Genomic DNA, 56046 nt, shown 5'->3' on the forward strand with positions numbered 1-56046 from the left:
CCCATGACGACGCCCGGAACGTTCCGGTGGATTCCTATATCCGGCAGAGCCTGGAAACGGATGAAGGGAACGAGAACGAGGGCGTGAGACTGGCCCTGTACTTCCGGCGCATGGCCGGAACCGTCAAATCCGCCTACTCGATCCTCGCCGACAAAGCGCTGGCCGAAGTCGTCCGGACCGCGCTCGGGCTGCCGCCGGAGGCGGCGAGGGCCAACATTGAGGCACAGGCTGCCCTGATCAACCGAAAGCTCGACATTTCAAGCCTGAAAGATCCGGCCCAGGTCGAAAAGCTTCTTCAACGCTTCACCACCATGTGGGACGCCAAGAATGGCGGTGGGGCCGCCAGTTCGGCCCTGTCGTTCCTGGGTGGGGCCGATTCCAGCCTCGATACGGACCTCCTGGTCAGGCTCCAATCCATCCGGCTCGGAGGCCGGTAACATGCAATCCTCGCTCTACGTCACGCTATCCGCCCAGGTCGCCCTCGAACAACGCCTGAACACGGTGGCGAACAACGTCGCCAACCTCGGAACCGCCGGCTACCGCGCCGAGGAGGTGAAGTTCGAGACGATCCTGTCCCAGGCGGGCGGGCGCGACGTGGCTTTCGCCACGCCGGGCGAGACCTTCCTGTCGCGCAAGGCCGGCCCGCTCAACAAGACCGACAGCCCCCTCGACGTCGGTATCCAGGGCGACGGCTGGCTGGCCGTCCGGGGCCGGTCGGGCCTGGTCTATACGCGGGACGGCCGGATGCAGATCTCGGCCGCGGGCGACCTTCAGGACCTGAACGGGCGGCCGGTCCTGGATCCGGGCGGGTCCCCGATCACGGTCGATCCCGAGGGACCGCCGATCACCATCGGCCAGGACGGGATCATCTCGCAGGGGACCAACCAGATCGGGGCGCTCGGCGTCTTCCGCCTCGACAGCGCGGCCACGCTCACCCGCGTCGACGGCAACGCCGTCTCCTCGGACAGGCCGGGTACCCCGATCCTCGACTTCAACCAGCGGGGCGAGACGGCTGTCCGCGTGCAGCAGGGCTTCCAGGAAGGGGCCAACGTCAACCCGGTCATGGAGATGTCGCGGCTGATCATGATCACCCGCACCTTCGAGGGCGCGGCCGCCGCGGTGGCGGAAACGGAATCGTCGCTGCAGAGCGCGATCCGCGGCCTCGGTCCGGCCTCCTAAAAAAACGGCGGACGGAGCCCCGACGATCGTCGGCCTTCAGGGACGGATGGCGTGCCCAGAGGGTTCAGCCTGTTGAGAGGTTCAGGGGCGCACCTGGGGCACCAGGGCTCTGCCCTGGACCCGCAAAAGGTCCCGGACCTTTTGAAACCTCACGGTTCCGAGGCCTGTCCTGCGCGAGGCAGGACGGCACGCCCGCCGGGGGCGACGTCGGCCCGGATGGCCGTTCGAAACATGACCGCAGAGCTGCGCCGCCCGCTGCCAATGCATGGCCCGGGGCAGGGGCTCCGGAGAATTCCATGAACGCGCTCGATCAGCTCGCCCTCGCCCTCGAGGACCGGGGCGAACACCCGGTCATCCGGGTCGGCGGCTCGGTGAGCGAGATCGGATTCGGCCATTGCCGCATCAAGATCAACCTGCCCCTGCTGAAGCTCGGCGACCGCATGCAGATCGAGGCAAACGACCAGCGGATCGATGGCGAGGTCGTCCGGATCGACGGCGACGGCGTGATCCTCAAGCCGTTCGACACCCGGATCGAGGCCGGCCTCGGATCCCTGGCCTATCGGGTGACGGCGTTCGATCCCCGGCCCTGCGAGGCCTGGAAGGGCCGGGTCATCGACGCGCTCGGTCGGCCGATCGACGGGGCGGGCGACCTCCCCAAGGGTCCCCAGCCCATGCCGCTCGACGCCAGCCCGCCGCCGGCGATGCGCCGCTCTCGGGTGGACCAGCCGCTGAAGACCGGCGTGAAGGCCCTGGATCTGTTCACGCCCCTCTGCGCGGCGCAGCGCATCGGCATCTTCGCGGGATCGGGGGTCGGCAAGTCGACGCTGCTGTCGATGCTGGCCCGCTGCTCCGGCTTCGACACCGTGGTCGTCGCCCTGGTCGGCGAGCGCGGGCGCGAGGTGCGGGAGTTCCTCGAGGGGCCGATCCAGGAGAGCCGCGCCCGCGCGGTCGTGGTCGTCGCCACCGGGGACGAGAGCCCGATGATGCGCCGGCAGGCCCCGAAGCTCGCCTTCGCGGTGGCCGAGTATTTCCGCGATCAGGGCCAGTCGGTGCTGCTCATCCTCGACTCGGTGACGCGCTTCGCCCACGCCGCCCGGGATGTCGCCCTGGCGGCCGGCGAGCCGCCGGTGGCGCGGGGCTATCCCCCGAGCGTGTTCGGTGACCTCCCGCGCCTGCTCGAGCGGGCCGGGCCGGGCCTTGAGGGCGGCGGCACGATCACGGGCATCTTCTCGGTGCTGATCGACGGCGACGACCACAACGATCCGGTGGCCGACAGCATCCGCGGCACCCTCGACGGCCACGTCGTGCTGGATCGCGCCATCGCCGACCAGGGCCGCTACCCGGCGATCAACCTGCTCGGCTCGATCTCCCGCCTGGCCGACCTGGTCTGGACGCCGCAGCAGCGCGAGCTCGTGCGCACGCTCAAGAGCCTGATCGCCCGCTTCGAGGATTCCCGCGACCTGCGCCTGATGGGCGGCTACCAAGCGGGGACCGATCCGGAGCTCGACCAGGCCGTGGCCCTGGTCCCGAAGATTTACGCCGCGCTGCGGCAGGATCCGAGCGACCCGCAGAGCCTCGACGCCTTCCTGGATCTCGCCAACGCGCTGCGGGCGGGATGAGGCGCTGTCCGGTGCCGCCAACCCAACGCGATCGCCCGCGCAGGGCTCAAGGCAGCGCTCACGGAATGTGGGGCCGAAAGCTTCGCGCAAGCGACTCCTGATCTGAAGTCCTGCAACGTCGTCCAACAACGGAGATTCGCGTCATGGGTCTGTATGGTGTCCTCAACAGCGGTGTTTCCGGAATGAACGCCCAGTCCAACCGGCTCGGCGTCGTTGCAGACAACATCCAGAACCAGAACACCGTCGGCTATAAGCGCGGATCGACGCAATTTTCTTCGCTTTTGACCGATTCCGGCAACGGATCCTACAATTCCGGCGGCGTCACGACTGTCGTGCGTCACGAAGTTTCCGGAAAATCCAACACGACCGCGACGACGAGTTCTTCCGATATTGCGATCAATGGGAATGGCTTTTTCATCGTCAAAGACGAAGGTGGCAAGACATCCCTCACGCGGGCCGGCAATTTCGTCGTCGATGCCAGGACAGGGGACTTGGTGAACGCCGCGGGTATGCACCTGATGGGCTACAACCTGGCCTCGGGCACACCGGTCCCGTCGATGAACAGCTACAATGGGCTGGTTCCCGTCAACCTCGCTTCGATGGCGATGAAGAGCAACCCGTCCACGAAGGGTTTCATCAACGGCGGCGCCGTCCTCAATAGCAACGCGGATAATCTTGGCGGCGACCCGACTCCTCCTACGGCCGCCAATCCTGCTGGTAATTTTACTTCTGCGACAAACTTCAATGCCTACGATAATCTTGGCAATCCCGTTCAAGTGGATCTTTATTTTATCAAGAACTCGTCCGGGAACTGGAAGGTTTCCGCCTACGATCATAAAGCTGGAACCATCCTGGCAGGCCCGACAGCGTTGACATTCGACGGCGCCGGAAAAATGGCCAATCCCCCTAAGATGAGCTTCAATATTCCCAATGGTCAGCCTTTTACGTTTGATTTCGCCAATGTAAGCCAGCTGGCGAGTCAATTCGTGTTCGACGGCAAAGTTGACGGGAATAGTCCTCAGGCCGTCGATCACGCAGCGATCGACACGGATGGCACGGTCTACGCGGTCTTCGGCGACGGGCAAACGGCCGCCGCCTTCCGCATTCCGCTCGCGACCGTGGCGAGCCCGGACAACCTGACCCCGCGTTCGGGCAACGTGTTCGACATCACGCCGCAATCGGGCGACCCGCGGGTCAACTTCGCCAACGTCGGAGGCCGCGGGTCCATCCAGTCCAACTCGCTCGAGGATTCCAATGTCGACCTCGGCAACGAGCTGGCCACGATGATCGCATCGCAGACCGGCTACGGCGCCAATTCGAAGGTGTTCCAGACCGGCACCGAGATGCTCGAGACTCTCGTGAATCTGAAGCGCTGACGCTCGGCTGAAGGAGACCGGGGATGAGCCTTTCCGTTGCCATGAAGGCGGCGCGCGGCGCCTTGCAGGCGAACGCGACCAGCACCGGCGTGGTGTCGCGCAACATCGCGGGCGTCAACGATCCGGCCTATTCGCGCAAGATCGCGTCGCTGGTGACCACGGACGGGCCGGTCCGCGTCGTCATCAGCCGCGCGAGCGACACGCTGCTGTTCGACAAAACGATCCACAGCACGTCGGAGCTCGCCGGCCGGACGGAGATCCTCAAGGGCCTGCAAAGCCTGGAGGACACGGTCGGCGACACGGAAGAGGGCCGTTCGGTCTCCGCCAAGATCAGTGCCGTCAAGACGGCGCTGGCGAATGCCGCGGGCCAGCCCAACGACATCAACCTGGCCAAGGCCGCCGTCGCGGCCGCCAAGGATCTGGCGCGGACCCTGAACCAGGCGAGCGCGACGGTCCAGAAAGTCCGCTTCGATGCGGACCAGGATATCGCCAAATCGGTCGGGACGATTAACGACCTGCTCGGGCAGTTCGATAAAGCCAACAAGGCCGTTGTGCTCGGAACGACGACCGGGGCCGATATCAGCGACGCACTCGACAACCGGGACAAGATCCTGGCGCAATTGTCCCAGGAGATCGGCATCCACACGTCCGTTCGGGCGGGCAACGATATGGCGATCTACGCCGACAACGGCGCGCCGCTGTTCGACCGTGGCGCCCGAACCGTAACCTTCGCCCCGACCACGGCCTTTGGAGCCGGCACGACAGGCAACGCCGTCCTGATCGACGGCATCCGGGTGACCGGCAACGGCTCGATGATGCCGCTTCAGGCCGGCCGCATCGTCGGGCTGATGACGGTGCGCGATGAAGCCGCCGTCACCTATCAGAAGCAGCTCGACGCGATCGCGGGCGGCTTGATCAAAGCCTTCGCCGAGACGGACAAGAATTCGGCGACTGGAACGGCATTCGCCGGCCTGTTCACCAATGCTGGCAACACGGCGCTTCCGGCGGTGAACACCGGCCTTGCGAGCTCCATCCAGGTCAATGCCAAAGCGGATCCGGAACTGGGAGGCAACCCGTTCACCTTGCGCGACGGCGGCATGAACGCGGGCTCTCAGTACACGTACAACGACACCAACGCAGCCTCGTACGTCGACCACCTTCGCGCGCTGCAATCCGCGCTCGGGGCGGAGCGGCCCTTCCCATCGGATTCCGAGCTTCCGGCCTCGGCCTCGCTACTGACCGCAGCCGGAGCTTCAGTGAGCTGGCTGGAAGCGACCCGCAAGGGGGCCTCGAAGCGGGTCGAGGACGAATCGGCCTTCCTCGACCGCGCCTCGACCGCGCTCTCCAACGCGACAGGGGTGAATCGCGACGACGAGGTGGCGACGATGCTGGAACTGGAGAAGTCCTATGCGGCCTCCGCCAAGCTCCTCGCCACGGTCAACGCGATGCTGCAGACCCTTCTCGATGCCGTGAGGTAGCGCCATGAAAGCCAGCTTCATCTCAACGGCGACGCTGTTGAACAGCGCCCGCTCCACAACCGCCCGCACACAGGCCGATCTGGCCAAGGCGAATATCGAGGTCAATAAGGGGCGCTACGCCGATGTCGGCCTCGAACTCGGCTACAAGACCGCGACGACCCTCGATCTTCGCCAGCAGGTCGATGCCATCACGGAGCAGCAGAAGCGCAATGATCTGACCAAGGTCCGGCTTGGCAACAGCCAGACGGCGCTCAATCAGATCCGCTCTGATGGCGAGGCGTTTCTCGCCCTCATCGCGCCCGGGAAACTGACCGATGCGAGTGGGGGTATCATTGCGCAGGCGGCCGCTTCGAAGCTCTCGGCCTTCATCGGTCAGATGAACAGCTCGACAGCCGGGCAATTCATCTTCTCCGGGATCAACTCGGCGCAGCGTCCGCTCGCGGATTATGAGGCATCCCCGCAATCGAAAGCCAAGACGGCGTTCACGCAGGCCTTCCAGACGGCGTTCGGCTTCCCGCCAGGTACCCAGCCGGGGGCGTCCCAGATCACTGCGGCGCAGATGAAGAGCTTCCTCGACGGCCCGGTCGCCACCCTGTTCGCCGACCCGCAATGGGGCGATAACTGGTCTTCCGCGTCGAACACCAACATCCGCAACGAGATCGGCCCCGGCGAGAATCCGGAAACCTCCACCAACGCCAACGCGCAGGCCTTCCGGCAACTCGCGATGATATACACGATCGGTTCGGATGTCGGCTTGGCGAGCCTGGCCCCGGCGACACAGTCGGTCGTGTACGAGAAGATGCGCAGCGTGGCCGGTTTGGCAACGGTTGGCGTCACCCAGCTCCAGGCCGATCTCGGCGCCGTCGAAGCCAGGGTCACGACCCTGGGGACTCAGCTGGACGCACAGAAAAACATCCTGACCGAGGGATTTGGATCCCTGGAAAATGTGGATCGCGCGGAAGCCAGTTCCCGCGTCGAGAACTTGAAGACCCTTCTGCAGATCTCCTATTCTCTGACCAGTCAGACCCGGAAGCTCAGTCTTATCGACTATGTCTGATCTCGGCTTCACGAGTTATCGGCAGACGATCTGAGCGGCACGGGCCGGGATACCGGGGCCGATCTCCGTCCCTATACTATACAAGAGGCAAATCTGCGATGTACGGCGCGTCTTACGCGGAAATCATGGAAGACTCGCCCTCCCTGGCCCGGGAGCGCGAACGCGCGGCCTTCGACCGGGCCATCGAACTGATGAAACGCGCGGACGCGCCCGATGCGCCGGCCGAGGCGCGCTCCGAAGCCGTCAGCTTCGTGCAGCGCCTGTGGAGTCTGCTCATCGACGACCTCGCGAAGCCTGAGAATGAGCTGGCCGTCCAGTTGCGCGCGGACCTGATCTCGATCGGTCTCTGGAACATGAGCCAGACCGATCAGATCATGCGCGGCGACGCGTCCAGCTTCGAGAGCCTGATCTACATCAACACCATGATCCGGGACGGCCTGCGATGAGCCGCTCCATCAATCTCAGCTTGCGCGGTCGCGAGCGGATCTTCATCAACGGTGCCGTCCTGCGGGTCGATCGCAAGGTGACGATCGAGCTGCTCAACGACGCCACCTTCCTGCTTGAGGCCCATGTGCTGCAGGCCGAGGAGGCGACCACGCCGATCCGGCAGCTCTATTTCATCGCGCAGGCGATGTTGATCGACCCCAGGAACGCCGAGCGGGTCCGGTCGGCCTACGACGCGGTGGAATGGACCTATCTCGACCGTGGGCCGGATCCGAGCATCGTGGCCGCCCTCGCGACGGCGCGCAGCTTTCTCGATTCCGGTCGGGCCTTCGACGGCCTGCGCGTCCTGCGCGGGCTGTTCGAGCCGGAGGATGCCCACCGGGCACGCTTGGTGACCGACCTTTCCAACCCGGGCGCCTTCGGACGCCCGGGGACCGCCAACCCCGTTTGAGGGAGGTAGAATCATGAGCGTGCCAGCCACCAACGCCAACAGCACAGCGGGCGCAGATGCGGCCGCAAAGGCTCAGGAAGCGAAGAAGAAGCAGGCTGAGAAATCCTCGACGCTGAACTACGACAACTTCCTCCGTCTTCTTCTCGCGCAGATGAAGAACCAGGACCCGACCGCTCCGATGAAATCGACGGAGTATATGGGCCAGCTCGCCTCGTTCTCGCAGGTCGAGCAGAGCGTCAATGCGAACAACAAGCTCGATTCGCTGCTCAAGTCCTCGTCGATGACGCAGGCTCAGGGGCTGGTCGGCCGCACCATCACCTCCGCAGACGATAAGGTCAGCGGAAAGGTCACCTCAGTCCAGGTGACCGATACCGGCGTGGTCGCGCATCTCGACACCGGCACCGACATCCCCTACGGCCCCGGCCTGAAAATCTCCTGACGCCGTCGTTGCGGCGTCCGGTCTGGCGTGGATTTCCCGACCTCGAAGTGGCGGAGCAGGGCCACGCGGATCGAGGCGCGGCCCTCCGGCACCGGTGCCCGCGCGGACATACAGCCCGCAGCTTTGCTGATTCCAAAGTCTTTTCCCGTGATGCCACGTCGAGCACCATGAACGAAGTCGATGCGCTCGAACTGGTCCGCACCGCGATCTGGACCATCATCGTCGCCTCCGGGCCTTCGGTGGCGGCCGCGATGGTGGTCGGGATCCTGATCGCCCTGTTCCAGGCGCTGACCCAGATCCAGGAAGCCACCCTCACCTTCGTCCCGAAGATCATCGTCACCCTGCTCGTGATGATCGCGACCGGCTCCTTTGTCGGCGGCCAGATCTACACCTTCACCGAGCTGGTCTACGGCAAGATCATCTCCGGGTTCTGAGAGGACGCAGCCGTCACCCGCCGGCGGCAGCCACGTCGACAGCAGCCGGTAGGGTCACGCCGGGCGATACCGCGGCCCGCGCAACCCAGGCGCAAGCTTGGTGCGCCAGAACCGGCACGGGCACGGAGGGGTTGAACGCGTGGCAGCGGCCGTTGAAGCTTTCACGCCGGAGCGCAGGGTCCGACGCGATATTTGGTTCGCGGTCGGGATCATCGCCATCCTGGCGGTCCTGTTCCTGCCGGTGCCGGCCATCCTGATCGATATCGGGCTGGCTTTCTCGATCGCGCTGTCCGTGCTGATCCTGATGGTGGCGCTCTGGATCCAGAAGCCCCTGGAATTCTCGTCCTTCCCGACGATCCTGCTGATCGCGACGCTCCTGCGCCTGGCCCTGGGCATCGCCACGACCCGCCTGATCCTCGCCAACGGCGATGCCGGCGTCGACGCCGCCGGCCACGTGATCCAGGGCTTCTCGCAATTCGTCATGAGCGGCGATTTCGTGATCGGCCTCGTGGTCTTCGCGATCCTGATCACGGTGAACTTCCTGGTGATCACCAAGGGCGCGACCCGCATCGCCGAGGTCGGCGCGCGCTTCACCCTGGACGCGATCCCGGGCAAGCAGATGGCCATCGACGCCGATCTCTCCGCCGGGCTGATCGACGACAAGCAGGCCCAGCAGCGCCGGCGCGAGCTCGAGGAGGAGAGCGCGTTCTTCGGCTCCATGGACGGCGCCTCGAAATTCGTGCGCGGCGAGGCGGTCGCCAGCCTGATCACCATCGCGGTCAACATCTTCGGCGGGATCATCATCGGCGTCACCCGCCATGGTCTGCCGCTGGCCACGGCGGCCGACGTCTTCACCAAGCTCTCGGTCGGAGACGGCCTGGTCTCGCAGATCCCGGCGCTCATCGTGTCGCTCGCCGCGGGCCTGCTGGTCTCGAAGGGCGGCACGCGGGGGACGGCGGAGCAGGCGGTTCTCGGCCAGCTCAGCGCCTATCCCCGGGCGCTGTTCGTCGCCTCCGGCCTGATGATGCTGTTCGCGATCATGCCCGGCATGCCGTTCGTGCCCTTCGCGGTCCTGGGCATCCTGATGAGCGTGGTCGCCTACCTGATCCCCCGCCGCATCGCGGAGGCGCAATCGAAGGTCGCGGCTCAGGCGCAGGCCGAGGAGAGCCAGAAGCTGCTGGCGCAGCGCGAGAGCGAGGCCGTGAAGGATTCGCTCAAGACCGCCGAGATCGAGTTGCGCCTCGGCAAGCACCTTGCGGTGCAGATGCTGGGCGCGCAAGGCGAGCTGGCCCAGCGGGTCGGGCGGATGCGCCGGAAGTTCGCGCAGCAATACGGGTTCGTGGTCCCGGACATCAAGCTGGTCGAATCCGCCACCGTTCCCAGCAAGACCTACGAGATCGCGATCCACGGCACGGTCATCGCTTCGCAGCAGGTGCGCCCGGGCGAGGTGCTGATCGTCGTCGGCGACGGGCCGATGCCTTCGCTGATCGGCGAGGAAGTGCACGAGCCGGCCTTCGGCATGAAGGCGGTCTGGGTGCCGGAGGCCTACGCCCAGGAGGCCCGCCGCGAGGGGTTCAGCCCGATCGACTGGCATTCGGTGATGCTGACCCATGTCAGCGAGGTCATCCGCAACAACCTGCCGCAGCTCCTGTCCTACAAGGACCTGCGGATGCTGATCGACCGGCTCGATCCGGAATACAAGCGCCTCGTCGAGGACATCTGCCCGTCGCAGATCTCGTATTCCGGCCTGCAGGCGGTGCTCAAGCTCCTGCTGGCGGAGCGGGTCTCGATCCGGAACCTGCACCTGATCATCGAGGCCATCGCCGAGATCGTGCCGCATGCCCGCCGGGCGGAGCAGATCGCCGAGCACGTTCGCCTGCGCATCGCGCAGCAGATCTGCGGCGACCTCGCCGAGAACGGCACCCTCAACGTGCTGCGGCTGGGCAGCCGCTGGGACCTCACCTTCCACCAGGGGCTCAAGCGCGACTCGAAGGGCGACGTGTACGAGGTCGACATCGATCCGCGCCTGATCGAGCAGTTCGGCGTCGAGGCGTCGGAAGCGATCCGGGCCCACATGAAGACCTCGCACCGATTCGCCCTGGTCACCGCACCGGAGGTCCGCAGCTACGTGCGGATGATCATCGAACGCATCTTCCCGACCGTCGCCGTGCTGTCGCATGTCGAGATCGCGCGCGGCGTCGAGATCCGGTCCCTCGGCACCATTTCGTGACGGTCAACGTTTCCGAGTCGATCCTCGGCGTCTTCATGATCTTCTGCCGCATCGGCGGCTGCCTGCTCGTTGCACCGGGCATCTCCAGCGCGCGGGTGGCGCCGCGCATCCGCCTCCTGATCGCCCTGACGGTATCCCTGGCCCTGGCGCCCATGCTCCTGCCGAAGCTCGGCGGCGGGCTGCGCAACCCGTCGCCGGCCGATACCCTGTGGTGGATCCTGTGCGAGACGCTGACCGGGTCGGTCATCGGCCTGTTCGGACGGTCGTTCTTCTTCGCCATCGAGACGATGGGCAGCGCCCTCGCGACGATGATCGGCCTCGGGGGCATCCCCGGGACGCCGGTCGCCGACAGCGAGGCGGAATCCGTCGTCGGCTCGCTCACCATGATGGTGGCGACGATACTGGTCTTCGTCACGGATCTGCACTGGGAATTGTTCCGGGGGCTGGTCGCATCCTACGACCGGATCCCGGCCGGTGACCCGTTCGGGTCGCGCCCGATGCTCGCCGGGCTGGTCGACCGGACCAGCGCGGCCTTCACGATGGCCCTGCGGCTGACCAGCCCGTTCATCGTCTACTCGATGGTGGTGAACTTCGCGCTCGGTCTCGCCAACAAGCTCACGCCGCAGATCCCGATCTTCTTCATCGCGACGCCGTTCCTCCTGGCGGGGGGAATGCTGTTGTTCATGTTCCTCTCGAAGGACTTCTTCGGACAATTCGCCCTCGATTACGGGCAATGGCTCAGGAGAGGCTGAGATGCAGGCGCGCCTCGGCCGGGCCACGCGGCTCCTCCACGTCCAGGAACAGATGCACCGGCTCGCCGAGCGGGAACTCGCCCAGGCGGAGAGGCGGGTGCAGGACGTCGACGCGGCGCAGGCCGACGTGATTCGCGCCCTCAACGAGGCGTCCGCGTTTCTCGAGCCGCTGCGCGATGCGGCGGTCCGGCGCCTGAAGAACCTGGCGATCGAGGCGCAGGGATTGCGGGCGGCGCGGGACAAGGCGGCCCAGCACCTGATCACGCAAGCGACGCAGCACAAGCGGGCCGAACGCTGGGTCGACGGTCTCGAGGCCGAGCGCCGGCAGCAGGTGGAGAAGCAGGACTGGGCCGAACGCCTGGACAGCCTCGTGGGGGCCGCGCAGGCAAGCCTCCGGTCAGCCAGGCCTGATAAGCCCCTTGACCAGTCAGCATCCCCGACGGGTTCAGTCGAGCCCGGTGACCAGACGTGTCGTGGTCACGAACATCCGGACACGAGATCGCCGTGAGCGTCCAACTTCCCTCCGATATTGTCCTCGATGTCGCGCGCGCCGCGGATCCGGCCCGCTACCAGGCCGCCGTCACCAAGCTCACGCAAGGCGCCCCCGGCGCCTTCGCGGATGCATTGGGCGCGGCCTTGGCCGGCGGTGCGGGCATCCCCGCGACGCCGCAGGGGAATGTCGACACGATCCTGACGCGGTTCCGGACCGCCGCGACGCTTCCGCCCCCGCGGGCCAAGGGCACGCCGCCGCAGGAATTCGAGGCCTTCGTCTTGCAGACCTTCATCGAATCGATGCTGCCCCAGAACGCGACCGCGGTGTTCGGCAAGGGCAATGCCGGCTCGATCTGGAAGTCGATGATGGCCGAACAGATCGGCGCCCAGATCGCGAAGGCCGGGGGCATCGGCATCGCCCGCATGCTGGAAGCCGCGCACCCGCCCGTCGCCTCCGACGCGGCGAAGCCCGACCCGACGCGGATCGGCTGACGCGGCCCGGCCGCTCACGCTTTCATCACACTCCCGGACGCTGCGCATGCTGCTCTCATCCCTGGCCCGCCTCGAAGCCACCATCGACGCCGAGACGGAGGCCCTGACGGTCCACGACATCCGGGAGCAGGACGACTTCAATCGCCGCAAGAGCCAGAGCCTGGTGGAATTGTCGCGTCTGGGGCGGACGATCGGCTCGACCGCGCTGAGCCCCCCGGAGATCGAGTGCCTGGAGCGCGTACGCGCCAAGCTCCGGCGCAACCACGAGCTCCTGGCCATCCACCTGCGCGCCATGCAGGAGGTGTCGGATATCGTCACGACCATGATTCAGAGCGCGGAATCCGACGGCACCTACTCGGCCGCCCTGCGCTACCAGGAGTAGCCGCGCGTGTTCCGGATCGTCATCACGGGCCTCTGGATCTGCGCCATCACGGTGCTGTCCAGCTACGCGGTCGTCACCTGGATGCCGGACCTGCCGAAGGCGAAGTCCGAGGAATATCTGGAAGGCCTGACCTATCAGAAGCTGAAGCCGCTCAACATCCCGGTCATCGCCGAAGGGACCGTCCAGGGCTACATCATGGCAACCGTCGTGTTCACGGCGGATTCGCACCTGATCAAGGGGCTCGGCCTCACCCCCGCGCCGTTCGTCATGGACGAGTCGTTCCGCCAGATCTACAGCGACGGCGATCTCGATTTCCGCCATCTGAAGAAATACGACATCAACAAGCGCCTTGCGGAGATCAAGCTCAAGGTCAACGAGCGGCTCGGGTCGGAAGTCGTCAAGGACGTGATGATCGAGAACTTCAACTTCGTCACCAAGAAGGACATCCGGACCTAGATCCGTCCGGGATCGCCGGACGGGATCCTCTGTACCGTCGCTGCGCCGAACTCACTCCGTGAGAGGGCGCCGGAAGGCCTCATCCTCGACGACCCGCACGAGTCGCCTCAAGCTCTCGGGCGACGCGGCGATCAGGAGACCGCCGGCCACGCTCCACCCTCCCGTGATGGCGTAGCTCAGAACCGGGCTCGATTGGGGCGGCGGATTCGGCGCGGACGCGCCGCCCGGTGCCGGCGCCTGCGGCCCGGCCGAGTATCGCCCCACCGCGACCCGGCCGAGCTGGCCGGCGAGCGCGTGCGGCACGATGTGCAGGCGCCTGTCGTTCCAGAGCCCGAACACGCGCCCGGAAGCGTCCAGGGCGACCGTCACCGCAGGGTCGAGGTGCAGGAACCCGTCCAGGGACAGGGGCCTGCCGGGGGTCGCGAATCGGTCGAAGACGGCCAGGCCCGACAGGTCGTCCAGGAGCGCGAAGGCCCGGACATGCCGGTAATCGGGGCCGTGCACATCCGTGTCGATCAGGTGGACGGACGCGGCGCCCACGGTGAAGGGCGCCCGGGACAGGCCCGCCCCGGCGGTCGGCTCGCGACCGTCCGGAATGACGACGTTGTGGGCCCGGGCCGCTGCGACGTGCTGGCCGGGCGAATCGGAATGGGATCCGCCCACCTCCGTGATCCACCGCAGGCCGCCGGTGGCGAAGGTGAAGGAGGTGCAGTCCCGATGGTCCTGCGGGCGCATCTGCTCGGAAAAATCGGCCGTGAAGGAGGCCCAGTCCGGACCATCGGCCCAGCGGCGATGGACGAGGGTCTCGGACCGCGCCGACGCACCGGGACCGGGGCCGCCTCGGCGCTCCGCCTGGTCCGCCGCCGACCGACCCATCCAGGGGCGGGGGTGAGCCGCCGCAACGCGCTCGATCCAGCCGGAGCGGTCGTCATGGGTGGGCGTATCGCCGAACGGGGGCAGGGTGCCGTCCGGCTCGAACAGCGCGACCAGTCCGGCCCAGGCCTTCGCCAGGCGCAGGTCGAGCGCACCGGCGAGCGATGCCAGATCCGACCGGGCGCTCAGGACGGGCAGGAGGACCAGGGCCAGGGTCAGGATTTCGAGGCCGCGATGATATGACGGCTCCACGATCACGCCGCCGGGGTCGATCAGGGCGTCGACGCCGCTCCGCAGCGCGATCGTCGCGAGGCCGGTCCAGTGCCGCGCCATCGGCAGGGCGGGCAGGACGAGGCCGACCGCCAGAACGGCCGCGGCCACCTTCACCTCCAGCAGCGAGCCCGCCACCGTGTGCTGGGCGAGGATCTCGGCCAGCGCGAAGGCGTGCCGCAGGACCTCGCCGCCGAGAATCTCGACGGCGCGCGCATCCGTTTCCGCCGCGACGGCCAACAGGCCCAGCAGGGCCTCCAGGCGCATCGCCATGCAGGCCGGATGCAGGCTCAGCGTGTCCGCCGGCTGCCCCCAGGGATTCGCGCGGGACCAGGAGACGGCGACGGCGATCGCGCGGTCCCGGACCTGGCGCTCGGCGCTCTCGGCCGCGGCGGCGACCCAGGACAGGGATTGGAAGGCCAGGCGCCACGCCTGCGACTGGAACGGGTCGGCCGTCCAATCCACCGATTCGGGGAGCGTCCAGGCCGGCCGGCGCGCCAGGCGGAGGGCGGCCCCCGTCCAGGCCGGTGCGTCGGGGCCGTCTCTGAGGGCGATGAAGCTGCGCAGCGGGGTGGGCACCTGGGCGAGCCGCGCGGGGTCGAGGTAGGTGCGGATCGACCCCGCCAGGGCGCCCCCCACCATCGCCGGGGCGCCGCCGATGCGCGCGAGCAGGTGCGGCAGGAAGGCCTCGGCCCCGGGATCGGCATCGTCCGCGAGATTCGCCAGGCGGAGGTCGTCGTCGAGCAGCACCTCCGGCGCGGCGGTCAGCGCGAGCGAGGCGCCCGTCTCCCAGGTCGCGAAACCGATCTCGAGCGCGGCGGCCCGCGGCGGCGGCGCGACCTTCAGGGTGAAGCGGTAGGCGGCGCGGTGCACCGGGATATCGATGAAGGCGGGGATCGCCGGGGTCGCCAGGGTGTCGGGGTAGGGCGGCGGAAGCTGATTCCCGCGCGCGTCGCGGAACACCACCTGGGCGCGGGCCCCCTCCGTCTGCCCCTGGGCGATGATCTGCCCCTTGAAGATCAGCCCGCGTCCCGGGACCAGCCCATGCCGGTACCAGAGCGGTTGGGCCCCGAGGGCGATTCGGCCGTCGCGCGTGAGCCGGCTCTCCGCCCGGTCGATCGCCGGACCGCCGGCGACGGTCGCGTCCGGCGCGGCGGGCCGGATCAGGGGGTCGCCGACCCGGAAGGCGTGGGTGTTGCGCCAGCTCCGGATGACGACCGCCACCTGGGAGGCCGGCGCCGGCAGATAGAAGCAGCGGCGGAGGATGACCGCCCGCGAATCCACGGCACTGTCCCAGCCCGGCCCGGCGATCCAGTCCCCGTGCACGTCGATCGCGGTTCGGGCCAGGCCCGGAACCTGGGCGAAGTCGATTCCCGATTGGTCCTGCGCCAGGAATTCCAGGCCCAGCGAAGCGAAGTCCTTGGCACCGGCCGCCGCCTCTGCTGCAGCGCAAACCATGCATGCACAAAACTCATACCAACGCCCGGCGGCCAAAGGACCGAACGTCAGCACGAGGCGCGACCACCGGTTCCTGTTGCCAACGACATGATCCGAGTCGGTGGCCAAGGCTGCATTCGCGCTCGGCCGAACAGAGATCGGCAAGAAGGCCGGTGATTCGCTCATAGGATGTGAGGAATTCGCGGCATTTCGAGCCCCATACGCGACGAAGGATCGCTCAAGACCAAGACCTGGCGCGCATCCGGAACACGACCAAGCCCTATACATCACCCGAAATAAATATGCACAAATTGAATAAGAATTCGCGAACGACCCAGAATCTCAACAATGGCAACAGAACCACACCCGGCAAAATTCAAAGTGAAACCATTGACGCCCACTTTCGTTGTCGTCATCTAGACTCATGGCGCGAATGAATGTTTGCACCAGACCATATCTCCATCATTCATTGGAATGATTAGCTGTGGAGTTCCGAAATAATGTACGTCATTGTCGACGAGAGACCGATGGTGACCGATGGATACGTCGCGAGCTTCGCCAGGGAAGGAATTTCGGCCGTCGGATTACTGGATTCCGATTTCAAGGGCTGGCTGCAGACGGCCCGGGAGCCGGATGTGGACGCCGTCCAAGGCTTCCTCCTGGGTGATTGCGAGCAGCGGCCCGATCTCCCGGAACTCATCCAGAAGCGATCCCCGGCGCCGATCATCGCGATGATCGAGACGCGCTGCCTGACCGAGACCCTGGACCTGTTCACGGCCGGCATCGACGACGTCGTCCGCAAGCCGGTTCACGTGCGCGAGATCATGGCCCGGACCGAAGCGGTCTGGCGCCGCTCCCATCGCGGGGCCGTCAAAGAGGCCGCCGTGGATCGTACCGAGCGGCTGAAAGTGTATTTCGACGGCCGCGATCCCGACATCGACGGCGAGAAGATCGTCCTGCCGCGCCGCGAGCGTCAGATCCTGGAATTCCTGGTCCGTAACCGGGGACGGCGGATGACCAAGGAGCAGGTCTTCAATGCTGTCTACGGCGCTTTCACGAGCGATGTGGATGAGAGCGTGGTCGAAGGTCATATCAGCAAGCTTCGCAAGAAGCTCCGGCAAAAGCTGAGCTTCGATCCGATCGAGGTGCGGCGCTATCTCGGGTACGCGTTCGTGAGCTGATCGCCACGCCGCCGGAGCCGGTCCTGTGCGACCGGACCCTCGACGGGACCCGACTGTCAGTCAGACGTGATCGCTCGGCCCGGCCGCGCGGCCTCGCTCGGAGGCTCACGGCCGGCCTTCCATCATGGAAGAAGCACGGAGCGGTGCGTCAGGCTGGATCACAATCGATCCGATCCAGCCCCGAAGCCCAGGATGCATGACACGCGGGAGGACGTTCTCCGGAACCCCCGCTTGCCCGTGGGACCGTCATATCGACGATCCTACGGTCCAGGCAAGATGACGAACGCCCCCGCCGGCAGCCCGCCGCAAGCTTCGGACAAGACTGGTCGGGCAAACCGCATTCCAGAACATCACGGCATCCAATAGCCGATCCAGTTTCGAACGCATCCGGATAGACATGGTTCCGGATTGCTCCGGAACGCCATCGATCCTCCCTGTCAGACCAGAAAGCCGCCAGGTTATGAACCCGATCTTTCTGCTCAATCTTGCTTCGCGACAGTTGCAACATCTGGCGACGCGCCAGGCCGTCATTTCCGGAAACATCGCGAATGTGAATACGCCAGGCTATCGTGCGCGGGATCTGACCCCGTTCAAGGATATGCTCAACAAGACGACGCTCGCGATGGCGTCGACGCATGCCGGCCATTTCGATCTCAACGGCCCCACGGCGCGGCCGGCACGGCCGACGCAATCCGACGGTTGGGACGTCGTCCATTCCGGCAATTCGGTGAACCTCGAAGAGCAGCTGATGAAATCGGGCGAGATCAGCCGTGATCAGGCCTTGAACACCAGCATCGTCAAAGCCTTCGACCGCATGCTGGCCGTGAGCGTGAAGGCCTGACCATGATCGATCCGCTGGTCGCCTCCTCCCGCATCGCAGCCTCCGGCATGGGGGCTCAATCCGAGCGCATGCGCGTCGTGTCGGAGAACATCGCCAACGCCCAGTCCACGGGCAGGACGGCGGGCTCCGATCCCTATGCCCGCAAGACGATCACGTTCCGCACCGCGATGGATCGGGCCACCGGCACCACGGCGGTCGCAGTCCGTCAGATCGGTGAGGACAAGGCGCCGTTCCGGGTCGAGTACGATCCGGGGAACCCGGCGGCGGACGCAAACGGGACGGTCAAGCTCCCGAACGTGAACATGCTGATCGAGATGGCCGACATGCGCGAGGCTAATCGCTCGTACGAGGCCAATCTCCAGATGATCAAGCAGGCCCGCTCGATGGTCTCCAGCCTCATCGATCTTCTGAGGAAGTGATGATCCAGTCTCTCGCCGCTCTCTCGAGCCTCTCCGACAAGACCGCCGTCTTCGGCGTCCCTCAGTTCGGCCTTGCGACGCCCGGCGCCGCCGCGGCCACGCCCGCGGGGGGGGCATCCGGCTTCGGCGATCTCCTGACACAGATCGCCGGTCAGACGCGGGACACCATGAAGGCCGGCGAGGCCGCCGCGATCTCCGGCATCCAGGGCAAGGCCTCGACGCAATCCGTGGTCGAGGCGGTGATGTCCGCCGAGCAGAGCCTCCAGACCGCGGTCGCCATCCGGGACAAGGTCGTCGCCGCCTATCAGGAAATCGTCCGCATGGCGATCTGACGGCGCGGCCGAGCCGGGGGAATCAGCTTTCTCCGGCGGCCGGGCGTGGACGTTGCGGAATACAGTCACACACATCCCGGGCGTAAGGACTTCATCATGAGAGCGCTTGCCATTGCTGCCACGGGAATGAATGCCCAGCAGCTGAACGTCGAAGTCATCGCGAACAACATCTCGAACCTGAATACGACGGCGTTCAAAGGCGCTCGGGCGGAATTCAAGGACTTGATCTACCAGGCCGAGCGCCCGGCGGGCGTCCCGATCCAGGCCGGCGAGGCGGCGATCCCCGAGGGCGCGATGCTCGGCCTCGGCGTCCGCAATTCGGCGATCCGGAATCTCCACCGGCAGGGCCCGCTCGCCAACACGACCAACCCGCTCGATCTCGCGATCAACGGGCGCGGCTGGTTCCAGGTCACCATGCCGAACGGCGAGATCAACTACACCCGCGCCGGCTCGTTCAACAAGAACGCCGACGGCCGCCTCGTCACCGCGGAAGGCTACAGCGTCGATCCGGCGATCATCATCCCCCAGAACGCCGTCGACGTGGTGATCAACGAGACCGGCCAGGTGATGGTGAAGCTCGACGCCCAGCCGCTGCCGCAGACGATCGGCCAGCTGGCGCTCGCCAACTTCGCCAACGATGCCGGCCTCGAGCCGCTGGGCAACGGCCTGTACCGGGAGACCCCGGCCTCCGGCCTTCCCGTGACCGGGGTCGCCGGCGATCCGGGCTTCGGCAAGATCCAGCAGGGCTATCTCGAGAATTCCAACGTCGACCCGGTCCGGGAGATCACCAACCTGATCTCGGCCCAGCGGGCGTTCGAGATGAACTCGAAGGTGATCCAGGCGGCCGACGAGATGGCCGGCACCGTGGCGAAGGGCCTGCGCTGACATCATGACCCGGGGACATCTTTTCGTGTGGCGGTGCGTGTCGCGCGCGGCTCGGGGGCTGCGCGCCGCCTGCGCGCTCGGCCTGGTCGCCGCCCCGGCCGCCGCCGCGGAACAGACGTTCCCGGTGCCGGTGGCGACGATCTATGCGGGCGACGTCATCAAGCCGACGATGCTCCGGGAGCAGACCTATCCGGAAAACTACAAGCCGCGGGTGCCGGCCGTCGAGACGACCGCGCGCGCGGTCGGCAAGATCGCGAAGCGGACCCTCCTGCCCGGGGAGGTGATCCCGTCAGGCGTCCTCGAAGACGTCAAGCTCGTGACGCGCGGGGCGCCGACCGTGATCGTGTTCGAGGAGCGCGGCATGGTCATCTCGACCCTGGGCACGGCCCTGGCGAACGCCACGGTGAACGAGCCGGTCACGGTGCGGAACACCGCGACCGGCCGCCTCATCCAGGGCATCGTCCAGCCCGACGGCCGGGTGCGGACGGGCGGACAGCCATGATGCGCCGCCTCCTCCCCCTGTTCCTGGTCGGCCTCGGCCTCTGGTCGGCCCCCGCGACCGCGGCCACGCGGATCAAGGACATCGCGTCGCTCCAGGGCGTCCGCGAGAACCAGGTGGTCGGCTACGGCCTCGTCACCGGCCTGCAGAGCACCGGCGACACCCTGCGCAATTCACAATTCACCGAACAATCCCTGCAGTCGATGCTGGACCGTCTCGGCATCAACGTGCGCGATCAGCGGATGCGGACTCGCAACGTCGCGGCCGTGATGGTGACCGCCAACCTGCCGGCCTATGTCGAGCCGGGCTCGCGCATCGATGTCAGCGTGAACTCGCTGGGCGACGCGACCTCCCTGCGCGGCGGCACCTTGCTGATGACGCCGCTGGCCGGCGGTGACGGGCAGGTCTACGCGGTGGCGCAGGGGGCGCTCGCCGTCTCGGGCTTCAGCGCGACCGGCCAGGCCGAATCGCTGGTTTCCGGCGTGGCGACCGCAGCCCGGATCCCCAACGGCGCGCTGGTCGAGCGGGCGGTGGCCGGCACGTTCCGGGAGCTGCCCGGCATGTCGCTCGAACTGAAGAACCCGGATTACCGCACCGCCATCCTGATCTGCGACGCGATCAACGCCTACACGCTCCAGCGCTACGGGCGCCGCGCCGCGAGCCCGCGCGACTACCGCACCGTCGTGCTGACCCGCCCCGGGAATGTTGGGCGGACGCGCTTCATGGCCGAGATCGGCGAATTGTCGGTCCAGCCGGATACCCCGGCGCGGGTGGTGATCGACCAGCGCACCGGGACCGTGGTGATCGGTCGGAACGTGCAGATCTCCACGGTGGCGGTCACCCATGGCGACCTCACAGTGCGCATCACCGAGACGCCGCAGGTCTCGCAGCCGGCGCCGTTCTCCGACGGGCAGACGGCGATCGTCCCGCGGACCGACATCAACGCCGCGGAGCAGACCGCCCGCCTGGCGGTGGTCTCGGGCCCCGACCTGCAGAGCCTGGTCCGCGGCCTGAACAATGTCGGCATGAAACCGACCGACGTGATCGCCATCCTGCAGGCGGTGAAGACGGCGGGCGCCCTGCAGGCGGAGTTGGTGATCCAATGACCGTCCCGATCCGCCGGCGCCGCACCGGCCTGCGCCGCTGGGGCGCCCTCGTCCTGGCGGCGGCGGCCCTCCTACCGGCCGGCGAGGCCGCCGCCCAGCAGAAGCCGGGCGAGCCGCCGAAGGCCGACGGGACCGGCGCCCCGCAATATTGCAACAGCATCGCCAACGCCGCCGCCGATGCCCGGTTCGCCTGGCAGAAGGAGACGCTCACCGCGCTCGCCAAGGATATCGAGGGGCGGATCGGCCAGCTCGAAGCGAAGCGCGCCGAGTACGAGGAGTGGCTGAAGCGCCGCCAGATGTTCCTCGCCAAGGCGGACGAGAGCGTGACGGCGATCTACGCCAAGATGAAGCCCGAGGCGGCCTCCCAGCAGCTGACCGCCATGGACAGCGAGGCGGCGGCGGCGATCCTGACGCGGCTCGATCCGCGCGCCGCCAGCGCGATCATGAACGAGATGGAGCCCGGCCGGGCGGCGCGGCTGGCCAACGTCATCACCAACACCCCGAAGAAAGCGGTGCCGCCCAGGCCCGAGCCGCCCCCGAGCACGCCGCCCGAGTCCCGCTCGGACGAGGGGGATCGCCGCCCGCAGAACAGTGAGAAATCAGGATGAAGCGGCTGGCTGCCATCGCGGCTCTGGTGACCCTCGGAGCCTGCTCGACCCCCGTTCAGGAGATCGGCCGCGCCCCGGCCATGAGCCCGGTCGGGCTCGGAATCAACGCGAGTCACGAGGCCGTGCCGCCGCTCTTCACCGCGACGCAGCGGTCCGGTTACCATTCGACCTGGGCGCAGCAGAGCGCCGACCTGTTCCAGGATCCGCGCGCCAAGAATGTCGGCGACGTGCTGACCGTGCTGATCGAGATGAACGACAAGGCGCAGTTCGACAACGCCACCGACCGGTCGCGCGATTCGCGCTCGAAGATGAGTCTCGACGTCGAGCTCGACCTGTTCGGCCTCAACCCGGAATCCAAGAACAAGTACGAGGTCAACGGCAACACCTCGACCAAGGGTCAGGGCTCGATCGACCGCAAGGAGCAGCTCCGGCTCTCCGTCGCCGCGATCGTGACCAACGTGTTCCCCAACGGCAACATGATGATCAGCGGTTCCCAGGAGGTGCGGGTCAATTACGAGATCCGCGTCCTGAACATCGCGGGCATCGTCCGGCCGCGCGACATCTCGCGCAAGAACACGATCGACTACGACAAGATCGCGGAGGCGCGGGTTTCCTATGGCGGCCGGGGACGCCTGATGGAGGTGCAGCAGCCCGGCGCCGTCCAGCAGGTCTACGACTTGGTCGCGCCGTTCTGAGACGATAGCGGGAACCCGAATCATGGCGTCCGATGCCGAAGCCCCCCGCTCCAAGCTCCGCTGGCTGCTGCTCCTCGCCGGGCTCACGGTCCTGGCGGTCGGGGTCGGGGGCGCGGGCGGCCTCTACATGGTCGCCACGATCGAGAAGGCCGTGACCGAGAAGAAGAAGCTCGAGGAGGAGCAGGTTCAGAAGATCGTCGCCTACGATGCGAGCTTCAGCCTGGCCAATATCGGCACGGTGGTGACCAATCTCGCCAGCCCGAGCGACGTCTGGATCCGGCTCGAAGCCTCGATCGTGGTCAAGACCGGGGCCTTCCCCAATCCCGGCCCGATCGCGGCCGAGATCCGCCAGGACCTGCTCGGCTACCTGCACACCCTGTCGGTGGCGCAGATCGAGGGGCCGAGCGGTCTCGCCCATCTGCGCGAGGATCTGACCGAGCGGGTCCAGCTGCGCTCCAAGGGCCAGGTCCGCGACTTCTTCATCGAGACGCTCGTCGTCCAGTAGCCCCCTTACGGCCGGGTCGCGGATGCGTGGCCGATGAACCTCAGGATCGGTCACACCATGCTGCGCCGCGTGTTTCTGGCGGGCTCGTTGATTCTCGTCGCCACGGCCGCGAGCGCCCAATCGTTCAGCCTGGATCAGGTCCTGCCGCCCGGGAACGGGTCGATGAGCGGGCGGATGATCCAGCTCATCGCCCTGCTGACCGTCCTCTCGGTCGCGCCGGGCCTCCTCGTCATGATGACGAGCTTCACGCGATTCGTCGTGGCGCTCTCGTTCCTGCGGTCGGGGCTCGGCCTCCAGGGCGCGCCGGCCAACATGGTGCTGATCAGCCTGTCGCTGTTCATGACCTTCTATGTGATGGGCCCGACCTTCGACCGCGCCTGGCAGGACGGCATCCGTCCGCTGACCGAGAACCGGATCTCGGAGGAGGAGGCCTTCGCCAAGGTGACCGACCCGTTCCGGGACTTCATGCTGACCCATGTCCGCCCGAAGGACCTCGACACCTTCGCGGATATCGCGGCGGCCGCCTATCCCAAGGCGCAGCCCGGCAGCAAGACCGACCTCCGGGTGCTGATTCCGGCCTTCATGATCTCCGAGCTGCGCCGGGGCTTCGAGATCGGCTTCCTGATCGTCCTGCCGTTCATGGTCATCGACATGGTGGTGGCGGTGATGGTCATGTCGATGGGCATGATGATGATGCCGCCGACGGTGATCTCATTGCCGTTCAAGGTTTTGTTTTTTGTATTGATCGATGGCTGGAATATGCTCATCAGCGGACTTGTTCGATCGTATTTCTGATTTTTTACGATATTTTGCTTTAGCCCCTCACCCAGAAAGCGCATTCTCCGCCGCAAGCACGCAGTTTCCTGTTGACTTGCCGGCGGAAACTCTCCATCTGATGCCTGTCGATGGATGGTTGACCGCGCCGATGACGGCCCGTTGATCAAGACTTCGATTGAGATCGATAGCGGGTTGACCGCGTGCTTGTCACGCCGGGTCAAAGGCATGATGCCGCCCTGCTATGCCGGTGAAAATCCGACATGTCCCCTGAACGTCTTCCTCTCTGAAGGGACATCATCATGTCGAGCCTGTTGACCAACACCGCCGCAATGACGGCGCTCACCACCCTCAAGACGACGAACCAGTCGCTGGAGACGACCAGCAACCGCGTCGCCACCGGCCAGAAGGTCGCGACCGCTGCCGACAACGCCGCCTACTGGTCGATCGCCACCACCATCCGCGCCGACACCGGCTCCCTCAACGCCGTCAAGGACTCGATCGGCCTCGGCCTGTCGAGCGTGAACGCCGCCATCAACGGCCTGGAGAACGCCAAGAACACGTTCCAGTCCCTCAAGGACCGTCTGACCGCGGCCAAGAACCCGACCGTCGACCGCCTGAAGATCCAGACCGAGATCAGCGCCAAGCAGACCGACCTGAAGACCTACGCCGAGAGCGCGACGGTGAACGGCGAGGCCTGGCTCTCGACCGATTCCAGCGCCGGTACCTACACGGCCGAGCGCAAGATCGTCGCGTCCTTCAGCCGCGTCCAGGGCCAGATCTCGGTCGGCACCGTTACGGTCAACGTCGACGAGACCAAGCTCTACGACGCGGCCACCCCGACCGGTGGTACTGCGGGCGTCGGTGCGACGGGTGGTGCGGACCTCGACAGTTACAACTCCGCCAAGGCTAACTGGGCCAAGGCAGAGAAAGACTGGATCGGCGCCAACAAGGGCTCCACCGCAGCGGTCGCAGCCTACGCCTCGGCGCAGGCAGATTGGGCCAGCGCCCAGTCCACCTGGACGGCGGCGAAGAAGGCTGCCAACGACGGTGTCACCCAAGGTACCGACAGCACCGGCGGCATCTTCAACAAGCAGTACGCCGTGTTCGGCGAGGACAATGATGGTCTGAAGAAGGCCTATCTGGTGTCCGTCGACACGATCGACGTCTCGGGCATCTCGAACAACGACCTGTCGAAGCTGAACGCCTACATCAACGCGGCCGACAAGGTCCTGGGTGACATCACCACCGTCGCCACCAAGCTGGGCGCCATCCAGAGCCAGATCCAGTCGCAGTCGAACTACGTCGACTCGCTGATCAAGGTCAACGACAAGTCGGTCGGCATCCTGGTGGACGCCGACATGGAAGAAGAGTCGACCAAGCTGAAGGCCCTCCAGGTCCAGCAGCAGCTCGGCGTCCAGGCTCTCACGATCGCCAACACCACCACGCAGCAGATCCTGAGCCTGTTCCGCAGCTAAGCTCCAGGTCTCTGACCTTCGCTAGCATTCATCCTTCGGGATGATGCGGGCCGCGCATCTTCGGGTGCGCGGCCCTTCTGTTTGACGCGCCTGTCGCTGCGCACCACCTCCACGCAAGATTGATCCGGCACGCTGGCGCCGAGCCACTGCGGTGGAAGCAGTGGAAGTTGAGTCTTGCCGATGCCCGGTCGTGAGCACCTCGAAAAGCTATGGACCAATATCCTGGAGCTCGGCCCGCGGCGCCTGATCGCCCTGGGCCTCGTGGGCCTCACCGTGTTCCTGACCGTGGGTCTCGGCGCCTATTATCTCAGCCGCCCACTGCGTGAGCCGCTCTATACCGGCCTGAGCCGCGACGACGTCAGCCGCATGGCCGCCGTGCTCAAGGATGCCGGCGTTCCCTTCGACGTCAGTTCCGACGGCACCGCCGTCCTGGTCAGCTACGGGCAGACCGCCCAGGCGCGGATGCTCCTGGCCGAGAAGGGCCTGCCCCAGAGCGGCAAGGCCGGCTACGAGCTGTTCAACGACCTGGGCTCCCTGGGCCTGACCTCGTTCATGCAGGACATCACCCGGGTCCGGGCCCTGGAGGGCGAGATCGCCCGCACGGTCCAGACGCTCAAGGGCGTCAAGGCCGCCCGGGTCCATATCGTGATGCCCGATCCCGGCTCGTTCCGCCGGGAGCAGCAGCCGGCCTCGGCCTCGGTGGTGGTGCGCACGGAGCCCGCCAACGATCCCACGGCCGCGCCCGCCATCCGCCAGCTCGTCGCCGCGGCCATTCCCGGCATGAAGCCCGACAAGGTGACTGTGCTCAACACCGACGGGACGATCCTGCTCTCCGGCGACGACGCCACCACGGCGCCGGCCGGCCGCATGGCGACCCTGGAACAGCTCACGAACCGCGAGATCCAGGACAACATCCGCCGGACGCTCACCCCCTATCTGGGGACGAACAACTTCGAGGTCAGCGTCGTCGCGCGACTGAACACCGACAAGACCCAGACCAACGAGACGCTCTTCAACCCGGACCAGAAGGTCGAGCGCGGGACCCGGGTCATCAAGGAGACGGAGAACTCGCAGAACCGCGCGGCCCAGAGGCCGACCACCGCCCAGCAGAACCTGCCCAACCAGAACGTCCAGTCCGGCGGGGGCGAGAATTCGAGTTCCGAGAGCCAGCGCCGCGAGGAGCAGACAAACTACGAGATCTCCACGAAGACGGTGCAGACCGTCAGCGACGGCTATTCGGTCAAGAACCTGTCGGTCGCCGTGCTGGTGAACCGCTCCCGGCTGGAAGCGCTGGCCAGCCCCAGCGGCCAGGAGGCCGGCAAGGACACCAGCAAGATCGACCTCGAGCCGCGGATCGCCGAGATCGAGCAGCTCGTCGCCTCCGCGTCGGGCTTCAACAAGGCGCGGGGCGATCAGATCAAGGTCGCGGCCGTCAGCTTCGTCAACGAGGGCCAGCCTCTCGCACCCGTCCAGCCGCTCGGGATCGGCGACGTCCTGATGCGCCAGTCCGGGACCCTGATCAACGCGGCCACGATCCTGATCGTCGGATGCCTGCTGATCTGGTTCGGCCTGCGCCCGGCCGTCAACGCAATCCTCGCCCGGTCGCCGGACACGGAGACCGAGCTGGCGCTCGCCGCGCCGGAATCCGACGCGTTCGACATGCTTCCGGCGGAGCAGACGGCTGCCGCCGAGGAACCCAACCTCATCGAGGATCTGACGGAGCGGATGGCGCACTCGCCCATCCGGAAGCTCGAGCAACTGGTCGAGCTCGACGAGGAGCAGGTCGCCAATATCCTGAAGCAATGGCTCAGCCGTGAAGAGGCCGCGTGATGGCCGCCGCACCTCCGGCCTGGACCGTCTTCTCGGGGGCGAACAAGCGCTCCTCCTCCGCCCTGGCCGCGCTGATTCCGACCAAGCGCGTGGATGCGGGCCCGCCGCCGACGCCCCCCGCAAGCCCGCCGGATCTCGACGCCATCGCGGCGGCGGCGCGGGCGGAGGGGCGCCGCGAAGGTGAGGCTCTGACAGCCCAGGCCGTCCAGGCCGCGATTGCCGCGGAGCGGGAAGCCGGCGCGGCCGCCCTCGCTGAGGCGCGGCAACGCTGGGTGGACGAGGAATCGACCGCCCTGGCGCACGGATTCGCCGAGCAGGTGAGGGCCCTGGAGGCGCAGCTGGCGCAGAGCCTGACCCGGGTCCTGCAGCCCTTCCTGGCGGAGGCCCTGCAGCGCGAGGCGATCCGCGACCTGCACGCGACGGTGTCGGCCATCGTGGCGGACGACCGGTCGGGAACGCTTTCGGTGACCGGCCCCGCGGATCTCGTGGAGGCGCTCGCGAAGCGCCTCGACCTGCCGCCCGGACGGCTCGTCACCGCCTCTGACGGGGGACCCGACCTTCAGATCCGGATGAACGGCACGGTGATTGAGACACAGCTCCAGGCGTGGGGCGAACGCGTCGCCGCCCTGGTCGAGGATCGCTGAGCATGGCCGACGAGAAGACCGAGATCATCATCGTTCGCCGAGGGTCGGACGAGGACGGGGAGCATCACGGCGGGGTCTGGAAGATCGCGCTGGCGGATTTCATGACCGCCATGATGGCGCTGTTCCTCGTCCTGTGGCTCACCAAGGCCACGAACGAGGAGACGAAGACCAGCATCGCCAACTACTTCAATCCGATCAGCCTGTCTGAGGCCCTGCCGGCCAAGAAAGGGTTGAGCGATCCCCAACCCAACTCGGCCGATCCGAGGGCGGGCGACAACGCGAATCAGCCGGAATCCGGCGCGAACGCGCGCGACAAGGCCGGCGCGTTGCCACCCGGTTCGGTGGCCCGGGAGCGGGAACTGTTCCAGGATCCCTACGCGGTGCTGGCGAACCTGGCCACCGAGGCCGATCCGGACAAGCCTCAGAGCGCCACGATCGGCGATGTCGGCGAAGCGGGACGTCGCGGCGGTGACATCGCGCGGGATCCGTTCGATCCGCTGTACTGGCAGGTGATCACCCTCTCGCCCGCGAAAACGGACCGATCCGCGGCCACCGGAATCACGCCGCCGCCGGCCAAGACCCAGCCCGACGCTCGCAGCGCGGGGCGCCCCGCGTCGACTGCCCCGGAAAGCACCGGTGGCAAGGATACGGCCAAGGACATTGCCAAGGAGCCGAAAGACGCCAAGGCACCCGTGAGCGGGCCCGACGCCGGCCAAGCCCAGACCCAGACCCAAGCCGCGGTACAGGCACCGGCCCAGGCCTCGGCGTCGGCCCAAGCCCCTGCACAGGCCGACGCTGCCGCACTGAAGGCGGAAATCGCCAAGATCTTCCCGCCCTCCGCCTCGGGCCCAGCCGGGCCGCATGTCGAGGTCCAGGGGACGGCGGAGGGCCTCCTGATCAACGTAACCGACGACCTGAACTTCAGCATGTTCGCGGTGGGCTCGGCCGAGCCCCGCCCCGAGATGGTCCGGGCCATGGAGCGGATCGCGAAGGCGCTGTCCGGGCGTCCGGGCAAGATCGTGATCCGCGGCCATACCGACAGCCGCCCGTTCCGCTCCGAGGTCTACGACAATTGGCGGCTCTCGACGGCGCGCGCCCACATCGCGTCCTACATGCTGACGCGGGCCGGCGTCGATGAGGGCCGGATCGCGCGGATCGAGGGCGCCGCCGACCGGATGCCGCGGAACACCACGGATCCGAAAGCGCCCGAAAACCGCCGGATCGAGATCCTCCTGCAAGGCGCTCCGGGATGAGGCGGATCACGCGCAGCGCCCTCGGCGCTCTCCTGACGCTTTGCCCGTACCCCGTCATCGCGGATCCGGTGCCGCCCCCGGCGACGGAGACGGCTCCGCAGGCGACCCAACCTCCGGCATCCGAGGCTCCCGAGGCGACCGCGCCGGCGCCCGCGGCCGATCCGCCGGGCCGCAAGAACGGTCCTGTCGAGTGGGTGCGCACGCTGCAATTGCTGCAGGATCGGATCGCCACGGGATCCGTGGCGGCGCATGAGAGCCAGTCCGTGCTGATCGCCCGGATCGAGGGGGATCTCCTCAACGCGGCGCCAGAGGTCTGGACCGATCGGCACAACGTGCAGGCGGCCATCGTCTTCGCCTTGAGCGGCGGCGGCCCGGCGATCCTTCGGCGCCTGACCAAGAAGGACGCCCCCGACACGCCTGAGACGACGCTCGCACGCGGTGCGCTGGCCTATATCGACGGCCAGGAGGCCGACGCGAACCGCCTGCTCAAGGACGTCGATACGGCGACGCTGCCGCTGACGCTCGCCGGGTCGATCGCCCTCACGCAGGCCGCCCTCGCGGTGAACGAGAATCCGGTCCGCGCGATCGACCTCCTCGATCGCGTCCGGCTGCTGCTGCCGGGAACCCTGGTCGAGGAAGGCGCGCTGCGTCGCGAGATCTTCGTCCTCGGGCAGGGCGGCGACCTGAAGAAGTTCGAGGTTCTGGCCATCCAGTACCTGCGCCGGTTCCAGCACTCGATCTATGCAGGCAATTTCCGGCAGCGCTTCGCGTACCAGCTGACGCAGCTCGATTTCGGCCGGGACGAGAGACGCTTCGCGGCCTTCACCCGGATCATGAACGAGCTCGCCCCCGAGAGCCGGCGGGATCTCTACCTGCTGATCGCCCGGACGGCGATCCAGGAGGGCAAGACCAACTCGGCTCTCATGGCGTCCGACAAGGCCCTCACGCTCTGCGCCCCTGGTAGCCTGGAGGCGACCCAGGGCCAGCTCTACCGCGCGGCCGCCGAGATCGTGACTTTGTCCACCTTCCAGACGGCCCTGCGCAAGCTGAAGGCTGTAGACAGGACGAAGCTGCCCGCACGCGACGTCCAGCTCCTCGACGCGGCTTTGTCGATGGCCGAGCAGATCGGGCGCGGGCTGGCTCGCGATCCCGCTCCGCCGGATGCCGAGGCGTCGAAGCGTGCGCAGGCAGCGGCCGCCGACGAGCCCGGCAATCTGATACCCAAGGTCGAGGCCATGATCGGTCAGGTCGATCAACTCCTTCGGAGGTCTAACCCGTGAACCCGATCTCCGCCGCGCTTCAGTCGCCCACGCCGAAGCTCGACCGGGACGTGGTGTCGTCCAGCGCAAATGACGACACGCTGCAGCAGGGGCCGGGACGCGAGAGCGCCTTCGGATCGGTCCTGCGCACACTCTCGGGCGCGGGTACCCCTTCCTCGGCCGACACCGATGCTGGGAAGGGCAAGCCCGACGATGGGGAGGATGACGCACCTCCGGCGGCGGAGGTTGCGCCTGCTTCCCCGGCGCCTGCTGTGCCGGGAAGCTCTGCCGCGGCGATGGTGGCGAACTTCCTGAGCGTGGCCTTCCCGGCCCTGGCGGCCGCCGCTGCCAAGACCCAGGCCTCCGTCCAGGGTCAGCCCACCGAGTCGGCCCTTGCCTCCGCCACGGGAGGCTTGCCGGTGTCCGGGCTCGGTTCGACGGCGGCACCGATCGGCGGAACGGCATCCGGATCCGCGCCGATGCCCATCAAAGTCCCGTCCGAGGATGCGACGGATATGCTGCCGGCGGACCGCACAAGCCGGGCGGACGATGGCGTTCGGCCAGAGGGTGCAGCGCGCACGGACGCGACACAGCATATGGCCGGCTCCCTCCAGATGGAGGTCGCCAAGATACTCCGCGCGGCCGCGGCGAAAGTCGAGGTGCTGGGCAGCGCGGTTCACTTCAAGCCGGTCGTCCCCGGTGCTGCGCCGGCGCCCGACGGCGCAAATGCGATCGCGACAGCGGCCGCGACCGAGGGCAGCATCGCCGCTTCGCAGATCGCCAAGCCCGAAGGACCGGCCCTGAATGCGGCGGCGGCCGCCCTGAAGCTCGCGCCCCAGATCCGGGCCGAGCCGGATCCGCGGCGCGCCACGGCGCTCAACGCGGAGGGCGAGCCAGAGAAGCCGATGGCGATGACGCCCGCGCTGGGCCATGCAATCTCCGGGGTCGAGCGGGCCATCCTGGCCGCCGTCGGCGAGCGTGCCGAGGAGGCCGCATCGTCGGCAGGACCGCATGACGGGTCCGGGATTGCCACGAGCCTACCGGCCGGATCCCTGCCGCTGATCGCGACCGCCATCAAGGACGAGCTCGATCGCGCGACCGCGGCGCAATCCCGGATCCAGCCGGATCCGGCGGCGCCCGGCATCCCGGGCGGGCCCATGCGCACGCTCAAGATCCAGCTTCGCCCGGACGAGCTCGGGGTCGTCACCGTGGAGATGCGCCTCTCGAACGGCCAGCTCGAGACGCATTTGCGCGCCTCGCAGCCGGAGACCGCCGCGCTCCTGCACAAGGACACGGCGATCCTCACCGACCTGCTGAATCAGGGTGGCTACAAGGCCGACGTCATCGTCGGGCAGGCGCGTCCGACCGAGACGGGGACGGGATCCGGATCCGGATCCGGCGGGTCGCAGCAACAAGCCTCGCCGTCCTTCACCGACGGGGGGGCCCGCCCGGGCAACGAGGGCGCCCGACAGCGCCAGGAAGAGCAGCGCCAGGCCACCGGCAACAGACGCGAAGGAGAACGGACGGATGAAGCGGTACGTCCTCGTGACAGCGGCGTTTATCTCTAGCGCTGTCCCGGCCGCAGCGAATGTCTGCGAGGACGAGATGGGGCGCGCCTCCGCGCGCTACGGCGTGCCGCTGGGCGTGCTCTACGCCGTCGGCCTCACGGAGACCGGCCGGCGCGGCTCGCTGCAGCCCTATGCCATGAACATCGCCGGGACCGCCTATTTCGGCACGGGGCCGCGGGACGTCATGGCCCGCTTCACGGAGGCGCGCAGCAAGGGCGTGCGCCTGATCGATCTCGGCTGCATGCAGATCAACCACCATTTTCACGGCAGCAAGTTCAGCTCGGTCGAGGCGATGATCGACCCGCACGCGAACGTGCAATACGCCACGCAATTCCTGCAGGAACTGAAGAAGCGGGAGGGCAGCTGGACCATGGCGGTGGCCCGCTACCATGCCGGGCCGAACAACAATGCGGCACAGAAGCAGTATATCTGCCGGGTTGTCGCCAACATGGTCGCGACGGGATTCGGTCAATGGACCCCGGCGGCGACGCAATTCTGCCGGTGATGCACCGTGCGCAGCCGAGTAGCCTCGGATACGCCGAATCACGCTGATGGCGGCCGGCGACAGCGCTGACCGCCCGTCGAAATAGGGGCAGAAACACCCGCACGAAACGGATTCTTCAGCGCCGACAGCGCAGATGACTCGGTACGCTATGCGGATGCCGCCTATCGGCCGCTCAGACGTTGAGCAAGACGGCAGACGCCACCATCCTTCCGGGGCTGGGGAGCATTATGAACGACGCGCCAGACCCACCCGACGGCCCGTTCACGAAGACGCTCCTGCTGTTTGCCGTCACCATCGTGGTCATCGCGGTCTCAGCCTACATCCTGATCCGGATGGACTGATAGGCGCCGCGGCTCCGGTTTTGCGCCATCGCGCTCCCGAAGCCGCCCGCGAACCGAGACGTCAGAGGTTCCGGCAACTGCCGTAGCTCATCTTGATCTCGGTGCGATCCTCTGGGTTCAGCTGTGCCTCGACGAAGTTCAGCTTGTTGAGGTCGATCAGAAGAAAATAGACGCCGTTCTGGCATTTGATCGCATTGCGCGGCGTGCGCTCGTTCAAGCGCGGCGACGCCACCTGGCATTCGTAATAGTCGGAGCGCCCGGCGGAGATGACGGTCAGCAAGCCGCCGCTGGAGACCAGCGAGAAGGTCCGCGCCCGTTGCGGCTGCGGCTTCGCACCCTCGGGGAGGGGGACCGCGTCCAGCCCCACCGACGCCTCCTCCGTACAGGTCATGGGGCGGCGCAGCTGAGAGGCCGCCGGCGCGATGCCCAACATCAGGACCGTGCCAGCGAGCGCTACCCTATGGGCGATCATCGGTCGGCATTCCGTGATTCGTGGGTAGTTTCAGCCAGCAAGCTAAAGCGTCATCCGTCGATGTAAACGTCGCTCCCGTCGGCGGCGAGACAGATCGACAGATTTACCGCCGGGCATGATGGCAGTTCATCTGCCATTACGGGTCACGCCAATCCGTTCGACAACATCCGCGGCCGCTGTACCGGAGCGTCGTCACGCGTCCCGGGATGTCCGCGCGGCCGGATCGGGTTCGATAGGATCGAGACCGCGGCACGGGCATGTCGGATGGCCTGACGGGTTCCGAAAACCGTCCGACGCCTTCCGGGCGGGCGCACGGATCGGCGGGATCATGCTCGGGCGGCCTCCGCGATGCGCCCCGAGCCTCGGCCTTCGACGGCCGGTAGCGTCATGTCCGGACAAAGCGGCGCGGGGGCGGGCGTGCGGCGGGGCAGGGCGCGTGCAGCCCCGCCAGCCCACGCGCGGATCGGGCCGGCCGATCCGGCCCTCCCGTGACGAGCGCTACTGCGCCGGCGGAACCGGGCCCGCCGCATAGCTCGAGACCGCCGGAGGCAGCGCGGGGGAAGCCGGCATCTCCTTCTTGGCGGCGCGGGTATCGCGCTTCTCGTAGAAGGCATTGCCGCCGGCCACGGCGACGTAGTGCATGTTCTTGTAGGGGAAGTGATGGCCGGCGGTGTGGAAATACATCGCCTTCCCGACCTTCGGGTGACGCTCGCCGGCCAGAACCGCGTCGGCCGCCTCGGCGACCTTCTGAAGATCGCGCTCCTGCATCGGCTTCGTGAGGACGCCCGGGGCGAACTGGCCGGGCTGCCCGACCACCGCGCAGATGCCGCCGGGGAAGATCGCGGCCTCGAGCCGGTTCATGACCACGGTGCCGACGGCGATCAGGCCGCCCTCGTCGCTGCGATTCGATTCGAAATACATGGCCCGGCCGAGGCAGTCGCGCTCGGCATCGCTGACGACCAGCGTCGGCTTGCGGTCGGGGATCGATCCCGTGGTCAAGGGGGACGCGGTGTTGCACGCGCCCAGGCCGCCGGCGAAGGCCAGCACGGCCAATCGGGAAACGATCTGAGTCCTCTCGCTACCTCGCATGCATCAGCGCTCCATCCTCCTGCAGCCTCGTTCGGTGCGAGACGGCCGCCCTATCGCGGTCTCGCCTCACGCCGCCGTTGTACGCGCCAAGCTTGAGTTCACGTTCGCGGCGAGGATGTGGCGGGCTTTCGCCCGTGCCTCGCGCAGGGCGGCACCCCGCGGGCCTCTGCAGCCGGCCGGAAAGGCCCGGAGCCCGTTCCCTTCGGGCCTGGACGGCTGCAGCGGCGGGCAGGCCCGTCCGATGGCGAAAAGCTGTTTTCCGCCAGCGCCATAACGGCCGCGCGGGAATCCGCGCAGCACGGGATTCGGCGACCGTGCCGGGAAACTGTCGCGGCGGGGAGAGGATTGGGCGAAAGGCCCGGCGTTACCTGGGCGACACACAGGCCGCCGATCGGTCGCGGGACGGCGCTGCGACGGTCCGGAACAGGATCTCGGTCACCGCCGCACCGCCGGGCGGTGTCGCGAGCGCGGGCTATGCCGGCATCGCCACCGGCCTCGGCAGGCCGCTTCCGAGCGGGGCCTGGGCACGGGGCGGGGGCCTCAGTGCTGGCCCTGCCCGGCCGCCAGGATGGCCACGCCCACCGCGATGATCGCGATCCCGACCAGCATGGTCGGGCTGATCGGCTCGCCGTAGAGCCAGGCGCCGCCGAGCGCCGCGCCGATCATGCCGACCCCGGACCAGATCGCGTAGACGATCCCGATCGGCAGCATGTCCATGCTGCTCGACATCAGCCACAGGGCGGTGCCGTAGCCGACGGCCACGATCAGGGTCGGCCCCGGCTTCGTCAGGCCGTCGGCGGCTTTCAGCGCCAGGGTGGCGGTGACCTCCGCGCCGATCGCGAGCCCGAGGATCAGGAAAGGGTTCATCGCGCGGAAGACTTTCGTTCGAGAGGTGAAGACGGTTTCAAGAGGAACCCGGTTTCCCCGGCCTTGCAGCGGCGATCGGACAGCCAGTGCAGGCAGGCGTTTGTGCGCAGCCTCGGCCGGCCCTAGGATGCGGCCAGATTTCGATGCCCCTTGTCCGTCGAATCGGTGAACATTTTCGAATCATCGGGGCCGGGACCGTACGGCTGTTCCCTGAATTCAACCTTCGGCCGGGTTGGCCCTTCGTTAACGCCTCCTCATCATGGTCGCCGCGCGTGCCGTGGCCCCGGTCGACGGCGCCACGACCGTGACGATCCACAGCGATACCGATCCACCATGACCTCGTCGCCCGCGATCCCGGAACCCTCGGTCCGTCCCCGTCCGGGGCGCCGGCGGGGCGCGCGCTGGGGCGTGATCGCCGCGGCCGGCGGCGTCGTGGCGGCCGGTTGCGCCTGGACCGCGACCGCGCTGATCAACGTCCCGAATCCGGTGACGCTGGCGGCCCTGGCTGTCATCGAGCCGTCCGCGATCGGCCCCTGGTTCCCCAGCCGGGTGGTGCAGGCGCCCGAACAGGCCCGCGACCTGGCGTTCCGGCCGGCCCCGATCCTGGAGCGCGTCCCCTGGAAGGGGAAGACCGTCCCGCTCGCGACCATGCTGGCGGAGACACACACCAACGCCTTCCTGGTGGTGCAGGACGGGGTCCTGATCCACGAATGGCAGCGCCCCGGCACCGGTCCGGCGACCCTGTTCCCGTCCTGGTCGGTGGCGAAGTCGATCGTGTCGCTCCTGGTCGGCGCCGCGGTGGCGAGCGGCAAGCTGGCGGAGACCGACCGGGTCTCGGCCCTGCTGCCCGAGCTGCGCCACGGCGCGGTGTTCAGCCAGATCACCGTGCGCGACCTGCTCGACATGACGAGCGGGATCGCCGTGCCGGAGAATTACGACCCCCAGCATCCGCTCACCGGCACCGCCGGGATGTACCTGACCCGGGACATCACCGCCTTCGTGCGCGACAACGCCCATCTGGCGTTCAAGCCCGGCAGCAAGGGCCGCTACCGCAGCATCGATACCGAGCTGCTCGGCCTCATCCTGGCGCGGATCGAGGGCAAGCCGCTGGCGGACCTGCTCTCGGAGCGGATCTGGAAGCCGATGGGCGCCCAGGCGGACGCGACCTGGAACCTCGACCGGGCCGGCGGCATCGAGAAGGCGTTCTGCTGCATCAACGCGACGCCCCGCGACTTCGCCCGTCTGGGCCTGCTGGTGGCCGACCAGGGCCTGGCGGGGCAGAACCGCATCATCCCGGCCCGCTGGATCGACCGGATCGAGACGCCGGCCCGCCGGGAGGTCGATGGCTGGCAGTATTCGGCGCAGTGGTGGCACGCCCCCGGGGGCGACGAGAGCGACATCTCGGCGATCGGCGTCTACGGCCAGTACGTCTACGTGAACCGCGAGACCGGCACCGTGATCGTGAAGCTCAGCGACCACGGCGCCGAGCAGGACGAGGTCGACACCCTGTCGGTGATGCAGGCTATCGCCGGCGACCTCGCCGCCCGCCGCTCCGCCCGCTGACCCGGGCGCGACCTCTCCGGAATAGCCGGATCCGTCACTCCAGCCCTCTCCCGTGCGGCAGCGGGGGGGCGCGTCGCGGTCTGCAACAGCGTCTGCGCCTCAAAACTGTGTAGCCCGTGCCGGAGAGGGACCCGGTCGCGCTTCGCCGGAAACGACGGCGGTGAGGGCAGGGAGGCTGCTCAGGCCTCGGTCGGGCCCGCGTCCGGTGCAGGCCGCCGCCGGGCCAGCTGAACCAACCGGGTCAGCGACCCGACCCGCCCGTTGCGGATGAACCGCCGGCCGACATTGGTCCAAGCGATGGACGTCACCGGCGAGGCGGGATCGACCAGGGCGCTGAGCGCGCGGGCGTAATCGAGCACGAGGCCGGGGGTCCAGGTCATCGACCGGGCGCCGTTCCGCAGCAGGGCCGCCGCCCAGAATTCCGGGCTCGTCAGCGCCTGGGCGAGGTTGCGCCAGGGATGACCGTCGCGGCTGAACGCGCCCTCGACCGCCACGTCCAGGGCGCGGGCGACCGTGGTCGAGCAGTTGCGGCTGATGAAGTTGTAGGTGGTATCGCGGCGATAGGCCTCCCAGAACGCCCGCAGCCGGGCGCCGTCGACGCCGTTCAGCGTGACCGCGACGGTGGCCTCGCACCAATCCTCAACCTCCGCGCGATGCGACGGCAGGAACCGGCCGGCGACATCGTTCTCGGGACCGGCGCGCAGGCTCGACCGGAGGTTGGCCGGGGAGCGATCGATCTCCACCGCGGGGTAGTGGCTGATATAGAGGTCGCCGCCCTGCTCCAGGGCCGCGTGGCCGGTGGAGTACCGCCCCGCTACATCGACGGAGGCGACGTAGCGCCGGACCAGCCGCTGCGTGGCGGGCGTCGTGGCCTGCCCGGTCGGCGTCCAGACATAGACGGTCAGGCTGTCGGACCCCGGTGCGCCTTCCGGCAGGGGCTCCGGCGCCGTCCGCCGGGTGCGCAGGCCCGCCAGGGTCAGCCGCAAGCCGTTGATGACGAGGAACATCCCGATGCAGTAGCCGACGGTGCCGACATACCAGGTCGGCCAGGGCTGCAGGTGGAACACGCCGAAGGCGACACCCAGCGCGCCCAGCGCCACCGAGGTCCGCCATTCGGGAAACTTCAGCAGGTAGGCGAGGACGATCCGGATCGTGCCGTCGACCAGGAAGACGGTGCCGAACAGCATCGCGAGCAGGAAGAAGCTCGAAGCCGAGGCCATCATGATCAGGATCGCGGCCAAGGCCAGGAACAGGCCCTTGAAGATCCGCAGCCGCCGGGCCGCTCCCGCGGCGATCAGGCCGGCACCGAGCGAACCGACGGCGTCCACCAGCAGGAGCAGGCCGAACCAGCGCTCCGGGATATGGACCGCCCCCGCGAGGGCATCGATCATGACCGCGACGCCCAGCAGGGCCAGCGCCACGCCCGCGCCCAGGATCAGATGCGCATGCCGGCGGACCGCCTCGCCGCCGACCAGCACCTGCCAGAGCGGCGCCATCCGGGCATTGCCCTCGCGCGGCGGACGATCCGGATCGAGTCCGTCATGCCGGTGGGGCAGGGAGGGGAGATGGGCCATGACAGGTCGTCTTCGGAAGCGCGCGTGCGACCCGCACTTTTCACGAATCGCCTGATGACTTTGTTAAAGCATGCGCGGCCGAAGCGCTTCCGAGGATGGTATCCACTGGGCACATTCGGTTCTGGCGGACCACCCGACCAGTCGAGGACCGGGATACGGTGCTGGTTTCACACGAACCGAGCACCGCTCCCGAGCCTCGACTCGACCCGGATCAGTCCTTGCGTGCGAGAACCGGTTGAGCGTCCGATCCGCCAAGCCCCAGATCCGACAGCTTGTAGGAGATCTGGGCGAAGACGCCGTAGCGATCGGTCTCGAACTTGGTCGGGCTGCCGGGGGAGAACGGGAACTTGATACGGCCCGAACCGGTCTGCATCCGCCAGTAGCGGCCGCCGACGCCGATGCTGACGGCGGGCGTTAGGTCGTACGAGACGATGCCCTCGGCGAAATAGCCATCCCCATTGCCCGTTTGTGGGAGCGGGTTGATGTTCGGCCGGAGCCAGTGCCGGTCAACGCCGGTCGCGGTCACGACGGGCAGGTAGGCGCCTTCCAGGCTGATCTTGAACCGATCGAACCGTGCAGCACCAATGAGGCCGATCCGCAGCGCATCCCATCGCAGGTTCTCGCTCAGGACGTTGATGTCGCTCGCCACGGCATTGCGGCGCGCGCAAATGGTGCCTCCAGCGACCTGGGTGCAACCGTACCCATTGGCCAGTTCGGCGTCGTACTGGTAGCCGACAAATCCGCCCAGGCTGAAGCCGTCCCGGCGGAGTGCTGTGTAGCCAAGATCGACGACGCCGTAGCTGATGTCGCCGTCTTTGATCTGCGAGAGGGTCTTCGAGTAGGGGCGTATGGCGGGCGGGAAGTCCTCGTCGTACAGACGGCCGGAGGTGACACCGCCCGAACCGAGGAAGCCCTTGGCGAACAAGCCCGTCGGGTTGTGATCGATCCGGGCGAAGCCTTCGCCCGCATGGCCATCCGTATCCTGATAGGTCAGCCGGGAATTGACTTGCCCAGGTCGCCGGTCAGATCCGAGTGTGTAGCGGGGGCCGCCGGAACTATAGAAGTAGCGCACGCCACCCTCGAAATCCCAGACTCCGCCACCCGGAGCGACGCCTGCTGGCGGAACGTGCACCCCATCGCCAAACCGGTAGTTCAGACCGACCCGGGTCAGGAACCCGTCCGTGGAAGCGCGCGCACCAATACGATAGTCAGTAGTGTCGTCGAAGACCGCATGACTGCCGAGATTGTAATACAGGCCTTCGACCTTGGCCGAGAGATGCTCGCTGAAGGCATATTCGAGGCCAGCACCGACTACATAGCCGAGACGAACCTCCCCATGGCGGGCATCAAAACTCGGACCAAATTGGCCCAGCAGGGTCTGTGTCGAGTCGATACGGACGTTGCCGACCGCGAGCCCGCCGGTCGCGTAGACCAGCGTCGGGCCGGTGGCGAACCAACCTTGCCCCGCAGCGTCGCAAGGTTGTCCAGCCGCTGCCCAGCATGCGCAGTGCTCAGCGGATAATCGCCCCCGCCGACGGCCTGGAAAGTCCCCTCGCGGGCCCCGTAATCCCAGAGGCGGGTGAATTGGTAATCCGCCGCGCCGCCGACGAGCAGGTGCGCCCCGAAAAGCCGGTTGTAGCCGATCTCGCCACCCGCGATGAAAGCATCATCGGTTCCTTTGCGGGCCGCGATGATCGGGCAACCGACTGCGCCGAGCACCCCGTTCGGCCCAATGCAATCGAACCGCGTCGCGCTGTCCAGGGCTCCGTATCCGGCGAAGAGGCCGCCGTAGAATCCGGCCCAAACCGGTGCGGGCCCGCCACCTGATTCGACGATTGCTTTCTTGGTAAGATCTGCTGAATACGAGTGACTTAGCAAGATTGCCTCGATAATAACTGTAAAAATCAATCTTTTCATATCATAATCCTATAGATGACAATTTATTTGACACAAATTGACCTAGGCAAGGCTTAACATCCTGTTTTGTGTCGGACAACCTCAGGAACGAAGAACAATTACGACGCTAAACAACATATATATAAATAAATAGGATGCAAGTTGTCCAAATATAATCGGACACACGATATCAAAGCGATCGTTATGAACGCACTGTGAAATGAATACCTTGCGGAATCCAGGCGCACATCTGACCATTTCTTTGAACTGTTGCCTCGATCACGCACCGCCAATGAAGATGCGCGGTCCCCGGGCCGCAACTCGCTGCAGTCGACCCAGGATGAGCGCGGCACCGATCTTCGCAAATGAGCAATAATTGTCACCGCCCGCAGGCTTGGCAACCTCGTGTTGGATTTGTAGGACAAAAAACGCTCAAAGACTATCCAAGGTAAACCCTAGACAATTCGCACGCATTTCGTATTGTTAGTCGCCAATTTTGGCGGAGCATCAGCATTCGGGCTGAAGTTTGAGCAGCACCCGCCGGTAAAATTATCGGTATATTCTGCAACAAAACTTTGAAAGCGCCGAAAAACTGAAGCGAGGGGACTATGAACACGATCGAATTGCACGAAAAGCCGCAAGAACCGAATTATGACTTGATCAAATGCACGGCTTCATTGGTCGCTGCTTATGTATCGCGAAACGCCGTCGGCGTCGGCGAGCTGCCGGTTCTGATCGACCAGGTTCACACGGCCATCTCGGTGCTGCAGGGCGCCCCCCCCGGCTCGACCTCGGCCTGGACCGGTCCGACGGCCGCGCAGATCGAAGCCTCGATCGGCCAGGATGGCCTGATCAGCTTCATCGATGGCCGGCCCTACAAGACGCTCAAGCGGCACCTCACCGCCCATGGTCTCACACCTGAGCGTTACCGCGCCAAGTTCGGCCTGCCCGCCGACTATCCGATGGTCGCCCCGAGCTACGCCGAGCGGCGCTCGCAGATCGCCAAGGCGATCCAGCTCGGCCACAAGGTCGGCTGAATGAGCGTGCGCGTCCCTGCGCGGGCCGGATCCCGGTTTTGGGCCAACCGGACCGACCGCGCGGGACGCGCGCCTTGAGGGTCCCGCGCCCCGGGACCCGAACCCATGCCTTTCGAGACGATCCCGGAGCGCGTCGCCCGCACGCTCCGCCGACCGCTCGCGGCCATCGCCGCGGTCGGTCGACCCGGCTCAGCCTTTGGCCACCGCCAGCGTGCCGTCATCCATCGGGATGAAGCGGATCCCGGCCCGGCGCAGCGCGGCGACAGCCTGAAGGCGGGAGCGGCTCCCGCGATGCTCGCTGTCCTCCTCCAGGCGCCGGACGGTGGAATGCGACATGCCGCTGGCCCGGGCTAGGTCCATCATCGACCAGTCGAGTAGGGCGCGGGCGGCGCGCAGATGGTGGCCGGTTACGGCCTGATCGAGCGCCTCGCCTAGAGCCAGCGACGCGGGTATGGGACTCTGGACCGGGCATTTCAGCCCGCAGCGTCCGAGATAGATGCCGTCCGGATCCCGGACCGGCACCGTGATGATCTTGAAATGCCAGAGTTCGCCGTTGGCCAGGCGCTCATGAGCCGTGCCCTGAAAGAACTCCTGCCGCTCGATCTGCGTCAAGGCCGCATCCCGGAAGGCCTGGCGCTCCTCAGGAACGATCATGGCGTAGGGGTTGAGGCAGATCTCCTCGTGCGGCAACCCGTGAACCTGCGCCATCTCGAAGGGAAACTCGTGCCGGAGATCAAGGCCGACCGAGAAGGCCGCGATGTGCTCGGTGAGGTAGAGCGCCCCCCGCCGCCGCCGCTCCTCCTTGCGCATCAGCGACAGCTGTTCCCGGTCGGTAACGTCGAGCGCCGACCCATTGATGGCGACGGGCCGCCCCTCTCCGGAAAAGCGCGCCTCCATCATCAGCGAGAGCACACGCACCGTGCCGTTCGGGCGGATGACCCGGACGGTCGTCTCGGGCGGGACATGGCCCTGCCGGACCTCGCCGAGCGAAGGCAGCCGGTGCCGATCCTCCGGATGGACCAGGCTCAAGAGGAGGTCGTAATCCGCCTTGGCGGCATTCGGGACGAGCCCGAGAAGGCGAAAAAATCCCGGCGACCAGATCTGCTCGCCACCCGCGAGCACCCAGCTCCAGGCGCCGCTCAACCCCCGGCTCTCAGTGATCGTCAGAAATTCTCCGGATGAGAACGTCAAGGCACTCAGGGCGGAATGAAACATCTCACATCATCTCGGATCTAGTCTCGGGCGCCGGGATTGGTCGGACCCGGCTGGCTGTCAGCTGGCGCCGATCCCTGGGCACAGGCCCCGTCAGTCGAGGCACGGACCCGGCACGTCCTGTCCCGCACGAGGACCGGACGCGTGTTTCGTATAAAACGATACATTCCGATGTCCCCGACGCATCGATCCCAAGACCGTATACGTATCGGCTTTTCGCCTCACCCCGTTCTTCAGGTAGATCGGATATGCATCGACCTCTGCATCGATCGTTCCAGATCGATAAAAATCGCATGATCTTGCTTACCGTCGGAAAGCATGTCGTGAAGTAGGCCCGAACCGCATATCCGACAATGCATGACAGAATAAATTTAATGTCACGCTAAAATGAAAGATTCAGTTCGGCTGAAATATCGTATGCCCAAGCCTCCATCTCCTGTCATTCCTGCCTTGATCGGCAGCGAATGCCTCCTTTCGGACAGGAAGAGTGCGGATTTCGGCAAAAACTAGCGGCACGGGAGCCTGCTCATTTTGCAAGTGCGCCTTGCAAGTGCGCCCGGAACGCAGTGCCGCCGCGCGGTGCGGCGGTTATGCGCCGGGAGCTCCGAGGCCTCGAGCGGCCCCGCGATTGACAGGGCGCGCCGAACGGTGCCGATCCGTTGCGAGGGCGGCGGACGGCGCCGCACAGGGAGAAGCCGCATGAGGGTCGCCTGCGTCGGCGAGTGCATGGTCGAGTTGTCGGAGCGGCCGGACGGGAGCCTCGTCCGCGGCTTCGGCGGCGATACGCTCAACACCGCCCTCTACCTCGCCCGCCTCGGCGTGACGGTCGATTACGTGACCGCCCTCGGGGACGATCCCTGGAGCGACGCGATGGTGGAGGCCTGGGGCCGTGAGGGTATCGGCCTCGGCCGGATCCGGCGATTGCCGGGCCGGATGCCGGGCCTCTACATCATCCGCACCGACGAAGCCGGGGAGCGCAGCTTCCATTACTGGCGCGACAGCGCCGCCGCCCGGGACCTGTTCGCCGAGCCGGGCGCTCCCGAAACCCGCGCCGCCCTGGAGGCCGACGACCTCGTCTACGTCTCCGGCATCAGCCTGTCGCTCTACGGCGAGGCCGGCCGCGCCGCCCTGGCCGAGACCCTGGCGGCCCAGCGCGCCCGGGGCGGGCTGGTCGCGTTCGACACCAATTACCGGCCCCGCGGCTGGCCGGACTGGGAGGTGGCCCGCACCGCGTTCCGCGCAGCCCTGGCGCAGGCGGATCTGATCTTCGCCTCGGTGGAGGACATGGACTGGCTGTTCGGCGCGGCGGGCGAGGACGAGGTGCTGCGCCATCGCGGCCGCGCCGAGATCGTGCTGAAGACCTCGGACGGCCCCAACCCGGTCGCGCGGGTGCTGCACGGGGCGAGCGAGACCGCCGTTCCGGCCGGCCCGGTGGAGCGGGTGATCGACACCACGGCCGCCGGCGACAGCTTCGCGGCGGGCTACATCGCGGCCCGCATCGCCGGGCTGGCTCCGGAGTTCGCCGCCGCCGAGGCGCACCGCCTGGCGGGCGCCGTGATCGGGCATCGCGGCGCCGTCATCCCTCGCGAGGCGATGCCGGCCCTGGCGTTCTGAAACCCGGGTTCCCAAAGGGCTCAGCCCTTTGGCGAGGTTCGGGGGCGGAGCCCCCGAGAACATCCATCGATCGGGCCGCCCTTGAGGCGGGCAAGCGCAGCCGCTACCTGTGCCCTCGGGGGCTCGATCGCCCCCGGGCAGGATCGCCGCGCATCGAGCGGCCGAGAGGGCACCCGTGGCGCCGAGTTCCCCGCCGATTCAGGCTCCCGAGCCCGACGCATCCGCGCCCGGCCCCGCCACCCCGAAGACGCGGGTCAGCGCGCGGGGGCGGCTGCGCACCTATTTCCTCACCGGCATCATCGTGGCCGGCCCGCTGGCGATCACCGCCTACATCACGTGGTGGTTCATCGCGCTGATCGATTCCTTCGTGAAGCCGCTGGTGCCGGCGAGCTACCTGCCGGACCATTACCTGCCGTTCTCGATCCCGGGGCTGGGCCTCGTCATCGCGTTCCTGGCGGTGACGCTGCTGGGCTTCCTCACGGCCAACCTGGTCGGCCGCTCGGTGATCGAGTTCGGCGAGGTGCTGCTGGCCCGGACCCCGGTGATCTCCGGCCTGTACAAGGGCCTGCGCCAGATCTTCGAGACTCTGTTCTCGGCCAACGGCACCTCGTTCCGCACGGTCGGCCTGGTCGAGTTCCCGGTGAAGGGCACGTGGTCGGTGGTGTTCCTGTCGGCCCCCGCATCCCCGGAGGTCGAGGGCGCGCTCCAGGCCCGCAACGCGGCCGGGGCGGACGAGATGGTCGGGGTGTTCCTGCCCTGCGCCCCCAACCCGACCACGGGCTTCTTCTTCTACCTGCCGCGCTCCGCCGTGGTGGAGGTGCATATCAGCGTCGACGACGCGGCCAAGCTGGTGATGTCGGCGGGCGTGATCCAGCCGGAGGACCCGCAGGGCCGCCTGCACGCCATGGCGGCGTCCCTCCGGGCGGCGCAGCAGGCGGGCGACCCGGCGGCCCAGCGGGAGCCGCAGGACGCGTGACCGCCAAAGGAAAGGGCCGCCCCGCATGCGCGGGACGGCCCTGAAACCTCGGTCGCGTGATCCGCGCGTCAGCGCTGCAGCGACGCCGTCTGCGGCGCGATGGTCGGCGGCGTCGCCTGGGCGACCGTCACGGCGCTGCGGGTCGGGGTCGGGCTCCAACCGGTGGTGCACTGGATCGTCAGGGCCAGGCCCAGCGCGATGCAGAGCCCGTTGGCGGCCAGCCAGAAGGGACGCGCGGCCCGCCGGACCGCGGCCTGCAGATCCTCCGACGTCTTCGTCACCGCCGCGGCGGTGCCATCCGAGATCGGCAGCAGCCAGGGCTCGGTCGGTAGGGCTTGGATACCGGCCATCTCGTGGGAGCCCGGCAGGTTTTGGAACAGTCCGTTCGACATGTCCGTCCTCCAGATTCGTCCGTGATGTCCCGGCTTACCGGGCCATTCGTTCATCTGCAGTTAAGGGAAGATTGTGGCTGATGCAAGGTCAAGGCCCTTGCCTACGCGCTTTCCCGCCCCCTCCGAGCCGGCCCCGAAGCGCGCGGCCCCACATGCAAACACCTGACAAATATGGCCTTTCCTGGCAGGGCGTGCCTGCCGTGCATCAGGCGGCGGTTTTGTCCGGCATGTTCTCCAGCGCACATGGACGGGTGGTGCTTTCCTGAACGACGCGCTTTCCTGAACGGCGCCGTTCAGGAAAGGCCCGGTCAGCCGGCCCCGATCAGCCGGATCGCGGCGTCGCGCTCGAACAGGTAGAGCAGCACCCGAAGCGCCTGCCCGCGCGGGCTCTTCAGGCCGGGATCGCGCTCGACGATCATCCGGGCGTCGTCCCGGGCGGCCTCCAGCAGGTCGCCGTCGCTCTCGAGGCGCGCCAGCCGGAAGGCCGCGAGGCCCGACTGGCGGGTGCCCAGCACCTCGCCCTCGCCGCGCAGCTTCAGGTCGGCCTCGGCGATGCGGAAGCCGTCCTCGCTGTCGCGCATCATCTCGAGCCGCGCCCGGGCCACTTGGCCCAACGGCCCCCGGTAGAGCAGCAGGCACGAGGACGCCTTGGAGCCGCGCCCGACCCGGCCCCGGAGCTGGTGCAGCTGCGCCAGCCCGAACCGCTCGGCATGCTCGATCACCATGATGGTCGCCTCGGGCACGTCGACCCCGACCTCGACCACCGTGGTCGAGACCAGGACCTTGGTCTCCCCGGCGGCGAAGCGGGCCATGGCGGCGTCCTTCTCGGGGCCCGGCATCTTGCCGTGGATCAGCCCGACCGCGTCGCCGAAATGCTGCTTCAGGTCGTCGAACCGCTCGGCCGCGGCGGCGAGGTCGATGAACTCGGATTCCTCGACCAGCGGGCAGATCCAGTAGACCCGCTCGCCCGTGGCGATCGCCCGGGCGAGACCGGCCACGACCTCGTCGATCCGCTCGGTCGGCAGGGTGATGGTGCGGATCGGCTGCCGGCCGGCGGGCTTCTCGTCGAGGACCGAGACGTCCATGTCGCCGAAGAAGGTCAGCGCCAGGGTGCGCGGGATCGGCGTCGCGGTCATGACCAGGAAGTCGACCGCCTCGCCCTTGGCGCCGAGCGCCAGGCGCTGGTGGACCCCGAACCGGTGCTGCTCGTCCACGACGGCGAGGCCGAGGTCCCGGAACGTCACGGCCTCCTGGAACAGGGCGTGGGTGCCGACCAGGATGTCGATCTCGCCCGCCGCGAGGGCGGCCAGCGTGCTCTTGCGCTCCGCGGCCCGGTCGCGGCCGGTCATCAGGCGCAGACGCAGGCCGCCGGCCAGCGGCTGCAGCCGCTCGAAATGCTGCCGGGCCAGGATCTCGGTGGGAGCCATCAGGGCGGCCTGGCGCCCGGCCTCCACGGCCGAGGCCATGGCCAGCAAGGCCACCGCGGTCTTTCCCGAGCCGACATCGCCCTGGAGCAGGCGCAGCATCCGACGCGGCGCCGCGAGATCCGCGCGGATCTCCGCCACCGCCCGGGCCTGGGCGCCGGTGAGCGCGAAGGGCAGGGCGGCCTGGATCCGGCTGCTCAAGGCGCCGTCGCCGGCATTGACCCGGCCGGCCTTGCGCCGCTGGCGGGCGCGCATCAGGGCGAGCGCCAGCTGCGAGGCGAGCAGCTCGTCGTAGGACAGGCGCCGCCTTGCGGGGGTGGCGGGGGGCGGCTGGAGCGGGTCCTCGGCCTTCGGGAGGGGCTCCTCGGGGCGGTGCTCGACGCGCAGGGCATCCGCGAAGGCGGGAAGGCGGTTCCTCTCCAGCCAGGCCGGGTCCTGCCATTCGGGCAGGATCGGCAGGCGCTCCAGGGCCGCCACCGCGAGCTTGTTGATCGCCCGGGAGGTCAGCCCCTCGGTGGCGCCGTAGATCGGCTCGACGGCGGGCAGCTCGGCCAGCCCCGCCTCGTCCACGATCCGGGACGGGTGGACCATCTGGCGGGTGCCGTCCCACAGGTCGATCCGGCCGGTGATGTAGCGATGCGCCCCCAGCGGCAGCATCTTCTCCACCCGGGCGCGGGGCATGCCGAAGAACACCAGGGAGATGTCGCCGGTGGAATCCTCCACCAGCACCCGGTGCGGGCGCTTGCCCGATCCGATCTGGGCCGGGCGGTGCGCCACCACGGTGACCCCGACGGTCACCGGCTCGCCCACGGGCGCCTCGCTGACCGAGCCCATCAGCCGGCGCGGGACGCCGCCCTGGGGCAGGTGGAACAGCAGGTCCACCACCCGGGCCTCCCGCTCCGGCGTGCCGAGCAGCTTCTCGATCAGCGGCGCCATCTTGGGGCCGACGCCCGGCAGGGCCCGGACCGGGGCGAACAGCGGGTCGAGGATGCTCGGGCGCAGCAGCGGCGCGCGGACGGCCTCGCCCTCCGGCGCCTCGGCGTCCGGGTCGTTCACGGCCGCGTCCCGGAGGGCGGCGTCCTGAGTCGCGCGTGCATCTGTCATGGTGGCTCGGCGGACATCCTGCCGGAGGCGCCTTATCATCCGGTGCATCCCGGCGCGCCAGTGCGGCGCAAGGTACACGGGCGCAGGGCACGGAGGCGACCGACCGCATGACGACGGATTTCCTGCCGGGCTTCGCCCGGCACCGGATCGAGACCGCGCCGGGCGTGACCATCCATGCGCGCTCCGGCGGCTCCGGGCCGCCGGTCCTGCTGCTGCACGGCCACCCGCAGACCCTGTCCACCTGGCTGCATGTCGCCCCGCGCCTGGCCGAACGCCGCACGGTCGTGGCGATGGACCTGCGCGGCTACGGCGATTCGGACAAGCCCCCGGGCGGCGAGCGCCACGCGGCCTACGCCAAGCGCGCCATGGCGGCGGATGCGGTGGCGGTGATGCGGGCGCTGGGCCACGACCGGTTCGCGCTCGTCGGCCACGACCGCGGCGGCCGCGTCGCCCACCGCCTGGCCCTGGACCATCCGGAGCGGGTCGAGCGCCTCGCCCTGTTCGACATCGCCCCCACGGCGACGATGTACGCCCGCACCGACAAGGCCTTCGCCACCCGGTATTTCTGGTGGTTCTTCTTCATCCAGCCCCATCCCCTGCCGGAGCGGCTGATCGGGGCGGATCCGGAATATTTCCTGCGCCACCACATCGAGGGCCAGTCCAAGACCCCGGGATCGACGCCGCCGGACCTCTTCGCCGAGTACCTGCGCTGCTACGGCGACCCGGCCTGCCGCCACGCGATCTGCGAGGATTACCGCGCGGCGGCCGGGATCGACCTGGAACACGACGCGGCCGATTCGGAGGCGCGGATCACGGCGCCGCTGCTCGCGCTCTGGGGGGCGCAGGGCACGGTCGGCCAGACCTACGACGTGCTGGAGACCTGGCGCGAGAAGGCCACCGACGTCTCGGGCCGGGCACTCGATTGCGGCCACACCCTGCAGGAGGAGCGGCCGGACGAGGTTTTTCGCGAGTTGTCGGCGTTCCTCGGGTGAGATGGCGCACCCGGACAGACAAGAGAAGCCGAGGCTTGAGGCACCGGCAGGCTCTGCTCCGGGCTGCGTCGCTGTGGCCTTCGCGGATCGGGCTTGGCAGGGATACCGGAAAGCTCAGATAGGAAACACGGGCCGGGCAGCGGAATCGGCACGGGAACGGGTGAGCACGTGCAGGGCAGCAGGGCCGAAGGGGCAGCATTCGACGTCGCCGTGGTGGGCGCGGGGGCCGCGGGGCTCGCCGCCGCCCTGGCGAGCGCCCAGGCCGGCATCCGGACCGCCCTGGTCGGCCGCCACGCCCCCGTGGCGGACGGGCGCACGGTCGCCCTGCTCGACGGGTCGGTGCGGTTCCTGGGGGCCCTGGGCGCCTGGGAGGCCGTGGCCCCGCATGCGAGCCCGCTCTGCACCCTGCAGATCATCGACGACACCGGCAGCCTGTTCCGGCCGCCGCCGGTGCGCTTCCAGGCCGCCGAGATCGGGCTCGACGCTTTCGGCTGGAACGTCGAGAGCGCCCGCCTGGTCGAGAGTCTGCGGGTCCGCGCCCGCGCCCAAAAAAATCTCACCCTGGTCGAGGCGGATGCCGCCGGGGCCGTTCCGGGCGAGGCGGTCGCGCGCCTGACCCTGGCGGATGGCGGCACGGTCGCGGCCAAGCTGGTGGTCGGCGCCGACGGCGCGCGCTCACCGCTGCGGGCCGCCAGCGGCGTGCGCGTGCGCGACTGGACCTACCCGCAGAGCGCCATCACCACGATCCTGGCCCATGACCGTCCGCACCGGGACGTCTCGACCGAGTTCCACACCCGCTCCGGCCCGTTCACCCTGGTGCCGCTGCCGGGCGGATACCGGTCCAGCCTGGTCTGGGTCACCGGGGAGGGCGCGGCGCGGCGGCTGGCGGCGCTCGACGACGCGGCTCTGGGCCAGGCGGTGGAGCGGCAGGCCCGGGCGATGCTGGGCGCGATGCGGGTCGACGGCCCCCGGGGCCTCGTGCCGATGCGCGGCCTCTCGGTGTCGAGCCCGGTGGCGCAGCGCCTGGCCCTGGTCGGCGAGGCCGCCCACGTCTTCCCGCCGATCGGCGCGCAGGGGCTCAATCTCGGCCTGCGCGACGCCGCCGCCCTGCGCGACGCGCTGGTGGCCGCGGCCCGGGACGGCCGCGATCCCGGTACCCGGCCGGTGCTCGACGGCTACGCTCGCAGCCGGCGCCTCGATGCCGCCGCCCGCACCGCAGCGGTGGATCTGCTCAACCGCAGCCTGCTCACCGATCTCGTCCCGGTCGACGCGCTCCGGGGCCTCGGGCTGCTGGCGATGTCGTATCTCGGCCCGCTCCGGCGGGTGGTGATGCGCGAGGGCGTGCTGCCGCGGCTCGGCGCGCCGGAACTGATGCGCGGGGCGCGCTGAGCCGTTCGCTCGGTGGGCGCTGGGGTGGCCTTGGCCGAATCGCACCCGATCGTTCGGGCGTGCCATCCTGGGCCGTCATCGCGAGCGCAGCGAAGCGACCCGGTGATGCGCCACGATTCGGGCAACCGCGCGCAGCCCTGGGTTGCTTCACTACGCTCGCAATGACGGTAGCGAAGCTTCCGTTGAGGAACGCGTTCTAGAGGTCCGGCTGGGCCGCCACGTAGGCGCCGAGGCGGGTGGCGAGATCCACCGGGCCGCCGGCCCGGCCCTCGGCGGCGTCGCCGATCAGGATGACCGGGATGCCACGGTCGCGCAGCTGGCCGCGCAGGCGTGCGGCGCGGCGGGCATAGGCGGGATCGCGACGGGTCGGGGCCTGGAGCAGCACCGCCGCCGGGCGGGCGATCACGGCCAGGACATCGTCCGCCGCCTCCATCGAGGCGGTGACACTTGCGTAGCCGAGGTTGGCCAGCTCGCCCGAAAGGGACCGGTCCACGGCGCGGACGCCGTCATCGACCACGAGCACTTGTTGCAGCGCACCCATAGGCTTGAGCGGTACCTCATGAAGCGTGGCTTGGGAAGATAGCCAGAACCACAATCCGAAGCGAAACCCACGAAGGCGCGGATCGGATCCGTCCCGTCATGTGCGCTTGCGAGATTATCTGCCACGCCTGAGCGCCGGATGAACCGACGAAAGGCCGCCGTTCAGGCGGTCTCCACCCCGGTCACGACCCCGTCGGACAGGATCGGCCGACAGCCCGAGTCCCGCCACGCCTCGACCTCCAGCTCCGGGATGCCGCCGCGGGGGAGTGCCGCCGTGGCGCAGGCCAGGCCGCGATAGACCAGCGGGCCCTCCAGCCCGTCGCCGGGATCCAGGATCGCGAGATCGAGGAGCGCCCGGGGCAGGGGCGCCCGGTCCGGGTGGGCCAGGGTCGCGGCGAGGTCGCGCCCGCCCGGTCGCGTGAGGACCACATCCTCGTCGAAGACCAGCGAATCGAGGCGGCGCGCCCCGGGCGATTCGGGGGCCGCGCTCACGATCGCGCGCGCGGGCGCCCGGTGGATCACGTTGAGGGCCCGCACGGTCCAGGGGAGTGGCATGGCAGCGAGCGCCGCCTCGATCAGGGACGGGACCACGAGCCGGGTCGGAACCGGCCGCATCAGGCCGGCCCGGAAGCCGGCCTCGTCGAAGGGAATCACGGTCTCGAGGCTGGCGCCGGCCGCGAGCGCCGCCCCGAGGCCGGTCACCAGGCCGCGCAGGTCATGGGCCGGCAGGAGCGTCAGGATCCGCTCGTCCGCCGTCACCGGGAGGGTGTCGAGATGAGCCTCGATCGCCGCCGCGAGCGCCGCCGCACTGCGGTAGACCGGCCGGGCCGGATCGCCCGCCGCGAAGGTGACGAGGCCGAGGCTCGCCACGGGCTCGACGATTCCGCGCTCCAGGGCCATCGCGTCGAGGCTGATCACGCCGTCCGGAATGCCCGGACCGAAGGCCGCAAGGTAGCGCAGGCCGAAATGGCCCATGGCCGCGCGGGCGAGATCCTCGGCGGGGCGGCGGGCGCCGCGGCGGCCCTCCGTCAGCACCGCGACCAGGCCGGCGGACGCGATCCCGGCCGAGAGCTGGTCGGCATCCCAGAGGGCGGGCATCGGGCAGGGGAGGTGGCCGGCCGCCTCGACGGCCAGGTGGGCGAGGGCCGATTCGGCGCCGCCGGAGAACCACAGGCCGACCCGGCTGCCGGCTGGCAGTCGCCACGCGCCGATCCCGCGGGCGAGGCGGCCGACGATCTCGGCCGCGGCCGCGTAGGTCCAGGTGATCGGCGGGCGCCCGCACCAGGCCACCCGGTCCCCCGAATCACGCAGCGCCGTGCGCTGCGGGCCGGTCCGGGCCGCCGCGAACAGGCTGGCCGACAGGCCGCCGGACCGCGCGGACGCATCCGGCGCGGCGTCGGCCGTCCTCTCCGCCACCGCGAACGCGCTCAATCCGCCCCCCTCCCACACTGCAGATCCACCCGCATGGTCGGCCGACTATGGTTAACCCCCAGCTAAGACCCGTTCACTTGAGCGAGGCTGTCGTCGCCGCGGATGGCCGGCCGCTTGGTTCGAGGGCGCGGCCGGGCGACGTCGCGCTTGCAGCCGGAGAGGCGCAGGCCTATCGGGGGCCGGCTGCGGCACGGGGTTCCCCGAGGGGCGCTCGGTGCCGCGGTGTCATGCCTTCGCCTCATTCGGAGGGGACAGGCAGGCCGCCCGGTCGCCGGGGCGAGGGATGCGCGCAACCGGCGCCCATCCCCGCCCGATGGTCGGACCGATTCATCCGGAGCCCCGGGAGGCACGCCACGGCGCTGCGCATCCGGTGGTCCGGCGGACCAGCCCGTCAGGCCGGCTCCGCATTCCGCAAGCCACACCACGTTTCTCCAAAGGGGTCAGAGCCGATGTCCTTCACCCGCCCCGCGACGCTGGCACGCGCCGCCCTCCTCGGCCTCGCGGGCCTCGGCCTCGCAGCCGCCCCGGTGCTCGCCCAGGCGAAGAAGCCCGCCGCCCCCGCGCCGACCGCTCCCGCCCCCGCCGCGCCGAACACCCCGGCCGCCAACACGCCCGCCGGCGCCGCCGCCCAGACCGGCCCGCAGATCGTGGCCGTGAAGTCCGAGCCGAGCCAGGCCGACTGGACCAAGGTCTGCGGCAAGGACCAGGGCTCCGGCACCGACATCTGCTACACCACGCGCGACTTCGTGTCCGACCAGGGCCAGCCCGTGCTGGCCGTGGCCGTCTACGAGATGAAGAACGCCGCCCAGAAGCAGGAGGTGCGCGTGGTGCGCTACCTGCTGCCGCTCGGCCTGCTGCTGCAGCCGGGCATCCGCTTCAACGTCGACGGCCAGGCCGCCACCCCGGGCCGCTTCGCGGTCTGCTTCCCGAACGGCTGCTTCGCCGAGGCCGGAGGCGTCGATGCCGGCGTCATCGCCGCCATGAAGAAGGGCACGACCCTCAACGTCTCGGTCCAGAACCAGACCCAGCGCGAGGTCACCTTCGCGGTGCCGCTGGCCGGTTTCGGCAAGGCCTTCGACGGCCCGGCGATCGACCCGAAGGTCTTGGAAGAGCAGCAGAAGAAGCTCCAGGCCGAGCTGGAGAAGCGCAGCGAGGACATGCGCAAGAAGCTCGAGCAGCAGGGCGGCGCGGCCCCGGCGAACGGCGCTGCCACGCCGGCTCCGGCGGCCAAGTAAGGCCTCACCAGAATGCGATCGGGGGGTCGGACCGGGAGGTTCGGCCCCTTTTTCGTGGGCGCTCGCCTCGGGGCTCCGCCCCGATCCCCGCCGAAGGGCTCGCCCTTTGGGAACCCGGGACTGGGCGTTGGCAGGCTGCGCGGGGGCGCACAGGGTCACGGAAGCCTGAGCCCGGAAGGCGGGGGATCACCGCTTGCCTTCGAAGACGGGCCGCGGCCCCCGTCGCGTGCTCTGCGCAGACCGGCCCGGGTCAGAGCCGTCGCTTCGACGAGTCAGTTCCGGACGCGGTCGCGCATGCGGTAGCCGCCGGCCCCGTCGCGCTCGAACATCTCGGCGATGCCGGCATGGCGCAGGGCCTCGCCGGACGTGTCGGGCAGGAGGTTCTGCTCGGAGACGTAGGCGACGTACTCGGTCTCGGCGTTCTCGGCGAGCAGGTGGTAGAACGGCTGGTCCTTGCGCGGCCGGACTTCCTCGGGGATCGCCAGCCACCATTCCTCGGTGTTGTCGAAGACCGGATCGACGTCGAACACGATGCCCCGGAACGGGTAGATCCGGTGGCGCACCACCGCACCGATCGCGAATTTTGCGGTTCTCAGGGTTACGTCCGTCATGACTCTGTCCGTCCAGAGCGGACAGATAGGCCCGATGCCGGGGCGTGTCACCGGGCCGTCGTCATCTCCCGGTGACCGAACTGTGATTCGGCCGGTCACGGGGCCAGGATGCCGAGCTCGGCCGCGATCGCCCGGGCGGTGGCCTCGCGCCGGGCGGTGAGGCCGGCCGTCGCCTCGCGGACCTGCGCCACGATCGCCGGCGGGGCGCTGCGCGGGGTGCCGCTGTCGAAGGGCGGCTCCGGGGCGTATTGCATGCCGAGCTGGATCGCCCGCGCGGCATCGTCGCCGCGCAGCTCGGCCGCGAGCCGGAGCGCGCCGTCGATCCCGGCGGTGACGCCGGCGGCGAACAGCCAGGTCCGGCCGTCCTCGGCGCGGTCGATCACCACCCGCGCATCGACCGCCTCCGCCCCGAACCAGGGCAGCAGGTGAACCGCGTTCCAGTAGGTCGTGGCCCGGCGCCCGACCAGCAGCCCGGCCGCCCCGACCAGCAGCGCGCCGGTGCAGACCGAGAAGACGTGCGAAGCCCCCGCGGCCTGGCTGCGGATCCAGCCGAGCACGGCCGCGTCCCGCATCAGCGCCTCCTGGCCTTGGCCGCCGGGGATGTGCAGCACGTCGAGGCGCGGCGCCTCCGCCAGGGTGGCGTCGGGGGTGATCCGCAGGCCGCGCACGTCGCGCACCGGATCCAGGGTCGGCCCGTAGATCCGGTAGGTGGAATTGGGGATCCGCGACAGGACCTCGAACGGGCCGGTGAGGTCGATCTGGTCGAGCCCCTCGAACAGGAGCGAACCGATCTGCAGATGGGTCTCGGGGGAAATCATGCGGAGCCTCCGTGCTGGACAGGGAGACCTTATCGCGTCACGTTCTGGCCGAGATGCCAAAGACCCCTCGTTTCTCGCCACAGGCGCCGCGTCCCGTGGAGCTGCTGGCCTTCCCGGCGGTGCAGCTCCTCGACGTGGCCGGGCCGCTTCAGGTGTTCGCCACGGCGAACGACCTCAGCGGCGGGCTCGCGCCTTACGCGCCGCGGGTGATCGCGGCCGGCGACGGGGCGCTCACCGCCTCGGCCGGGCTGCGCCTGGTGGCCGACCCGTTGCCGGAGCGCGACGCGCCGGTGGACACGCTGATCGTCGCGGGCGGCCCCGGGGTCACGGCGGCCTTGGCCGACCCGGCGCTGGTGGGCTGGGCGCGGGACCGGGCCGGGCGGGCGCGCCGGGTCGCCTCGGTCTGCACCGGCGCCTTCCTGCTCGGGGCCGCCGGGCTTTTGGACGGACGGCGGGCCGTGACCCACTGGAAGCATTGCGGCGCCCTGGCCCGGCGCTACCCGCTGGCCCGGGTCGAGCCCGACCCGATCTTCGTGCAGGACGGCCCGGTCTGGACCTCCGCGGGCGTCACCGCGGGGATCGACCTGGCGCTCGCATTGGTGGAGGCCGATCTCGGCCGCGACCTCGCCCTGGCGGTGGCGCGCCACCTCGTGATGTTCCTGAAGCGCCCCGGCGGGCAGGCGCAGTTCAGCGCGGCTCTGGCCCTGCAGGCCGGGGAGGACCGTTTCGGGGCGCTCCACGCCTTCATCGCCGACAACCTGGCGGGGGATCTCTCGCTTCCGGTCCTGGCGGAGGCCGCCGGGATGAGCGCGCGCAGCCTCAGCCGGCACTACCGGGCGGCGACCGGCCTGACCCCGGCCAAGGCCGTGGAGCGCCTGCGGATCGAGGCGGCGCGGCGGGCGCTGGCCGAGACCGCGCAGCCGGTAAAACGCATCGCCCGGACCTGCGGCTTCGGCTCCGAGGAGACCCTCCGGCGCAGTTTCCTGAGGCACGTCGCGGCGACGCCGCAGGATTATCGGGCGCGGTTCGGGGGGTGAGGGGCGTCACACCGGATCGCCGGACGGGAGGGCAGCCCAGATAGTCTCGCGCACACCGTCGAGATCCTGGTGGATGTCGGCATTCAGGATGCGCAGCAGGGCGAAGCCGCAGGCCTCGATGATCCGCGCGCGTGCCGCGTCGTAGAGACGCTCTCGCTCGGTCGAATGCGTTGCGCCGTCGACTTCCAC

The 56046-nt window shown here is 68.4% G+C and carries 57 protein-coding genes (2 of these 57 cut by a window edge); 42 read left to right on the forward strand and 15 right to left on the reverse strand.

The features are described from left to right. The 16 genes from LGR69_RS20110 to LGR69_RS20185 all read left to right on the forward strand — a co-directional run. Positions 1-437, forward strand: partial view of a DUF1217 domain-containing protein gene (locus LGR69_RS20110; protein WP_230367136.1) — the final stretch only. It extends 970 nt beyond the left edge of the window; the window shows 437 of its 1407 coding nt (coding positions 971-1407); its start codon lies off the left edge, out of view; the stop codon is at positions 435-437. Position 438: 1 nt separating this feature from the next. Beyond that, positions 439-1179 (forward strand): flagellar basal-body rod protein FlgF, encoded by a 741-nt coding sequence (gene flgF / locus LGR69_RS20115; RefSeq protein ID WP_091864383.1) that lies wholly within the window; start codon positions 439-441, stop codon positions 1177-1179. Between the two features lie 296 nt (positions 1180-1475). Beyond that, positions 1476-2798: a flagellar protein export ATPase FliI gene (gene fliI / locus LGR69_RS20120; protein ID WP_230367137.1), complete on the forward strand. Its 1323-nt coding sequence runs from the start codon at positions 1476-1478 to the stop codon at positions 2796-2798. A gap of 143 nt (positions 2799-2941) precedes the next feature. Further along, positions 2942-4174 (forward strand): flagellar hook protein FlgE, encoded by a 1233-nt coding sequence (locus LGR69_RS20125; protein ID WP_230367138.1) that lies wholly within the window; start codon positions 2942-2944, stop codon positions 4172-4174. Between the two features lie 23 nt (positions 4175-4197). Beyond that, on the forward strand, positions 4198-5652 hold the full coding sequence (gene flgK, locus LGR69_RS20130; protein WP_230367139.1) for a flagellar hook-associated protein FlgK: 1455 nt from the start codon (positions 4198-4200) through the stop codon (positions 5650-5652). Between the two features lie 4 nt (positions 5653-5656). After that, entirely contained in the window at positions 5657-6709 is a 1053-nt protein-coding gene (locus LGR69_RS20135) for a flagellar hook-associated family protein (RefSeq protein ID WP_230367140.1), read from the forward strand. A 98-nt stretch (positions 6710-6807) separates the two neighbouring features. Continuing rightward, a complete protein-coding gene (flaF, locus tag LGR69_RS20140) occupies positions 6808-7155 on the forward strand; it encodes a flagellar biosynthesis regulator FlaF (protein WP_268868683.1) in 348 nt (115 codons plus the stop codon). Then, entirely contained in the window at positions 7152-7604 is a 453-nt protein-coding gene (gene flbT / locus LGR69_RS20145) for a flagellar biosynthesis repressor FlbT (protein WP_122159949.1), read from the forward strand. The genes flaF and flbT overlap by 4 nt, the downstream gene beginning before the upstream one ends. 13 nt (positions 7605-7617) lie before the next feature. Next, positions 7618-8043, forward strand: a complete 426-nt coding sequence (gene flgD, locus LGR69_RS20150; protein WP_122159950.1) for a flagellar hook assembly protein FlgD — start codon at positions 7618-7620, stop codon at positions 8041-8043. A 167-nt stretch (positions 8044-8210) separates the two neighbouring features. Beyond that, the gene (gene fliQ / locus LGR69_RS20155) at positions 8211-8477 is read left to right on the forward strand and encodes a flagellar biosynthesis protein FliQ (protein ID WP_230367142.1); all 267 of its coding nucleotides are present in this window, start codon (positions 8211-8213) and stop codon (positions 8475-8477) included. Between the two features lie 139 nt (positions 8478-8616). Next, positions 8617-10707, forward strand: coding sequence for a flagellar biosynthesis protein FlhA (gene flhA / locus LGR69_RS20160; RefSeq protein WP_091864374.1), 2091 nt, complete (start codon positions 8617-8619; stop codon positions 10705-10707). Beyond that, entirely contained in the window at positions 10704-11459 is a 756-nt protein-coding gene (fliR, locus tag LGR69_RS20165) for a flagellar biosynthesis protein FliR (RefSeq protein WP_230367143.1), read from the forward strand. The genes flhA and fliR overlap by 4 nt, the downstream gene beginning before the upstream one ends. A gap of 1 nt (position 11460) precedes the next feature. Beyond that, a complete protein-coding gene (locus LGR69_RS20170) occupies positions 11461-11967 on the forward strand; it encodes a hypothetical protein (RefSeq protein WP_122159953.1) in 507 nt (168 codons plus the stop codon). Continuing rightward, the gene (locus LGR69_RS32085; RefSeq protein WP_230367144.1) at positions 11964-12443 is read left to right on the forward strand and encodes a rod-binding protein; all 480 of its coding nucleotides are present in this window, start codon (positions 11964-11966) and stop codon (positions 12441-12443) included. The genes LGR69_RS20170 and LGR69_RS32085 overlap by 4 nt, the downstream gene beginning before the upstream one ends. A 46-nt stretch (positions 12444-12489) precedes the next feature. After that, the gene (locus LGR69_RS20180; RefSeq protein ID WP_091864370.1) at positions 12490-12825 is read left to right on the forward strand and encodes a flagellar protein FlgN; all 336 of its coding nucleotides are present in this window, start codon (positions 12490-12492) and stop codon (positions 12823-12825) included. Between the two features lie 6 nt (positions 12826-12831). Further along, complete coding sequence (locus tag LGR69_RS20185; RefSeq protein ID WP_091864369.1) at positions 12832-13281, forward strand: hypothetical protein; 450 nt, start codon at positions 12832-12834, stop codon at positions 13279-13281. A gap of 51 nt (positions 13282-13332) precedes the next feature. Here the strand turns inward: LGR69_RS20185 and LGR69_RS20190 are convergent, their stop codons facing one another. Beyond that, positions 13333-15882, reverse strand: coding sequence for a heparinase II/III family protein (locus tag LGR69_RS20190; RefSeq protein ID WP_230367145.1), 2550 nt, complete (start codon positions 15880-15882; stop codon positions 13333-13335). Between the two features lie 479 nt (positions 15883-16361). Here LGR69_RS20190 and LGR69_RS20195 point away from each other — a divergent pair, with 479 nt between their 5' ends. From LGR69_RS20195 to LGR69_RS20280, 18 genes are all read left to right on the forward strand, one after another. Beyond that, complete coding sequence (locus tag LGR69_RS20195; protein ID WP_122159956.1) at positions 16362-17042, forward strand: response regulator transcription factor; 681 nt, start codon at positions 16362-16364, stop codon at positions 17040-17042. Between the two features lie 460 nt (positions 17043-17502). After that, entirely contained in the window at positions 17503-17883 is a 381-nt protein-coding gene (flgB, locus tag LGR69_RS20200; RefSeq protein WP_122159957.1) for a flagellar basal body rod protein FlgB, read from the forward strand. Between the two features lie 2 nt (positions 17884-17885). Further along, positions 17886-18302, forward strand: a complete 417-nt coding sequence (gene flgC / locus LGR69_RS20205) for a flagellar basal body rod protein FlgC (protein WP_230367146.1) — start codon at positions 17886-17888, stop codon at positions 18300-18302. Then, positions 18302-18634, forward strand: coding sequence for a flagellar hook-basal body complex protein FliE (locus LGR69_RS20210; protein WP_122159959.1), 333 nt, complete (start codon positions 18302-18304; stop codon positions 18632-18634). Before flgC ends, LGR69_RS20210 begins: the two co-directional genes overlap by 1 nt. A 96-nt stretch (positions 18635-18730) precedes the next feature. Continuing rightward, complete coding sequence (flgG, locus tag LGR69_RS20215) at positions 18731-19519, forward strand: flagellar basal-body rod protein FlgG (protein WP_230367147.1); 789 nt, start codon at positions 18731-18733, stop codon at positions 19517-19519. Positions 19520-19556: 37 nt separating this feature from the next. After that, a complete protein-coding gene (flgA, locus tag LGR69_RS20220; RefSeq protein WP_230367148.1) occupies positions 19557-20021 on the forward strand; it encodes a flagellar basal body P-ring formation chaperone FlgA in 465 nt (154 codons plus the stop codon). Next, positions 20018-21124, forward strand: coding sequence for a flagellar basal body P-ring protein FlgI (gene flgI / locus LGR69_RS20225; protein ID WP_230367149.1), 1107 nt, complete (start codon positions 20018-20020; stop codon positions 21122-21124). The genes flgA and flgI overlap by 4 nt, the downstream gene beginning before the upstream one ends. After that, entirely contained in the window at positions 21121-21732 is a 612-nt protein-coding gene (locus tag LGR69_RS20230; protein ID WP_230367150.1) for a MotE family protein, read from the forward strand. Before flgI ends, LGR69_RS20230 begins: the two co-directional genes overlap by 4 nt. Next, positions 21729-22427 carry a flagellar basal body L-ring protein FlgH gene (flgH, locus tag LGR69_RS20235; RefSeq protein ID WP_091864359.1) on the forward strand — a complete coding sequence of 233 codons (699 nt, stop codon included), beginning with the start codon at positions 21729-21731 and terminating at the stop codon, positions 22425-22427. The genes LGR69_RS20230 and flgH overlap by 4 nt, the downstream gene beginning before the upstream one ends. A gap of 22 nt (positions 22428-22449) precedes the next feature. Continuing rightward, a complete protein-coding gene (locus LGR69_RS20240; RefSeq protein WP_122159962.1) occupies positions 22450-22932 on the forward strand; it encodes a flagellar basal body-associated FliL family protein in 483 nt (160 codons plus the stop codon). Between the two features lie 57 nt (positions 22933-22989). Next, positions 22990-23727, forward strand: a complete 738-nt coding sequence (fliP, locus tag LGR69_RS20245) for a flagellar type III secretion system pore protein FliP (protein ID WP_230367185.1) — start codon at positions 22990-22992, stop codon at positions 23725-23727. A 281-nt stretch (positions 23728-24008) separates the two neighbouring features. Beyond that, entirely contained in the window at positions 24009-25184 is a 1176-nt protein-coding gene (locus LGR69_RS20250; protein WP_230367151.1) for a flagellin N-terminal helical domain-containing protein, read from the forward strand. A 180-nt stretch (positions 25185-25364) separates the two neighbouring features. Next, complete coding sequence (gene fliF, locus LGR69_RS20255) at positions 25365-27014, forward strand: flagellar basal-body MS-ring/collar protein FliF (RefSeq protein WP_122159964.1); 1650 nt, start codon at positions 25365-25367, stop codon at positions 27012-27014. Beyond that, the gene (locus LGR69_RS20260) at positions 27014-27658 is read left to right on the forward strand and encodes a hypothetical protein (RefSeq protein ID WP_230367152.1); all 645 of its coding nucleotides are present in this window, start codon (positions 27014-27016) and stop codon (positions 27656-27658) included. The genes fliF and LGR69_RS20260 overlap by 1 nt, the downstream gene beginning before the upstream one ends. 2 nt (positions 27659-27660) lie before the next feature. Next, entirely contained in the window at positions 27661-28911 is a 1251-nt protein-coding gene (locus LGR69_RS20265) for a MotB family protein (RefSeq protein WP_230367153.1), read from the forward strand. Beyond that, positions 28908-30191, forward strand: a complete 1284-nt coding sequence (locus LGR69_RS20270) for a chemotaxis protein (protein ID WP_230367154.1) — start codon at positions 28908-28910, stop codon at positions 30189-30191. The genes LGR69_RS20265 and LGR69_RS20270 overlap by 4 nt, the downstream gene beginning before the upstream one ends. Continuing rightward, positions 30188-31738, forward strand: coding sequence for a flagellar hook-length control protein FliK (locus LGR69_RS32090; RefSeq protein WP_230367155.1), 1551 nt, complete (start codon positions 30188-30190; stop codon positions 31736-31738). The genes LGR69_RS20270 and LGR69_RS32090 overlap by 4 nt, the downstream gene beginning before the upstream one ends. Continuing rightward, a complete protein-coding gene (locus LGR69_RS20280) occupies positions 31698-32243 on the forward strand; it encodes a transglycosylase SLT domain-containing protein (protein WP_091864351.1) in 546 nt (181 codons plus the stop codon). Before LGR69_RS32090 ends, LGR69_RS20280 begins: the two co-directional genes overlap by 41 nt. 402 nt (positions 32244-32645) lie before the next feature. Here LGR69_RS20280 and LGR69_RS20285 read toward each other — a convergent pair whose 3' ends face one another. From LGR69_RS20285 to LGR69_RS20295, 3 genes are all read right to left on the reverse strand, one after another. Beyond that, entirely contained in the window at positions 32646-33056 is a 411-nt protein-coding gene (locus LGR69_RS20285; protein ID WP_091864350.1) for a hypothetical protein, read from the reverse strand. Between the two features lie 498 nt (positions 33057-33554). Beyond that, positions 33555-34103: a cell wall hydrolase gene (locus LGR69_RS20290; RefSeq protein WP_230367156.1), complete on the reverse strand. Its 549-nt coding sequence runs from the start codon at positions 34101-34103 to the stop codon at positions 33555-33557. A 582-nt stretch (positions 34104-34685) separates the two neighbouring features. Next, complete coding sequence (locus tag LGR69_RS20295; protein WP_007559157.1) at positions 34686-35012, reverse strand: DMT family transporter; 327 nt, start codon at positions 35010-35012, stop codon at positions 34686-34688. A gap of 333 nt (positions 35013-35345) precedes the next feature. On the opposite strand from LGR69_RS20295, the gene LGR69_RS20300 reads away from it, so the two are divergent. Then, positions 35346-36575 carry a serine hydrolase domain-containing protein gene (locus LGR69_RS20300; protein ID WP_122159969.1) on the forward strand — a complete coding sequence of 410 codons (1230 nt, stop codon included), beginning with the start codon at positions 35346-35348 and terminating at the stop codon, positions 36573-36575. A gap of 179 nt (positions 36576-36754) precedes the next feature. On the opposite strand, the gene LGR69_RS20305 is transcribed toward LGR69_RS20300, so the two are convergent. The 3 genes from LGR69_RS20305 to LGR69_RS32095 form a co-directional block, all read right to left on the reverse strand. Next, positions 36755-38149 (reverse strand): lipoprotein N-acyltransferase Lnb domain-containing protein, encoded by a 1395-nt coding sequence (locus tag LGR69_RS20305; RefSeq protein ID WP_007559153.1) that lies wholly within the window; start codon positions 38147-38149, stop codon positions 36755-36757. 211 nt (positions 38150-38360) lie between these two features. Further along, positions 38361-39221 carry an omptin family outer membrane protease gene (locus LGR69_RS20310; protein WP_230367157.1) on the reverse strand — a complete coding sequence of 287 codons (861 nt, stop codon included), beginning with the start codon at positions 39219-39221 and terminating at the stop codon, positions 38361-38363. Positions 39222-39460: 239 nt separating this feature from the next. Then, positions 39461-40066 carry a hypothetical protein gene (locus LGR69_RS32095; RefSeq protein WP_230367158.1) on the reverse strand — a complete coding sequence of 202 codons (606 nt, stop codon included), beginning with the start codon at positions 40064-40066 and terminating at the stop codon, positions 39461-39463. A gap of 587 nt (positions 40067-40653) precedes the next feature. Between LGR69_RS32095 and LGR69_RS20325 the strand changes: the two genes are divergently transcribed. Further along, complete coding sequence (locus LGR69_RS20325) at positions 40654-41082, forward strand: Ros/MucR family transcriptional regulator (RefSeq protein ID WP_230367159.1); 429 nt, start codon at positions 40654-40656, stop codon at positions 41080-41082. 189 nt (positions 41083-41271) lie between these two features. On the opposite strand, the gene LGR69_RS20330 is transcribed toward LGR69_RS20325, so the two are convergent. Beyond that, a complete protein-coding gene (locus LGR69_RS20330; RefSeq protein ID WP_230367160.1) occupies positions 41272-42225 on the reverse strand; it encodes a helix-turn-helix domain-containing protein in 954 nt (317 codons plus the stop codon). A gap of 768 nt (positions 42226-42993) precedes the next feature. Here LGR69_RS20330 and LGR69_RS20335 point away from each other — a divergent pair. Both LGR69_RS20335 and LGR69_RS20340 read left to right on the forward strand, forming a co-directional pair. Further along, positions 42994-43908 (forward strand): sugar kinase, encoded by a 915-nt coding sequence (locus LGR69_RS20335; protein WP_230367161.1) that lies wholly within the window; start codon positions 42994-42996, stop codon positions 43906-43908. A gap of 175 nt (positions 43909-44083) precedes the next feature. After that, entirely contained in the window at positions 44084-44884 is an 801-nt protein-coding gene (locus tag LGR69_RS20340; protein WP_007559144.1) for a DUF502 domain-containing protein, read from the forward strand. Between the two features lie 68 nt (positions 44885-44952). Here LGR69_RS20340 and LGR69_RS20345 read toward each other — a convergent pair whose 3' ends face one another. Together LGR69_RS20345 and recG are read right to left on the reverse strand one after the other, a co-directional pair. Continuing rightward, positions 44953-45276, reverse strand: a complete 324-nt coding sequence (locus tag LGR69_RS20345) for a hypothetical protein (RefSeq protein WP_230367162.1) — start codon at positions 45274-45276, stop codon at positions 44953-44955. 308 nt (positions 45277-45584) lie between these two features. Continuing rightward, complete coding sequence (gene recG, locus LGR69_RS20350) at positions 45585-47804, reverse strand: ATP-dependent DNA helicase RecG (protein WP_007559142.1); 2220 nt, start codon at positions 47802-47804, stop codon at positions 45585-45587. Between the two features lie 107 nt (positions 47805-47911). On the opposite strand from recG, the gene LGR69_RS20355 reads away from it, so the two are divergent. Next, the gene (locus LGR69_RS20355; protein ID WP_230367163.1) at positions 47912-48796 is read left to right on the forward strand and encodes an alpha/beta fold hydrolase; all 885 of its coding nucleotides are present in this window, start codon (positions 47912-47914) and stop codon (positions 48794-48796) included. A gap of 168 nt (positions 48797-48964) precedes the next feature. Continuing rightward, positions 48965-50185 carry a UbiH/UbiF family hydroxylase gene (locus tag LGR69_RS20360; protein ID WP_230367164.1) on the forward strand — a complete coding sequence of 407 codons (1221 nt, stop codon included), beginning with the start codon at positions 48965-48967 and terminating at the stop codon, positions 50183-50185. Between the two features lie 196 nt (positions 50186-50381). Here LGR69_RS20360 and LGR69_RS20365 read toward each other — a convergent pair whose 3' ends face one another. After that, on the reverse strand, positions 50382-50726 hold the full coding sequence (locus LGR69_RS20365; RefSeq protein ID WP_007559136.1) for a hypothetical protein: 345 nt from the start codon (positions 50724-50726) through the stop codon (positions 50382-50384). A gap of 161 nt (positions 50727-50887) precedes the next feature. Next, entirely contained in the window at positions 50888-52156 is a 1269-nt protein-coding gene (locus LGR69_RS20370) for an AMP-binding protein (protein ID WP_230367165.1), read from the reverse strand. A gap of 449 nt (positions 52157-52605) precedes the next feature. On the opposite strand from LGR69_RS20370, the gene LGR69_RS20375 reads away from it, so the two are divergent. After that, complete coding sequence (locus tag LGR69_RS20375) at positions 52606-53391, forward strand: invasion associated locus B family protein (protein ID WP_007559131.1); 786 nt, start codon at positions 52606-52608, stop codon at positions 53389-53391. A 272-nt stretch (positions 53392-53663) separates the two neighbouring features. Here the strand turns inward: LGR69_RS20375 and hspQ are convergent, their stop codons facing one another. Together hspQ and LGR69_RS20385 are read right to left on the reverse strand one after the other, a co-directional pair. Continuing rightward, a complete protein-coding gene (gene hspQ / locus LGR69_RS20380; RefSeq protein WP_091864340.1) occupies positions 53664-54002 on the reverse strand; it encodes a heat shock protein HspQ in 339 nt (112 codons plus the stop codon). 95 nt (positions 54003-54097) lie between these two features. Continuing rightward, on the reverse strand, positions 54098-54820 hold the full coding sequence (locus LGR69_RS20385) for a DJ-1/PfpI family protein (protein ID WP_230367166.1): 723 nt from the start codon (positions 54818-54820) through the stop codon (positions 54098-54100). A gap of 53 nt (positions 54821-54873) precedes the next feature. On the opposite strand from LGR69_RS20385, the gene LGR69_RS20390 reads away from it, so the two are divergent. Further along, positions 54874-55857, forward strand: a complete 984-nt coding sequence (locus LGR69_RS20390) for a GlxA family transcriptional regulator (protein WP_230367167.1) — start codon at positions 54874-54876, stop codon at positions 55855-55857. Positions 55858-55863: 6 nt separating this feature from the next. Here LGR69_RS20390 and LGR69_RS20395 read toward each other — a convergent pair whose 3' ends face one another. Next, positions 55864-56046: the 3' portion of an endonuclease domain-containing protein gene (locus LGR69_RS20395; protein WP_007559126.1), read on the reverse strand. Its footprint extends 171 nt past the window's final position; 183 of the gene's 354 nt are visible here — the last part of the coding sequence; the start codon falls outside the window, past its right edge; its stop codon occupies positions 55864-55866.

The sequence above is a fragment of the Methylobacterium brachiatum genome, assembly GCF_020523825.1.
Taxonomy (GTDB): domain Bacteria; phylum Pseudomonadota; class Alphaproteobacteria; order Rhizobiales; family Beijerinckiaceae; genus Methylobacterium; species Methylobacterium brachiatum.

Bases quoted from the DNA above. Each gene is read 5' to 3' on its own strand.
- flgF (WP_091864383.1), top strand. From the start codon at position 439: ATGCAATCCTCGCTCTACGTCACGCTATCCGCCCAGGTCGCCCTCGAA.
- fliI (WP_230367137.1), top strand. From the start codon at position 1,476: ATGAACGCGCTCGATCAGCTCGCCCTCGCCCTCGAGGACCGGGGCGAA.
- LGR69_RS20125 (WP_230367138.1), top strand. From the start codon at position 2,942: ATGGGTCTGTATGGTGTCCTCAACAGCGGTGTTTCCGGAATGAACGCC.
- flgK (WP_230367139.1), top strand. From the start codon at position 4,198: ATGAGCCTTTCCGTTGCCATGAAGGCGGCGCGCGGCGCCTTGCAGGCG.
- LGR69_RS20135 (WP_230367140.1), top strand. From the start codon at position 5,657: ATGAAAGCCAGCTTCATCTCAACGGCGACGCTGTTGAACAGCGCCCGC.
- flaF (WP_268868683.1), top strand. From the start codon at position 6,808: ATGTACGGCGCGTCTTACGCGGAAATCATGGAAGACTCGCCCTCCCTG.
- flbT (WP_122159949.1), top strand. From the start codon at position 7,152: ATGAGCCGCTCCATCAATCTCAGCTTGCGCGGTCGCGAGCGGATCTTC.
- flgD (WP_122159950.1), top strand. From the start codon at position 7,618: ATGAGCGTGCCAGCCACCAACGCCAACAGCACAGCGGGCGCAGATGCG.
- fliQ (WP_230367142.1), top strand. From the start codon at position 8,211: ATGAACGAAGTCGATGCGCTCGAACTGGTCCGCACCGCGATCTGGACC.
- LGR69_RS20170 (WP_122159953.1), top strand. From the start codon at position 11,461: ATGCAGGCGCGCCTCGGCCGGGCCACGCGGCTCCTCCACGTCCAGGAA.
- LGR69_RS20180 (WP_091864370.1), top strand. From the start codon at position 12,490: ATGCTGCTCTCATCCCTGGCCCGCCTCGAAGCCACCATCGACGCCGAG.
- LGR69_RS20190 (WP_230367145.1), bottom strand. From the start codon at position 15,882: ATGGTTTGCGCTGCAGCAGAGGCGGCGGCCGGTGCCAAGGACTTCGCT.
- LGR69_RS20195 (WP_122159956.1), top strand. From the start codon at position 16,362: ATGTACGTCATTGTCGACGAGAGACCGATGGTGACCGATGGATACGTC.
- flgB (WP_122159957.1), top strand. From the start codon at position 17,503: ATGAACCCGATCTTTCTGCTCAATCTTGCTTCGCGACAGTTGCAACAT.
- flgC (WP_230367146.1), top strand. From the start codon at position 17,886: ATGATCGATCCGCTGGTCGCCTCCTCCCGCATCGCAGCCTCCGGCATG.
- LGR69_RS20210 (WP_122159959.1), top strand. From the start codon at position 18,302: ATGATCCAGTCTCTCGCCGCTCTCTCGAGCCTCTCCGACAAGACCGCC.
- flgG (WP_230367147.1), top strand. From the start codon at position 18,731: ATGAGAGCGCTTGCCATTGCTGCCACGGGAATGAATGCCCAGCAGCTG.
- flgI (WP_230367149.1), top strand. From the start codon at position 20,018: ATGATGCGCCGCCTCCTCCCCCTGTTCCTGGTCGGCCTCGGCCTCTGG.
- LGR69_RS20230 (WP_230367150.1), top strand. From the start codon at position 21,121: ATGACCGTCCCGATCCGCCGGCGCCGCACCGGCCTGCGCCGCTGGGGC.
- flgH (WP_091864359.1), top strand. From the start codon at position 21,729: ATGAAGCGGCTGGCTGCCATCGCGGCTCTGGTGACCCTCGGAGCCTGC.
- LGR69_RS20240 (WP_122159962.1), top strand. From the start codon at position 22,450: ATGGCGTCCGATGCCGAAGCCCCCCGCTCCAAGCTCCGCTGGCTGCTG.
- fliP (WP_230367185.1), top strand. From the start codon at position 22,990: ATGCTGCGCCGCGTGTTTCTGGCGGGCTCGTTGATTCTCGTCGCCACG.
- LGR69_RS20250 (WP_230367151.1), top strand. From the start codon at position 24,009: ATGTCGAGCCTGTTGACCAACACCGCCGCAATGACGGCGCTCACCACC.
- fliF (WP_122159964.1), top strand. From the start codon at position 25,365: ATGCCCGGTCGTGAGCACCTCGAAAAGCTATGGACCAATATCCTGGAG.
- LGR69_RS20260 (WP_230367152.1), top strand. From the start codon at position 27,014: ATGGCCGCCGCACCTCCGGCCTGGACCGTCTTCTCGGGGGCGAACAAG.
- LGR69_RS20265 (WP_230367153.1), top strand. From the start codon at position 27,661: ATGGCCGACGAGAAGACCGAGATCATCATCGTTCGCCGAGGGTCGGAC.
- LGR69_RS20270 (WP_230367154.1), top strand. From the start codon at position 28,908: ATGAGGCGGATCACGCGCAGCGCCCTCGGCGCTCTCCTGACGCTTTGC.
- LGR69_RS20280 (WP_091864351.1), top strand. From the start codon at position 31,698: ATGAAGCGGTACGTCCTCGTGACAGCGGCGTTTATCTCTAGCGCTGTC.
- LGR69_RS20285 (WP_091864350.1), bottom strand. From the start codon at position 33,056: ATGATCGCCCATAGGGTAGCGCTCGCTGGCACGGTCCTGATGTTGGGC.
- LGR69_RS20295 (WP_007559157.1), bottom strand. From the start codon at position 35,012: ATGAACCCTTTCCTGATCCTCGGGCTCGCGATCGGCGCGGAGGTCACC.
- LGR69_RS20300 (WP_122159969.1), top strand. From the start codon at position 35,346: ATGACCTCGTCGCCCGCGATCCCGGAACCCTCGGTCCGTCCCCGTCCG.
- LGR69_RS20305 (WP_007559153.1), bottom strand. From the start codon at position 38,149: ATGGCCCATCTCCCCTCCCTGCCCCACCGGCATGACGGACTCGATCCG.
- LGR69_RS32095 (WP_230367158.1), bottom strand. From the start codon at position 40,066: ATGAAAAGATTGATTTTTACAGTTATTATCGAGGCAATCTTGCTAAGT.
- LGR69_RS20325 (WP_230367159.1), top strand. From the start codon at position 40,654: ATGAACACGATCGAATTGCACGAAAAGCCGCAAGAACCGAATTATGAC.
- LGR69_RS20335 (WP_230367161.1), top strand. From the start codon at position 42,994: ATGAGGGTCGCCTGCGTCGGCGAGTGCATGGTCGAGTTGTCGGAGCGG.
- LGR69_RS20345 (WP_230367162.1), bottom strand. From the start codon at position 45,276: ATGTCGAACGGACTGTTCCAAAACCTGCCGGGCTCCCACGAGATGGCC.
- recG (WP_007559142.1), bottom strand. From the start codon at position 47,804: ATGACAGATGCACGCGCGACTCAGGACGCCGCCCTCCGGGACGCGGCC.
- LGR69_RS20355 (WP_230367163.1), top strand. From the start codon at position 47,912: ATGACGACGGATTTCCTGCCGGGCTTCGCCCGGCACCGGATCGAGACC.
- LGR69_RS20365 (WP_007559136.1), bottom strand. From the start codon at position 50,726: ATGGGTGCGCTGCAACAAGTGCTCGTGGTCGATGACGGCGTCCGCGCC.
- LGR69_RS20375 (WP_007559131.1), top strand. From the start codon at position 52,606: ATGTCCTTCACCCGCCCCGCGACGCTGGCACGCGCCGCCCTCCTCGGC.
- hspQ (WP_091864340.1), bottom strand. From the start codon at position 54,002: ATGACGGACGTAACCCTGAGAACCGCAAAATTCGCGATCGGTGCGGTG.
- LGR69_RS20385 (WP_230367166.1), bottom strand. From the start codon at position 54,820: ATGATTTCCCCCGAGACCCATCTGCAGATCGGTTCGCTCCTGTTCGAG.
- LGR69_RS20390 (WP_230367167.1), top strand. From the start codon at position 54,874: ATGCCAAAGACCCCTCGTTTCTCGCCACAGGCGCCGCGTCCCGTGGAG.